Annotated in this window: 73 protein-coding genes and 1 pseudogene (2 of these 74 only partly in view); 65 read left to right on the forward strand and 9 right to left on the reverse strand. The window is 68.2% G+C overall.

The annotated features are described in order from the left end of the window. From ABT186_RS01990 to ABT186_RS02025, 8 genes are all read left to right on the forward strand, one after another. On the forward strand, window positions 1-7 hold the 3' end of the coding sequence (locus ABT186_RS01990) for a PP2C family protein-serine/threonine phosphatase (RefSeq protein ID WP_351923071.1). 704 nt of this gene lie to the left of the window's left edge; 7 of the gene's 711 nt are visible here — the last part of the coding sequence; its start codon lies beyond the left edge, outside the window; it ends in the stop codon at window positions 5-7. Window positions 8-21: 14 nt separating this feature from the next. Further along, entirely contained in the window at window positions 22-342 is a 321-nt protein-coding gene (locus ABT186_RS01995) for a hypothetical protein (protein ID WP_351923073.1), read from the forward strand. Continuing rightward, a complete protein-coding gene (locus tag ABT186_RS02000; protein WP_351923075.1) occupies window positions 339-500 on the forward strand; it encodes a hypothetical protein in 162 nt (53 codons plus the stop codon). The genes ABT186_RS01995 and ABT186_RS02000 overlap by 4 nt, the downstream gene beginning before the upstream one ends. Window positions 501-503: 3 nt before the next feature. Beyond that, complete coding sequence (locus ABT186_RS02005) at window positions 504-737, forward strand: hypothetical protein (RefSeq protein ID WP_351923077.1); 234 nt, start codon at window positions 504-506, stop codon at window positions 735-737. Between the two features lie 3 nt (window positions 738-740). Further along, complete coding sequence (locus ABT186_RS02010; RefSeq protein WP_351923079.1) at window positions 741-971, forward strand: hypothetical protein; 231 nt, start codon at window positions 741-743, stop codon at window positions 969-971. Then, the gene (locus tag ABT186_RS02015) at window positions 968-1,183 is read left to right on the forward strand and encodes a hypothetical protein (protein ID WP_351923080.1); all 216 of its coding nucleotides are present in this window, start codon (window positions 968-970) and stop codon (window positions 1,181-1,183) included. The genes ABT186_RS02010 and ABT186_RS02015 overlap by 4 nt, the downstream gene beginning before the upstream one ends. A gap of 101 nt (window positions 1,184-1,284) precedes the next feature. Further along, window positions 1,285-1,770, forward strand: a complete 486-nt coding sequence (locus ABT186_RS02020) for a hypothetical protein (protein ID WP_351923082.1) — start codon at window positions 1,285-1,287, stop codon at window positions 1,768-1,770. Window positions 1,771-2,047: 277 nt separating this feature from the next. Further along, window positions 2,048-2,341, forward strand: coding sequence for a hypothetical protein (locus ABT186_RS02025; RefSeq protein WP_351923084.1), 294 nt, complete (start codon window positions 2,048-2,050; stop codon window positions 2,339-2,341). 82 nt (window positions 2,342-2,423) lie between these two features. Here ABT186_RS02025 and ABT186_RS02030 read toward each other — a convergent pair whose 3' ends face one another. Next, a complete protein-coding gene (locus ABT186_RS02030) occupies window positions 2,424-3,629 on the reverse strand; it encodes an RNA-guided endonuclease InsQ/TnpB family protein (protein WP_351923086.1) in 1,206 nt (401 codons plus the stop codon). A 59-nt stretch (window positions 3,630-3,688) separates the two neighbouring features. On the opposite strand from ABT186_RS02030, the gene ABT186_RS02035 reads away from it, so the two are divergent. From ABT186_RS02035 to ABT186_RS02120, 18 genes are all read left to right on the forward strand, one after another. Next, window positions 3,689-3,889, forward strand: coding sequence for a helix-turn-helix transcriptional regulator (locus ABT186_RS02035; protein WP_351923088.1), 201 nt, complete (start codon window positions 3,689-3,691; stop codon window positions 3,887-3,889). A gap of 76 nt (window positions 3,890-3,965) precedes the next feature. Then, on the forward strand, window positions 3,966-4,625 hold the full coding sequence (locus ABT186_RS02040; RefSeq protein WP_351923090.1) for a hypothetical protein: 660 nt from the start codon (window positions 3,966-3,968) through the stop codon (window positions 4,623-4,625). 115 nt (window positions 4,626-4,740) lie between these two features. After that, window positions 4,741-4,953: a hypothetical protein gene (locus tag ABT186_RS02045; RefSeq protein ID WP_351923092.1), complete on the forward strand. Its 213-nt coding sequence runs from the start codon at window positions 4,741-4,743 to the stop codon at window positions 4,951-4,953. A 39-nt stretch (window positions 4,954-4,992) separates the two neighbouring features. Continuing rightward, window positions 4,993-5,832, forward strand: coding sequence for a glycoside hydrolase family 16 protein (locus ABT186_RS02050; protein WP_351923094.1), 840 nt, complete (start codon window positions 4,993-4,995; stop codon window positions 5,830-5,832). Between the two features lie 134 nt (window positions 5,833-5,966). After that, window positions 5,967-6,395 (forward strand): hypothetical protein, encoded by a 429-nt coding sequence (locus ABT186_RS02055; protein WP_351923096.1) that lies wholly within the window; start codon window positions 5,967-5,969, stop codon window positions 6,393-6,395. Next, the gene (locus ABT186_RS02060; RefSeq protein ID WP_351923098.1) at window positions 6,392-6,583 is read left to right on the forward strand and encodes a hypothetical protein; all 192 of its coding nucleotides are present in this window, start codon (window positions 6,392-6,394) and stop codon (window positions 6,581-6,583) included. Before ABT186_RS02055 ends, ABT186_RS02060 begins: the two co-directional genes overlap by 4 nt. A gap of 74 nt (window positions 6,584-6,657) precedes the next feature. Then, window positions 6,658-7,122, forward strand: a complete 465-nt coding sequence (locus ABT186_RS02065) for a hypothetical protein (protein ID WP_351923100.1) — start codon at window positions 6,658-6,660, stop codon at window positions 7,120-7,122. A gap of 5 nt (window positions 7,123-7,127) precedes the next feature. Continuing rightward, window positions 7,128-7,280 (forward strand): hypothetical protein, encoded by a 153-nt coding sequence (locus tag ABT186_RS02070; protein WP_351923102.1) that lies wholly within the window; start codon window positions 7,128-7,130, stop codon window positions 7,278-7,280. Window positions 7,281-7,298: 18 nt separating this feature from the next. Further along, window positions 7,299-7,673 (forward strand): hypothetical protein, encoded by a 375-nt coding sequence (locus ABT186_RS02075; protein WP_351923104.1) that lies wholly within the window; start codon window positions 7,299-7,301, stop codon window positions 7,671-7,673. A 10-nt stretch (window positions 7,674-7,683) separates the two neighbouring features. After that, window positions 7,684-10,605, forward strand: coding sequence for a right-handed parallel beta-helix repeat-containing protein (locus tag ABT186_RS02080; RefSeq protein ID WP_351923106.1), 2,922 nt, complete (start codon window positions 7,684-7,686; stop codon window positions 10,603-10,605). A gap of 12 nt (window positions 10,606-10,617) precedes the next feature. Next, window positions 10,618-11,151 (forward strand): hypothetical protein, encoded by a 534-nt coding sequence (locus tag ABT186_RS02085; RefSeq protein WP_351923108.1) that lies wholly within the window; start codon window positions 10,618-10,620, stop codon window positions 11,149-11,151. Further along, window positions 11,108-12,757, forward strand: a complete 1,650-nt coding sequence (gene terL, locus ABT186_RS02090; protein ID WP_351923110.1) for a phage terminase large subunit — start codon at window positions 11,108-11,110, stop codon at window positions 12,755-12,757. The genes ABT186_RS02085 and terL overlap by 44 nt, the downstream gene beginning before the upstream one ends. A gap of 18 nt (window positions 12,758-12,775) precedes the next feature. Further along, window positions 12,776-15,856, forward strand: coding sequence for a phage portal protein (locus ABT186_RS02095; protein ID WP_351923112.1), 3,081 nt, complete (start codon window positions 12,776-12,778; stop codon window positions 15,854-15,856). Window positions 15,857-15,867: 11 nt separating this feature from the next. Continuing rightward, on the forward strand, window positions 15,868-16,257 hold the full coding sequence (locus ABT186_RS02100; RefSeq protein ID WP_351923114.1) for an XkdF-like putative serine protease domain-containing protein: 390 nt from the start codon (window positions 15,868-15,870) through the stop codon (window positions 16,255-16,257). Continuing rightward, window positions 16,254-18,128 carry a hypothetical protein gene (locus ABT186_RS02105; protein ID WP_351923116.1) on the forward strand — a complete coding sequence of 625 codons (1,875 nt, stop codon included), beginning with the start codon at window positions 16,254-16,256 and terminating at the stop codon, window positions 18,126-18,128. The genes ABT186_RS02100 and ABT186_RS02105 overlap by 4 nt, the downstream gene beginning before the upstream one ends. Before the next feature lie 73 nt (window positions 18,129-18,201). Continuing rightward, entirely contained in the window at window positions 18,202-19,689 is a 1,488-nt protein-coding gene (locus ABT186_RS02110; protein ID WP_351923118.1) for a hypothetical protein, read from the forward strand. Window positions 19,690-19,825: 136 nt separating this feature from the next. After that, complete coding sequence (locus ABT186_RS02115; RefSeq protein WP_351923120.1) at window positions 19,826-20,176, forward strand: hypothetical protein; 351 nt, start codon at window positions 19,826-19,828, stop codon at window positions 20,174-20,176. A gap of 78 nt (window positions 20,177-20,254) precedes the next feature. Beyond that, window positions 20,255-20,920 carry a hypothetical protein gene (locus ABT186_RS02120; RefSeq protein ID WP_351923122.1) on the forward strand — a complete coding sequence of 222 codons (666 nt, stop codon included), beginning with the start codon at window positions 20,255-20,257 and terminating at the stop codon, window positions 20,918-20,920. Between the two features lie 10 nt (window positions 20,921-20,930). On the opposite strand, the gene ABT186_RS02125 is transcribed toward ABT186_RS02120, so the two are convergent. Then, window positions 20,931-21,386 (reverse strand): DUF4429 domain-containing protein, encoded by a 456-nt coding sequence (locus tag ABT186_RS02125; protein WP_351923124.1) that lies wholly within the window; start codon window positions 21,384-21,386, stop codon window positions 20,931-20,933. A 139-nt stretch (window positions 21,387-21,525) separates the two neighbouring features. Here ABT186_RS02125 and ABT186_RS02130 point away from each other — a divergent pair, with 139 nt between their 5' ends. From ABT186_RS02130 to ABT186_RS02275, 30 genes are all read left to right on the forward strand, one after another. After that, entirely contained in the window at window positions 21,526-22,413 is an 888-nt protein-coding gene (locus ABT186_RS02130) for a hypothetical protein (protein ID WP_351923125.1), read from the forward strand. Between the two features lies 1 nt (window position 22,414). After that, window positions 22,415-22,897, forward strand: coding sequence for a hypothetical protein (locus tag ABT186_RS02135; RefSeq protein ID WP_351923127.1), 483 nt, complete (start codon window positions 22,415-22,417; stop codon window positions 22,895-22,897). After that, window positions 22,894-23,151: a hypothetical protein gene (locus ABT186_RS02140; protein ID WP_351923129.1), complete on the forward strand. Its 258-nt coding sequence runs from the start codon at window positions 22,894-22,896 to the stop codon at window positions 23,149-23,151. Before ABT186_RS02135 ends, ABT186_RS02140 begins: the two co-directional genes overlap by 4 nt. 195 nt (window positions 23,152-23,346) lie before the next feature. Beyond that, entirely contained in the window at window positions 23,347-23,805 is a 459-nt protein-coding gene (locus ABT186_RS02145) for a hypothetical protein (protein WP_351923131.1), read from the forward strand. Between the two features lie 10 nt (window positions 23,806-23,815). Next, window positions 23,816-24,142, forward strand: coding sequence for a hypothetical protein (locus ABT186_RS02150; protein ID WP_351923133.1), 327 nt, complete (start codon window positions 23,816-23,818; stop codon window positions 24,140-24,142). 31 nt (window positions 24,143-24,173) lie between these two features. Next, window positions 24,174-25,388 carry a phage tail tube protein gene (locus ABT186_RS02155; RefSeq protein WP_351923135.1) on the forward strand — a complete coding sequence of 405 codons (1,215 nt, stop codon included), beginning with the start codon at window positions 24,174-24,176 and terminating at the stop codon, window positions 25,386-25,388. Window positions 25,389-25,422: 34 nt separating this feature from the next. Further along, window positions 25,423-25,923 carry a hypothetical protein gene (locus ABT186_RS02160; protein ID WP_351923137.1) on the forward strand — a complete coding sequence of 167 codons (501 nt, stop codon included), beginning with the start codon at window positions 25,423-25,425 and terminating at the stop codon, window positions 25,921-25,923. Between the two features lie 218 nt (window positions 25,924-26,141). Further along, the gene (locus ABT186_RS02165; protein ID WP_351923139.1) at window positions 26,142-30,428 is read left to right on the forward strand and encodes a phage tail tape measure protein; all 4,287 of its coding nucleotides are present in this window, start codon (window positions 26,142-26,144) and stop codon (window positions 30,426-30,428) included. A gap of 16 nt (window positions 30,429-30,444) precedes the next feature. Continuing rightward, a complete protein-coding gene (locus ABT186_RS02170; protein ID WP_351923141.1) occupies window positions 30,445-31,791 on the forward strand; it encodes a hypothetical protein in 1,347 nt (448 codons plus the stop codon). 3 nt (window positions 31,792-31,794) lie between these two features. Continuing rightward, a complete protein-coding gene (locus ABT186_RS02175; RefSeq protein WP_351923143.1) occupies window positions 31,795-33,258 on the forward strand; it encodes a LamG domain-containing protein in 1,464 nt (487 codons plus the stop codon). A 6-nt stretch (window positions 33,259-33,264) separates the two neighbouring features. Continuing rightward, window positions 33,265-34,008, forward strand: coding sequence for a hypothetical protein (locus tag ABT186_RS02180; protein ID WP_351923145.1), 744 nt, complete (start codon window positions 33,265-33,267; stop codon window positions 34,006-34,008). Next, window positions 34,005-34,289: a hypothetical protein gene (locus ABT186_RS02185; RefSeq protein WP_351923147.1), complete on the forward strand. Its 285-nt coding sequence runs from the start codon at window positions 34,005-34,007 to the stop codon at window positions 34,287-34,289. The genes ABT186_RS02180 and ABT186_RS02185 overlap by 4 nt, the downstream gene beginning before the upstream one ends. Beyond that, window positions 34,286-34,801, forward strand: coding sequence for a hypothetical protein (locus ABT186_RS02190; RefSeq protein WP_351923149.1), 516 nt, complete (start codon window positions 34,286-34,288; stop codon window positions 34,799-34,801). The genes ABT186_RS02185 and ABT186_RS02190 overlap by 4 nt, the downstream gene beginning before the upstream one ends. Before the next feature lie 16 nt (window positions 34,802-34,817). After that, a complete protein-coding gene (locus ABT186_RS02195; RefSeq protein WP_351923151.1) occupies window positions 34,818-35,078 on the forward strand; it encodes a hypothetical protein in 261 nt (86 codons plus the stop codon). Between the two features lie 30 nt (window positions 35,079-35,108). Beyond that, a complete protein-coding gene (locus ABT186_RS02200) occupies window positions 35,109-35,840 on the forward strand; it encodes a hypothetical protein (protein ID WP_351923153.1) in 732 nt (243 codons plus the stop codon). Window positions 35,841-35,844: 4 nt separating this feature from the next. Then, entirely contained in the window at window positions 35,845-36,567 is a 723-nt protein-coding gene (locus ABT186_RS02205) for a hypothetical protein (protein WP_351923155.1), read from the forward strand. A 9-nt stretch (window positions 36,568-36,576) separates the two neighbouring features. Next, complete coding sequence (locus ABT186_RS02210; protein WP_351923157.1) at window positions 36,577-36,840, forward strand: hypothetical protein; 264 nt, start codon at window positions 36,577-36,579, stop codon at window positions 36,838-36,840. 73 nt (window positions 36,841-36,913) lie between these two features. Beyond that, the gene (locus tag ABT186_RS02215) at window positions 36,914-37,738 is read left to right on the forward strand and encodes a hypothetical protein (RefSeq protein WP_351923159.1); all 825 of its coding nucleotides are present in this window, start codon (window positions 36,914-36,916) and stop codon (window positions 37,736-37,738) included. A 12-nt stretch (window positions 37,739-37,750) separates the two neighbouring features. Next, window positions 37,751-38,257: a hypothetical protein gene (locus ABT186_RS02220; RefSeq protein WP_351923161.1), complete on the forward strand. Its 507-nt coding sequence runs from the start codon at window positions 37,751-37,753 to the stop codon at window positions 38,255-38,257. Beyond that, window positions 38,254-38,481, forward strand: a complete 228-nt coding sequence (locus tag ABT186_RS02225; protein ID WP_351923163.1) for a hypothetical protein — start codon at window positions 38,254-38,256, stop codon at window positions 38,479-38,481. The genes ABT186_RS02220 and ABT186_RS02225 overlap by 4 nt, the downstream gene beginning before the upstream one ends. Before the next feature lie 9 nt (window positions 38,482-38,490). Continuing rightward, window positions 38,491-39,918, forward strand: coding sequence for a GH25 family lysozyme (locus tag ABT186_RS02230; RefSeq protein ID WP_351923165.1), 1,428 nt, complete (start codon window positions 38,491-38,493; stop codon window positions 39,916-39,918). Next, window positions 39,918-40,175: a hypothetical protein gene (locus tag ABT186_RS02235; RefSeq protein WP_351923167.1), complete on the forward strand. Its 258-nt coding sequence runs from the start codon at window positions 39,918-39,920 to the stop codon at window positions 40,173-40,175. The genes ABT186_RS02230 and ABT186_RS02235 overlap by 1 nt, the downstream gene beginning before the upstream one ends. A gap of 93 nt (window positions 40,176-40,268) precedes the next feature. Beyond that, on the forward strand, window positions 40,269-40,535 hold the full coding sequence (locus ABT186_RS02240) for a hypothetical protein (RefSeq protein ID WP_351923169.1): 267 nt from the start codon (window positions 40,269-40,271) through the stop codon (window positions 40,533-40,535). After that, window positions 40,532-41,287: a collagen-like domain-containing protein gene (locus ABT186_RS02245; protein ID WP_351923171.1), complete on the forward strand. Its 756-nt coding sequence runs from the start codon at window positions 40,532-40,534 to the stop codon at window positions 41,285-41,287. The genes ABT186_RS02240 and ABT186_RS02245 overlap by 4 nt, the downstream gene beginning before the upstream one ends. Before the next feature lie 168 nt (window positions 41,288-41,455). Next, complete coding sequence (locus tag ABT186_RS02250) at window positions 41,456-41,719, forward strand: hypothetical protein (protein ID WP_351923173.1); 264 nt, start codon at window positions 41,456-41,458, stop codon at window positions 41,717-41,719. 230 nt (window positions 41,720-41,949) lie between these two features. Continuing rightward, complete coding sequence (locus ABT186_RS02255) at window positions 41,950-42,345, forward strand: hypothetical protein (RefSeq protein ID WP_351923175.1); 396 nt, start codon at window positions 41,950-41,952, stop codon at window positions 42,343-42,345. Further along, complete coding sequence (locus ABT186_RS02260) at window positions 42,342-42,770, forward strand: DUF6221 family protein (RefSeq protein WP_351923177.1); 429 nt, start codon at window positions 42,342-42,344, stop codon at window positions 42,768-42,770. The genes ABT186_RS02255 and ABT186_RS02260 overlap by 4 nt, the downstream gene beginning before the upstream one ends. Then, window positions 42,767-43,165: a hypothetical protein gene (locus ABT186_RS02265; RefSeq protein WP_351923179.1), complete on the forward strand. Its 399-nt coding sequence runs from the start codon at window positions 42,767-42,769 to the stop codon at window positions 43,163-43,165. The genes ABT186_RS02260 and ABT186_RS02265 overlap by 4 nt, the downstream gene beginning before the upstream one ends. Beyond that, window positions 43,162-44,262: a site-specific integrase gene (locus ABT186_RS02270; RefSeq protein ID WP_351923181.1), complete on the forward strand. Its 1,101-nt coding sequence runs from the start codon at window positions 43,162-43,164 to the stop codon at window positions 44,260-44,262. Before ABT186_RS02265 ends, ABT186_RS02270 begins: the two co-directional genes overlap by 4 nt. 110 nt (window positions 44,263-44,372) lie before the next feature. After that, complete coding sequence (locus ABT186_RS02275; protein ID WP_351923183.1) at window positions 44,373-44,894, forward strand: endonuclease domain-containing protein; 522 nt, start codon at window positions 44,373-44,375, stop codon at window positions 44,892-44,894. 271 nt (window positions 44,895-45,165) lie between these two features. Here ABT186_RS02275 and ABT186_RS02280 read toward each other — a convergent pair whose 3' ends face one another. Further along, complete coding sequence (locus tag ABT186_RS02280; protein ID WP_351923185.1) at window positions 45,166-45,393, reverse strand: hypothetical protein; 228 nt, start codon at window positions 45,391-45,393, stop codon at window positions 45,166-45,168. Between the two features lie 333 nt (window positions 45,394-45,726). Beyond that, complete coding sequence (locus tag ABT186_RS02285) at window positions 45,727-46,047, reverse strand: DUF6233 domain-containing protein (RefSeq protein ID WP_351923187.1); 321 nt, start codon at window positions 46,045-46,047, stop codon at window positions 45,727-45,729. A gap of 133 nt (window positions 46,048-46,180) precedes the next feature. Here ABT186_RS02285 and ABT186_RS02290 point away from each other — a divergent pair, with 133 nt between their 5' ends. From ABT186_RS02290 to ABT186_RS02310, 5 genes are all read left to right on the forward strand, one after another. Next, window positions 46,181-46,549 (forward strand): hypothetical protein, encoded by a 369-nt coding sequence (locus ABT186_RS02290; protein WP_351923189.1) that lies wholly within the window; start codon window positions 46,181-46,183, stop codon window positions 46,547-46,549. After that, complete coding sequence (locus ABT186_RS02295; RefSeq protein ID WP_351923191.1) at window positions 46,527-46,745, forward strand: hypothetical protein; 219 nt, start codon at window positions 46,527-46,529, stop codon at window positions 46,743-46,745. The genes ABT186_RS02290 and ABT186_RS02295 overlap by 23 nt, the downstream gene beginning before the upstream one ends. Window positions 46,746-46,822: 77 nt before the next feature. Continuing rightward, window positions 46,823-47,215 (forward strand): hypothetical protein, encoded by a 393-nt coding sequence (locus tag ABT186_RS02300; protein WP_351923193.1) that lies wholly within the window; start codon window positions 46,823-46,825, stop codon window positions 47,213-47,215. A 501-nt stretch (window positions 47,216-47,716) separates the two neighbouring features. Further along, on the forward strand, window positions 47,717-48,199 hold the full coding sequence (locus ABT186_RS02305) for a hypothetical protein (protein ID WP_351923195.1): 483 nt from the start codon (window positions 47,717-47,719) through the stop codon (window positions 48,197-48,199). Then, a complete protein-coding gene (locus tag ABT186_RS02310) occupies window positions 48,199-48,429 on the forward strand; it encodes a hypothetical protein (RefSeq protein WP_351923197.1) in 231 nt (76 codons plus the stop codon). Before ABT186_RS02305 ends, ABT186_RS02310 begins: the two co-directional genes overlap by 1 nt. Window positions 48,430-48,631: 202 nt before the next feature. Here ABT186_RS02310 and ABT186_RS02315 read toward each other — a convergent pair whose 3' ends face one another. Next, window positions 48,632-48,820, reverse strand: a complete 189-nt coding sequence (locus ABT186_RS02315) for a hypothetical protein (RefSeq protein ID WP_351923198.1) — start codon at window positions 48,818-48,820, stop codon at window positions 48,632-48,634. A 33-nt stretch (window positions 48,821-48,853) separates the two neighbouring features. Next, complete coding sequence (locus tag ABT186_RS02320; protein ID WP_351923200.1) at window positions 48,854-49,117, reverse strand: GntR family transcriptional regulator; 264 nt, start codon at window positions 49,115-49,117, stop codon at window positions 48,854-48,856. Between the two features lie 164 nt (window positions 49,118-49,281). Between ABT186_RS02320 and ABT186_RS02325 the strand changes: the two genes are divergently transcribed. Together ABT186_RS02325 and ABT186_RS02330 are read left to right on the forward strand one after the other, a co-directional pair. Further along, complete coding sequence (locus tag ABT186_RS02325; protein WP_351923202.1) at window positions 49,282-49,632, forward strand: DUF6415 family natural product biosynthesis protein; 351 nt, start codon at window positions 49,282-49,284, stop codon at window positions 49,630-49,632. After that, window positions 49,629-49,802, forward strand: coding sequence for a hypothetical protein (locus ABT186_RS02330; protein ID WP_351923204.1), 174 nt, complete (start codon window positions 49,629-49,631; stop codon window positions 49,800-49,802). The genes ABT186_RS02325 and ABT186_RS02330 overlap by 4 nt, the downstream gene beginning before the upstream one ends. 250 nt (window positions 49,803-50,052) lie before the next feature. On the opposite strand, the gene ABT186_RS02335 is transcribed toward ABT186_RS02330, so the two are convergent. Then, on the reverse strand, window positions 50,053-50,289 hold the full coding sequence (locus tag ABT186_RS02335) for a helix-turn-helix domain-containing protein (RefSeq protein ID WP_351923206.1): 237 nt from the start codon (window positions 50,287-50,289) through the stop codon (window positions 50,053-50,055). Window positions 50,290-50,612: 323 nt separating this feature from the next. Here ABT186_RS02335 and ABT186_RS02340 point away from each other — a divergent pair, with 323 nt between their 5' ends. After that, the gene (locus ABT186_RS02340; RefSeq protein WP_351923207.1) at window positions 50,613-50,846 is read left to right on the forward strand and encodes a hypothetical protein; all 234 of its coding nucleotides are present in this window, start codon (window positions 50,613-50,615) and stop codon (window positions 50,844-50,846) included. 182 nt (window positions 50,847-51,028) lie between these two features. After that, window positions 51,029-52,447 (forward strand): annotated as a pseudogene (locus tag ABT186_RS02345) (polynucleotide kinase-phosphatase); the annotation flags it as partial. Window positions 52,448-52,518: 71 nt separating this feature from the next. Here the strand turns inward: ABT186_RS02345 and ABT186_RS02350 are convergent. Both ABT186_RS02350 and ABT186_RS02355 read right to left on the reverse strand, forming a co-directional pair. Then, on the reverse strand, window positions 52,519-53,418 hold the full coding sequence (locus ABT186_RS02350) for an NAD(+)/NADH kinase (RefSeq protein ID WP_351923209.1): 900 nt from the start codon (window positions 53,416-53,418) through the stop codon (window positions 52,519-52,521). Continuing rightward, window positions 53,415-54,340 carry the 3' portion of an SPFH domain-containing protein gene (locus ABT186_RS02355; protein ID WP_351923211.1) on the reverse strand. The gene runs 178 nt beyond the window's last position, so the window shows 926 of its 1,104 coding nt (coding positions 179-1,104); the start codon falls outside the window, past its right edge; it ends in the stop codon at window positions 53,415-53,417. Before ABT186_RS02355 ends, ABT186_RS02350 begins: the two co-directional genes overlap by 4 nt.

Consider the following 54,340-nt stretch of genomic DNA (forward strand, 5'->3'; position numbering starts at 1 on the left):
CAGCTGACGAAAGAGAGCCCCATGCCCAACCCCGAGTTCGAACGCGAAGTCGCCTACATCGGCGGCCCCTGGGACGGCCAAACCCGATGGGAGCCGAAAGCGTTCTGGCCGCCCTCGAACCAGATGCCGAGCGGAGAGCGCGGCCTCACCGGCGCGTGGCCGGACGCGTGGCCTGCCGACGAGCCCCGCTACATGCCCGAGATCGTCCAGGGTGAGAACGGCTGCCAGGTCCGCTACGTGTGGGCCGCGCCGGACGACCAGCACGCCCCGGCCCTGATCCCGCGGCCGGAGTCCATCAAGGACTACAGCGACTACGACGACTACGACGAGGAGCCCTGGTGACCGCCCGCCCGCTGCTCGACGGCCCGACCGACCCCGCCCCTGTCCCGCCGCTGGTCGAGCCCCGGCAGCACGCCCGGGACGACGACCCCCGCACCTGCGCCCTGTACGACCGGGCGTGGGACGCCAACGACTACGACATCCACCGAGACGAGGACTGAACCATGAGCGCACGAGATGACCTGTACAACTACGCGGATGACGCCCATCTTGGCGGCGAATACCTCGACGAGTTGCTCGACCGCGTCGAGAAGGAGGCAGCCGCAAGGGCACTCTCCGACGCTGTCGAGACGGCGCGCGGCGAGTACCTCACCGACGCCACCGGTGACGAGACCGACGAGGCGTACAACCGTGGTGTCGCCGACGTCATCGCCGCGATCGACGCCCTCAAGGCGTAGCCGATGACCTCCGACCCGCCCGTCATCCCGTCGGGCCCGATCGACCGCGAACCCGTCGACTACCGGCCGCACGCCGAGCAGGAGACCATCCTCCGAGCCACGCTCACCGCGGCCGGGGTTGAGCTCGGCGCCTACGACGAACGCATCGTGCAGTGGCTCGCCGGATGGGGCTGGGGGACGGTCGCCGTCATCGCATCCTGGATCGGGCGGGCCGCAGACAAGGAGACGACATGAGGAAGCCCGTCCCGTACTTCTGGTTCATGACCATCCAGACTCCCAACGCCGCCGGATTCCGGCTCAACTCCTACCAAGGCGTTATGACACCCGTGCCCGGCTCAACGCGGCTTAGCCTTTTCAACGAGATCCGGGCGGAGATCGACGAGAAGGATCCGCTGGCCGTTGGCGGTGTGGCGATCGCCTTCGATATCCAGCCCAACGAGCTGTAGATGATCCGAACCGCGCAGGGCCCGCTCCCGCTCCCACCGGGGGCGGGCTTCGGCGTGTGCGAGGCCCGGACGGGTGTCACGGCGGGGCGCATACTGGCCGCATGGCCCTGCTCGACCCTCCCGAGTTGCGTCGCCTCCGGGACTTCCTGGAGGCGCTGCCGCATTGCCCGCACGGCTGCCACTTCAGCCGCGTGTACAACAGCCCGACGCTCCGCGTCCCGACGGCCGACGACACGCTCGATGACCAGGTCGGCGAGATCATCGAACGGTACGGGCGCGAAGCCGCCGGGATGCTGCAGCGGCACCTCGCCGAGGACCACCGCATGGACGTGGTCCCCAAAGGGGCGGGCCGGCTGCTCCACGCGCTCCTCAACCCGCCGCCGCAGAGCGGGCCGCCGTACACGCACGACGTGACGCCACGCCCCTGCGAGGAGTGCGCGGCGGCCGGTGACCCGGAGTGCCGTGACGGGCTGCTGTACCGCGACGGCGGCCCGGAACTCGACTACGCCGACGTGTACGTGGGACGGTGCGCGCACGCCTGCCATCGAGTGCAGCCGTCCTTCACGATCACGGAGGTTGAGTGGTGAGCGTCTAAACCCCGATCGGTGACGGTATCGCCCTGTGCCTGCACCCGAACAGCACCAGCACCACCCGCTGGATCCCGCCCCGACGCGTCCGCGTGCGCAAGCAGGTCGGGCGCCGACGGTGGAGGCTGCGGTCCCGCTGGGTGGCCGGGTACTGGCTGCTGGAGCAGTCGTGCCCGGATTGCCCACAGCGGGCCGTTTTCTGGTCCGTCGGTGACCATCCGGCCGCCGAAACCCGCATGCCGCCGTGGCTGCTGCACGTCGGGCCGGAGGGCGAGCGATGAGCATCGCACCCTTGGACGACCCGGCTTACGAGCCGAAGCACCCACCGGTCGGCGGCCGCATCCCGGACGTGGTGGCGAAGTGGGGTCCGCGCTCGCAACTGCGCTGGTTCCGGCGCTTCCGTGACCAACTCACCGCCTACTGGGACTCCTACGACTACTACTCGGAGACCGAGCACCACCGCGGGGGTTGCTGCGACTCCTGCATGGAGGACGCCGCCGCAGGCTACGAGGATCTGCCCGACGTCTGCTGCTGCTACGCCTTGCGCGACGAGAAGCAGGGGCAGCGGTGACGGACACGGACCGCATGCTGGCGTGGCTGCGGGAGGCCGTGACTCCGCCCACGCGTATCGCGCGGGCTTCCTGGATCGCTGACTAGGTAGCGTCGCAGAGGACCAGCCCGGCCCTGTTGAGGACGTTCAATGCGCCGACGTGATCCGCGTTCGCGGTGAAACGGCACGCCGTGCACTCGAACTTGCTTTGGGTGACGCGGTTCTCCTTCGCGACGTGCCCGCATTCGGGGCAGGTGCGGGAGGTGTTGCGAGGGTCCACAGCGATCACGGTCCGACCGGCACTTTCAGCCTTGTTGGCGAGGATCGCGAGGAACACCCCCCAACCCGCGTCAAGGATCGATCGGTTGAGGCCGGACTTGGCGGCGGCGCCGTTCGGCAGGAATGCGCCGGGCGTCTCGGGGTCGGGCTTGGGCGCCGGCGTTTTGGTCATGCCCGCAGTGTTGAGCCGCTCGTGCGCAATCACGTCGTAGTCACGGACGAGGGCGAGGGCGGTCTTGTGGGCGTAATCAAGGCGCTGGCGCTGGATCCTGGCGTGGATCTTGGCGACCTTCCGCGCGGCGGCCCGGTGCGCCTTGGTCCGCCGTTTGGTGCGCTTGGGGAACGTCGCCAGATGCCGTTGCGCCTCGGCGAGCTCCTCGGCTGCGGCTTCGAGGAACCGGGGGTTGGCGATATGTTCGCCGTCCGAGGTGGTCAGGAAGTGCGCGACGCCCATATCGACGCCGACTATCGCGCCGGTAGCCGGGAGTGGCGCTGCTGGTACCTCGTCACAGGCGAGGAACACATACCAGCGACTACCCTCTCGCGTTACGCTGATCGTCTTCACGCGCCCCTTCACAGGCCGATGCTGGTGCACTCGGATGTGTCCGACGCCCTTGAAGTACACGCGAGCCACGGGATCATGTCGGGTGGAGTCCCAGCGGCAACCGTCCCCATCTTTTGGAAACTCGACCGTGTCGAAGCGGCTGACCCCTTTGAACCGCGGGTATCCGGGTTTCTGACCTGCCTTAACTCGCCGATAGAACGCCCTGAATGCCTTCTCAAGGCGCCTCAAGGTGGACTGTTGTGAGCTGCAAGACCACCGGCCTTGACCGTCTGGGTCTGCCCTTCGTATCTCGGTGAGCTGAGGTTGCTGCGTGTAGTAGCTCGTTGCGATGCGCCGCGTGCGCCAAGCCGTGCGCCGTTCTTCGAGGGCGGCGTTGTAGAGCTGGCGGTGGTCTTCGAGCATCGCGGCAAGCGATGCCACCTGCCGGGCGGTGGGGCGCAACAGGAACTTGTAAGTCCGATGCACATCCACCCCCTCAATTCACAGTGACTATGAATAGTGTACCAGCCCTTACCATGCTGACTATGAATATCGACGAGATGGCGACGACCGAGCAGGCGGCCGACCTGCTCGGGATCAAGAAGGAGTCGGTATACCTGTACGTGCGACGCGTCAAAGGGTTCCCGCAGCCGATCAAAGTCGGCCGCACGCTGCTCTTTGATCGGAGCGCACTCACGGCTTGGCGTCGCGATCATCCAGCGCGCAAGCGGCAGCACCCGCGCTGATCCGCTCACCCCGGCGTTGTCACGCACGGTGTGCACAATGGGCGCAAGACCCTCATGCGCCCCGGGAGGCCCCACGGTGTCCGATGGCAACGACTCCCCACACGACACGCCCCCCTGCATCTGCTGCGGCCGACCCCTGTATGGCCAAGCCACCCGCACCGCCTGCCACGGCTGCGAACGCCGCATCGGGGAACGCCTCGCCGGCATCGCCGAGTACTACACCCAACTGCCTCGCTTCCTCATGCCGGAACGCACCGGAGAGACCAGCACGCGCACTGTCCCCGGCTCGCGGATGCCGCTCAACGTCCAGGTACTCAACCTCCTCGGCCCCGGGGGAGTAGCCGACATGCTCGGCAAGCAAGAAGACGAGTGGCGCGACGCATTGCAATGGTCGCCTCGGGAATGGCACGGCAACGCCGCACAAACCCTCCCCAAGGTGCTGGAGTTCCTCGGCAACAACCTGCTGTGGGCATGCGCCAGCTACGAGTACATCGACGACCTCGACCGAGACCTGGCCCAGCTCTACGGAGAGTCCAAGGAGATCGTCACCGGGAAGAAACGCCGCACCATCCGAGTCGGATGCCTTGCCGCCTACGACGACGGCACTGTATGCGGCGCCGCAATGCGAATAGACGTCTGGGCCACCTCAGCCAAGTGCCGCACGTGCGGCGCCCGATACACGCGCGAGAACTGGCTGAGCATGTACCAAGAACAGACGCAGACCCTAGCCGCCTGATGATCCTTGCGGTATAGGGTCGCTCTCTGTCACAATCGCCCCCAGTAGAACAGCTATGCCCACGAACCCCCGGCACCCATCGGCGCCGGGGGTTTCGTCGTTCCTGGGGGTGAGCGTGGACCTCTGGCACCTGTATCCCGAGGATCTGATCCCCGCATCGAAAGCCGCGCAGATAGCAGGGGTGTCCGAGGCGGCCATACGCCAATGGGCCACCCGCGGGAAGATCCGCCGCTTCCCCGGGCGCCGCCGCGCCGACGGAACCCTGTACGCCCGGCCGGAGATCGAGGCATTGGTCGCAGCCCGCGACGAACACGCGCACGCCGCCTGAACTCACGCCAGCTCGGACACCGGAACGGGGGGTGCCGCGATGCTTCGTCGTCTCGCTGCTGTGGCTGTCGCGGTCGCCGCGCTGATGGGCGTCAACGCTACGCCGGCCCGTGCCGCGGGCCACACGCCCGGCTTCCACTACCTGTGGTCCGACTCGATGAACACCCCGGTCAAGCTGGGTGGCTTCTCCGACTGCGGGCACAACACGGACACGGCGCGGGCGTACTGCGGTGGCCTGTCGGGCAGCATGCGGGCGAACTGGTGGGCGTACCCGAGCAGCTGGCCGGACACGGCGAAGAGCGGGCAGCTCGGCGTCTACGCGGTGGGCGGCATGTATCACCCGGAGGACACGGTGTGGGTGGCGCCCTCCCCGTGGGGTGACGGGCAGATGCATATCCGCATGTACCGGCCGCGGTCTGGTGGCGACGTCCACTCCGCGACCGTCGTGCCGAAGCGGGCGATGGGTCTCAAGTACGGGCGGTACGTGATCCGCGAGCGGGTCTCCCACGTCGGGCGCGGGTTCAAGTCGGCGCAGCTGCTTTGGCCCGTGTCGGGCGGAGGATGCTCGGAGATCGACTTCCCCGAGTCGTCGCATGACCAGTCGCCGTCGGCGTTCGACCACCCGGCGAACTGCGGTGGCCAGGACGCGTTCGACTCCCGCGCCTCGTGGGGGAGCTGGCATACCTACTCGACGGCCTGGTCGCCGTCGTCCGTGACTTTCGCGATCGACGGCAAGGTCATCGGCACCAGCAGGCACTCGCCGAACGTCGCCATGGACTGGGACATCCAGAACGAGTCGTCGCTGGATGGCGAGCAGGCCGCGCCCGGCAGCTGGGACCAGATCGACATCACGTATGTCGAAGTCGACACCTGGTCCTGACCCGAGTTTCCCGCCGTGAGCCGCCCACTCGCTCGCGGCCGGCGAGACCGCCCGCCCCGAGGGTGGCGGGCCGCTCGCGGGCCCGGCACGCACCCGGGCCCGCGAGAACAACCCTCAACACCCTCGGAGGCGTCATGCAGCACCACACCGTCCAGCAGATCGACCGAGGCCCCCGCGCTGGGAAATGGATCTACACCGGCGGCAACGACCGCATGGGCCGCTACGCCGAATGCTGCTCCGAGGCATGGCTGGAGATGCTTCAGACGCCCGCCGATGAACGCGACGCGTCCCCAACGTGGGAGCGGATCGGCCACGACACAGCCGACGAGGCATACGCCCACATGCGGGCCGTCCTCCTCGACAAGCTGCGCCTCGACACCCAGTACATGGACTGGGCAGGTTGCCGGGCACCGGTCGGGGACGGCCGCTGTGACACCCCGACGAAGCAGGGCGCCGACATCCGGCCCATGTACTTCCGTGAGCCGCTGTGCGACGAACACCGCACCCGCGAGACCGTCGAAACGATGTGGCAGGGGCCCGGCGACTGGTCCGGCTCCTGGTGACCACCCGCAGCCTCGACGAGTGGCGTGCCGTCGACGCCCCGTTCGCGCTTAACGACTGGGAGCCGCTTCCCGGCCGCTGCTCCCGCTGCGGCCAGCCCGCCTGGCTGGGGGAGACCCGCTGGTGGCATGACCTCGAACCGTGCCAGTCCCGCGGACGCGGCGCCGAATTCCTGCCCGACCCCCGCTGACCCCTGCTGCCCGGACTTCACCCACGCTGCCGCCGGGCAGCAGGCCACCCTCACCCTCACCCCGGAGCGCCTCCATGGCATCCCTTCTCGGCGACAGCTTCACGCTCCGCTGCCCGGCGTGCGCCGCCCCGATCATCCTGCCGCTCACGCAGACCGGCCTCGACCTACACCACGTCACCGTCGTCATGGACCTCGCCGCCCTCCGACAGCACATCGCCACCGCACACCCTCACTCCCTGGAGCACCCCATGTCCGTGATCACCGACCGCTTCCACGACCTCGTCACCCAGCTCGAGGACGAGGGCCACCACCTCGCCGACGAAGCCCGCGCCGTCTTCTCCCACTACGAGAAGGAAGCTGCGGCTGTGCTCGACGGCGTCAAGCCGATCCTCGCCGACCTCCGCGCCGGGGTCACCGCCGACGTGAAGGCCGTCGTCGACGAGGCCAAGGCCGAGGGTGCTGACATCGTCGCCCGGTTCGAGGCCGCGGTCGTCAAGGCCGAGGCGCTCCTCCAGCAGCAGCCGCCCGCCGCGAGCTGATCCCGATGCTTGAGGTGTTCTGCTACACCATCGGCCTCATCCTCCTCACCCTCGCCGCCCTGCTCCCCAACGGCGTCCCGCACCGCGACCGGATGGCCTACGCCGGGCTCGCTCTCTGGCTGCTGCCGGCGACAGTCCGCGTACTGGAAGCCCACTGACCTGCCGGGGGTGACGCGGTGCCAGCGCTCCCCAACCAGGTCCAAGCCAACGCCGCTGCCGGGTCGCAGTGGGTGCAGACGTACACGCTGCAGAACGACGACGGCACCCTGATGGCGATCACGGGGAAGACCTTCGAGTTCGTCATCCGGCCGAACACCTCGGACAAGACGCAACCCGCCTTGGTCGCCGTGAAATCCACGGGTGCCACAGCTCAGGGCTATATCACCGTCACCACCGGGACATCGCAGGTGCAGGTCGTCCTCTCGCCGACAGCCACGGCACTCCTGGGGCAGTCCGCGTACCCGTACTCCCTGTGGATGGACCCCGGACTCCCTGACGCCACCGACCTTGTGGTGGGCCTGTTCTTCTGCCAACTCGTTGCCGCAGCGTAGGAGGGCAGCCGTGGTCAACGTGATCGTCCAGTCCGGCGGCACCTCCGGACCCCGCGGCAACAGCGTCCTCAACGGCGTCGGCGCTCCAACGGGCGCAGTCGGCATCGACGGCGACTTCTACATCGACACCACGATCTCGACCGCGCTCACCATCTACGGCCCCAAGGCGGCCGGGGCGTGGCCTGCCGCAGCGGCCATCAACCCGAACGCGCCCGTGGTCAACGTGCGCACCCTCGGTGCGAAGGGCGACGGGACCAGTAACGACACCACGGCGTTCAATGCGGCCATCGCGGCCCTGGGAGCCGCTGGTTCGGGGACCCTGTATGTGCCGCCGGGCACCTACGTGACGACCGGGCTCGTCGTGCAGAACCTGTCCAACGTCACGATCCGTGGCGAACGCGGGGCAGTCCTGACGCTCGCCCCGAACACCGTGGGCGCCCCGAACCAGGGCGCGGCGAATGTGCTGACGGTGGCGGACTGCACGGACTTCGCGATCGAGGGCCTGTCGATCGACGGCCGCCGCGACAGCCTCTTCCCGCTGACAGTGCTGGCCGCCAACGCCACGGCAGGACAGAACACGGTGCAGGTCGCCCACGGCGCCGGCGCGGCCTACGTCGTCGGGCAGCGGTTGAACCTGCTCGGCGGGCTCACCTCCAACGGCGGCGCGGAGGCGAACCAGCAGGACAAGGACCTGGTCATCCAGTCGATCACACCCGGCTCGGGTAGCGCCAACGACACGATCGTCTTCACCGCGAACTTGGCGAACTCGTACACCGCCGCAGCCGGAACCTTGTCCGACGGATACGGCACCTACGCTGCGAACGGCGCCTATCTCACGCCGTGGCAGACGGTGCGCCTCGGTGCAGGCAACACCGTGGCCGGCAGGCAGTTGAGCGAAGAGGACCAGCAGAACGGGCTGCACCTGATCAACTGCCACAGGTTCAGGGTCTCCGGCTGCAACATCCACGGCGTGTGGGAGTCGCCGATCCGCTGCGGCACCCACAACCTGACTGGCAGCGCGCAAACCGACGGCTGTTCCTACGGCACCATCACCGGCAACGTGTTGTGGCACGGCTATGACCAGGGCGTCGGCCTGTGGTGCTCGAGCAACATGACGGTCGCCGACAACGTCATCACCGCGGCAGGCTGGGCGGGCATTTGCCTCACCGTGTCGGACGACTGCACCGTCACCGGCAACACGAGCACGGACAACGTCCAGCGCATCCCGGGCGACACCAAATCCGGCTACGGCGTGGCGATCGAAGGCGGCGCCCGCAACACGATCTCCGCGAACAAATGCGGCAACAACTACGGCTCACAGATCTACCTGACCGCCGGCGGCACGTTGCCGTTCGGCGGCCCAGCGCAGATCGCGACGTCCGTTGCTTCAGCCTCGAACGCGGTAGCTCTGCCCGTTACTGCGATCAACCTTGCTTCCACTGCCGGTATGGCTACGGCCGGGCAGGCGACCGTCCTGACGAGCGCGGGCGCACAGCAGGTCACCTACACCGGGATCACCGGCAACCAGCTGACCGGTTGCAGCGGCGGCATCGGCACCATGTACACCGGCAACAAGGTCACCCAGTACCCGGTGTTCATCGCGAACAGCGGGAACCCGCTGACCATCGGCTCCGTCAACGTCACCGTGTCGGACGGCACGAAGTTCCAAGTACTCGGCCGATACAGCGTCGTGGACGGCCCGCGCACCGAAAAGATTGTCGTGCAGTCGATCGCCGGGAACGTCCTCACGCTCACCGCGCCAACGAAGTACCAGCATGCCGACCGGTGTCAGATCGGGCAGTCCGTGTGTGAGGACACCGAGCTGATCGGCAACAGCTGCTCCGGCGGCAACGACGCCGGGATCAAACTGGCCTCCGCGGTGCGCACCACCATCGCGAAGAACCCCATCGCTTCGTCCGGGCTGCGCGGAATCGACCTGCAGATCTGGTCCAGCGGCGGCCTGCAGCCGCCCTACGGAACCCTCATCACGGGCAACAACATCGTCGCCCCTGACACGACCGGCGACGGCGCCGCCTACTCGGCAATCGCCGCATACCAGGTGTCCGACCTGCAGATCACCGGCAACCGGATGTCCGGCGCCGCAGCCGCGAACGTGTCCTACACGACGCTCTACCTCGGCGGCATCACCGACTCCACCGTGGAGAACAACACCATCGCCGACTCCTACGGGGTCGGGCTGCGTCTCGACGCGGTGAACGAGTGGGTCTGCAAACGCGTCAAGGTGACCGGCAACACCGTCGCACGCTGCCTCGGCGAGGGCGTCCTACTCTGGGGCGGCGACAGCCTCGACATCAGCGGGAACACCATCGTCAACTGCGCCTCCAACGCCGGTCCCGGCGGGTTCGGCGGCGGCCTCAACATCCGAGGCGTTGCCAACAGCGTGTTCACGCGGAACACAGTGGTCGACAACGGCCACAACGGGATCGGCCTGGACAGTGCCACGATCCAGGGCACGACCGTGTACTGCACCAACAACCTCTTCGCAGAGAACATCTCCCGAGACGACGGCAAGAACTACGACCCGTGGAACGGCTCGGCGACCCAGCAAGGCTCTGGCATCAAGGAACTCAGCGCCGGGCAGGGGCCGAACAATTTCTTGAACAACCAGGTCAGCGGGACTCTCCAGGACTGGGGCATCACCTCGACTGGCAACATGCTGCGAGGGAACCGGGGCTACAACCCCGTCGGGAAGTTCGGCGCCCAGCCGGCCGTACCTGCGTCCGGGACGTCGTACACGAACACGCTAAACACGGACGCCACCGTCTTCGTCACCGGCGGCACCGTCACCGCAGTCAGCGTCGGCGGGCAGGCAACCGGCCTCACCACCCCCGCCACCGTCCGCGTACCAGCCGGACAGGCCATCACCCTCACCTACAGCGTGGCCCCCACCTGGGTGTGGTTCGGGGACTGAAGGGAGCACGTCATGGGGCAGGGGCGTTCCCGCGCCGAACATGCCGCCATCAGCGCCAGGCGGGCGAAGCTGGTCGATTACCGGCGCAAAAAGATCCCATACGCGACGTTCTATGAAGAACTCGGATATTCCACCGTCCAGGCGGCCCGCAAGGACTTCACCAGGGCGCTTGAGGAGTCGATTGCCGCCCAGCACACGTCGGTCGAGGTCTACCGGGAAGAGCAACTCGAAGAGCTGGACTACCTAGCCGAGGAAGCCCACAAGATCCTCCGGGCGCGCCACTACGTCGTCACCCAAAGCGGCAGGATCGTCGAAGACCCCGAAACCGGCCAGCCCATGGTCGACGACGGGCCCGTCCTCGCCGCGATCGACCGACTCATCAAGATCCTCGACCGCGTTGCCAAGCTCCGCGGACTGGACCAGATCAAGGTGGAGGTGATGACGATCGATGCCATCGAGGCAGCCATCGCCGACCTCAACGCTCAGCTCGCCGCTACTGACGTTGAAGCTGGAGAAGCTGCAGCAACTGAAGCGGCTGACGGCTGAGGTCGAGGCTCGTAAGGCTGCGCGGCGTGCCTCGCAGCCCGATTGGGGGACGCCCGGCGACCTGGCGAAACTGGTCAATCCGGCGACGATGCAGACTCCCGCGCTGGACGTGATCGACCGCGAGATCATGTGGGCGTACTCCACCCCAGGCGCCCGGCTGATCGTCTCCATGCCGCCACAGGAAGGGAAGTCGGAGCGGGTCACCAAGACCGGCACCCTCTGGGCTCTCACCCAAGACCCCAAACGCCGCATGGGCATCGTCTCCTACTCGCAGTCCCTCGCCGAAACATTCGGCAGGGAGATCCGCAACTGGATCACCATGTGCGACGGCGACGAAGGTACCTTCGACATCGGCCTCCAGATCGCCCGTGACTACGGCTCCGCGAAACGCTGGCAGCTCGCCGGCCACCGCGGAGGCGTCGTCTGCGTCGGTATCGGATCCGGCCTGACAGGCCGCCCCATCGACGCCCTCGTCATCGACGACCCGTTCTCCGACAAGTCCCAAGCGGACTCCGCGTACTACCGCGAGCGCGTGTGGGGCTGGTGGCAGGCCGTCGGATCCACCCGGCTCGCCCCCGGCGCACCAGTGATCGTCATCATGACGCGGTGGCACGAGGACGACTTCGCGGGACGTCTCCTCGCCGCGGAGGACGGGAACCGCTGGCGAGTCGTCAACATTCCGGCATTCGCGGACCACGACCCGAACAAGGGCGAGACCGACCTGCTGGACAGGCAGCCCGGCCAGTGGCTGGTCTCCGCGCGCGGCCGGACCGAAGCAGAGTGGGAGCAGATCCGCATCCAGGCGGGAAGCCGCGTGTTCACCGCCCTCTACCAGGGGCGCCCATCCCCGGACTCGGGAAACGTGTGGCAACGCCCGTGGTGGCGCCGCTACACCACCCCGCTGTGGTCGCAGCACCCGACGATCCCGGATGCGTACCGGGTCGAGGAGTGCGACGAGATCGTCATGTCCTGGGACATGACGTTCAAGGACACGAAGTCCTCCGACTACGTGGTCGGCCAGGTGTGGGCGCGGCGTGGCGCCAGCGTCTACCTGCTGGACCAGATCCACAAGCGGCTGTCGTTCACCGACACCGTCACCGCGTTCAAAGCGCTGGCCGCCCGCTGGCCGCAGGCAACCGCCAAATACGTCGAGGACAAGGCGAACGGCACGGCGATCATCGACACGCTCCGCCAGAAGATCCCCGGGATCGTGGCCGTCACCCCAACCGAAAGCAAGTACGCACGGGCCAACGCCGTCGCCCCCGTCATCGAAGCCGGCAACGTCTTCCTACCCGAGGCGGGGATCGCCTTGTTCGACCCCGAACCACTCATTGATGAGGCGGCCGGGTTCCCGAACGCGGCCCACGACGACCAGGTCGACGCCACCAGCCAGGCCCTTGCACAGATGCTCCTCGACGGAACAGGCGCCCAAGCCTGGATCGACTACGTGCGCCGCAAAGCACAGGAGGCCCAGACCTCCGCGGAAGCCGAGGCAGAACCCGAGCCGGCCGAGGCCGCGGAGCCTACGCCCGAGCCTGTCGAAGACCCCGTTGAGGCGCGTCGCCGTGCCCGTACCGCCGCGTTCCGTCAGCAGCAACGCATGTAGCCGAGGGGGTTGCGCCGCATGGGTGTCCGTGACCGTCTCACCGCGCTTCGCAAGGTCTTCGGAACCTCGGTGCCGCCGCAGATCCAGGCAGGCGAGCAGGCCGCGGGCATGGGTCCCGTCAAGCCGTTCAGCCCGGGTGAGCCGATCGGCCCCTACGACGGCTACTCCCGCACACCCCGCAGCCGGGACTTCGTCACCGGCTACAACATCGCAACGAGGCCCCGCACCCACGAACGGGTCTCGTTCGACACGTTGAATGGTCTCGTCGAGGCCTACGACGTGGCACAGGCGTGCATCTGGCACCGGATCGACTCCATCCGCGCCCTCGGATGGTCCCTCGTCCCGGCCAGGGGCTTCACCGGCGACGCCGACGCCGCGATCGAAGCCGGCATGCGGGTCCTGGAGAAGCCGGACCGGCAGACGCCGTTCTCAGCGTGGATGGCGAAGTGGCTGTACGACATCCTCGCCTACGACGCCGGCACCCTGTACCGACTGCGGAACCGGCGCGGCGACGTCATCGGCCTCCGCGTCGTCGACGGAACCAGCGTCGCCCCGCTGCTCGACTACTGGGGCAACTCGCCGGAGCCCCCGGCCGAAGCCTACGTGCAGTACGTCCAGGGCCTGCCGTGGAACTGGCTGACCCGCGATGACCTGATCTACGAGCCATTCCGGCCGCGCGCCAACAGCCCCTATGGGACGGCGCCGCTCGAGAGCATCCTGCTGAATGCCAACACTGACCTACGGTTCCAGCAGTACTTCCTGGAGAGGTTCACTGAGGGGAACCTGCCTTCGGCGTTCGCGTCGGCACCCGACACGTGGACACCGCAGCAGATCGAAGCGTTCCAGGAGCTGTGGGACGCGGCTATGCTCGGCGACCAGGCGGCCAAGCATCAGATCAAGTGGCTGCCTGGCGGGTCGAAGATCGCCTGGTCCAACGAGAAAGACTTCCAAGACCACTTCTCACTGTTTTTGATGCGGAAGACGGCCGCCGCGTTCCATGTCGTCCCCGCCGACCTCGGGTTCACGGAGAACGTCAACAGGAGTAGCGGCGAAACCCAGGGCGACGTGCAGCACCGCGTCGGCGACCTGCCTCTCGTCTCCCACATCGAAGGCGTCATCAGCCACTTCCTGCGCCGCGACCTCGGGCTCCCGCTTGAGTTCGCGTTCGACACCGGGCAGGAAAAGGAGGACCGGCTCCAGCTGGCGCAGGCCTGGCAGATCTACATCGAATCCGGCATGGCCAGCCCGGACGAAGGCCGCGAAGAACTCCTCGGCCTGCCCGGCGACCCGCGCCGGCCTACACCGCGGTTCTTCTCCACTAGCCGCCTCGGCCCTGTGCCTCTGCTGGCGATCGATGGCGTGGCTGGGAAGGTCGACCCCGAGACGTTCGGCCCGGCGGAGGACCAGCCGGTCCTTTACCAGCCGTTCGTGCCGCCGCCGGGTGTCGTCCCGGAGGCCGGCACCACGGACGCCAAGGCATCGCTCGCGGCCGAGGACGCCTACCAGGTGGCGCGACGTGAGCAGCTGGAGGCGCAGAACCCACCGCTCCCTGTCGCCAAGGACGGTGAGGCCGGAGCGACCGCGGGGATCACCTCCGGGACCGGCATCAACTCCTACGACCTCGTCGGCCACAACGACGAGGACGAGGAGCAGGAGCCGGACCCTCAGCAGGAGCAGCTCGTCAAAGGCGAACTGGCGGCGTTCCGTACCTTCCGCAAGGCCCGCCGCCGCTCTGGCGTGTGGAGGGACTTCGAGTTCCGGCATGTCGAGCCCGTCCAAGGCCACCGGCTCAACGACGCGGGGCGCCTGGCGGTACGCAAGGCTGCGGGCGAGGTTGCGGTCGCCGGGCTCGCAGTCCGCGCCGCAGACACCGGCCGGGTCCTCATGCTGCAGCGGTGCCTCGACGACGAAGACCCGGCAGGCGGCATGTGGGAGTTCCCCGGCGGCCACCTGGAGGGCGACGAGACCCCACTGCAGGGGGCTTGGCGGGAGTGGGCAGAGGAAACCGGCTGCATCCCCCCGCCCGGCGAGAAGACCGGCACGTGGACGAGTCCGAACGGCATCTACCAGGGCATCGTCTGGACCGTGCCGGGCGAGAACTGCGTGCCCACGAACGGCGACCGCGACGGGATCACGAACCCGGACGACCCCGACGGGGATTGCATCGAAGCCATCGCCTGGTGGGATCCGCAGCAGCTGCCCGGCAACCCGGCCGTGCGGCCCGAACTCCTCGAAGCCATCGAGGACGTGATGGCCGCCCTCGGCTGCCAACCCGTCGAGAAAGCCGACGGCGAGGACGGTGACGACACCGACCCAAAAGGCGACACCCCGGACGGGGACTGGCCGGGCTGGGAGCACGATGAGCGGTGCGCAGACCACTGGGCGCCGCTGATCGCCACAGCCCTGGCCGGGGCCGTCACCGCCCGGCAAGCCCGGCAGATCGCCCGCGACTACCGGGACAGCGGCCACGCACTCGGAGGGCAAGACCGTAAGACCCAGGTCGCCTCCGTCGCGGCCTGGCTCGCCGCCCGGGGCATCGACCTTGCAACACCGTTGGTCGACCCGCTCACCGGCCTGTACACGGATGCCTACGTGATCGGTGCGACTTCCGCCCTGGCGGCGATCGAAGGCGGACGCCCGCAGTTCGGCGACTGGAGGCCGGGCCGCACCGACGAGGCGCGCAGCAGGATTGACGAGTTTGGGCAGGCCCTCGGCCTCGCCGTCCTGCTGGAGACCCTCGAGCAGGCTGCCCAGTCGATCGCCGACGGGCGGTTGAAGGATCTCGCGCGCAGCCTCATCGACGGCACCGAAGCAGGCGACGTCGGCACGGCACTCCAGGACGCCCTCGCCGACGCCGACCGGGCCGAAGCCGTGGCCATCACCGAGGTGACCCGCGGATCCGGTGCCGGTGCTCTCGACGCCTACCAGCAGCGCGGCGTCTCCAGGGTCCGCTGGCAGACCGAGGGAGACCGCAAGGTCTGCAAGCTCTGCCTCGGCAACGAGGACGCCGACCCTGTGCCGACCGGCCAGCCCTTCCAGTCCGGGGACACATCCCCACCCGCCCATTTCCGGTGCCGCTGCGCGGCCGTACCTGCCTAGGAGGCGTTCCTGTGGCCGACGAACAACGCTTCGTGCTCGGGCTCGCCTATCAGGCCGGGCGTGACCCCCGCATCGCGAAGGGCGCAGACGGCGGCAGAGACTTCTTCACGGCCGAAGAGCTGGAAAAGGCGTGCTGGTCGTTCCTGCCAGGCGGCGGCGAAATCGGGCTGTTCCACGCGGACGGCACGGTCGGCCATCTGACCGTCACCGAGAACAGCATCTATCGCGGCCCGGACTGGGAGCAGCCCGACGGCACCGTCATCAAGGCCGGGGACTGGCTCATCGGCGGCATCTGCGACGAGACCGCGTGGCGGCTCGTCAAGGAAGGGAAAGTCACCGGCTTCAGCCCCCAGGGCGTCGCCCGCCGCATCACACCAAGAGACGTCAGGAGTGAGACGTGACAGACGTACTCGACGACGACACCGAATTCACCGAGCTCGTCGACGCCAACGTCCCTCGCGTCGACCTTGTGGGGCGGCCCGCGAACGGATCTGCCGGGTTCCTGCTGATGAAGCAGGACGCGAACGGCGGGCTCATGGATCCGGACTTTGTCCGTGACCTGATCGGCAAGTCCGAGCCCGAACCGGAGCCCGTGGCGAAGGAGACGGTGACGATGACCGGCAGCCCCGGCGCCATCGCCCGACTGATCCACGAAGCCGCCGTTCGTGCCGAGCGGGTCCCCGAAGGCCTTGCCAAGGCCGAACGCAGCACTGCCTCAACCAACGACCTCCCTGACAGCGCCTTCGCCTACATCGAGCCCGGCGGCAAGAAGGACGACGAGGGCAAGACCGTCCCCCGCTCCCTACGCCACTTCCCCATCGACGACGAGGCGCACGTCCGGAACGCCCTCTCCCGCGCCCCCCAGTCCCCGTTCGGAGACAAGGCCATGCCGAAGATCCGAGCCGCCGCAAAGAAGTTCGGAATCGAGGTATCCAAGGCCATGGAAGACGACGACGCACTCGACCCGATGACGGCGCTCGCCGAACCGGACGGGGACGCGCCCGGCATGGATACCGACCCCGGCAGCCCCGCCTGGGAGGCCGTCGACGCTGCCACCGCCCGCAAGTGGACCGCCATCCTCGCCCGCGCCAAGGCTGCCATCGATCTGCTCGCCGACCGGGAGATGATGGAAGCCGCCTCCGGCGCCGACCCCGACGACCAAGAGCAGGCATACGACCTGCAAGACGCGTGCTGTGCCATCGACTACGCCATCTCCGTCCTCGCCCCGTTCGCGGTCGCCGAGCAGGCCGAAGCGGACTGTGCTGCCGACATGCAGATGGTCGGCAAGGCCCTCGCCAGCTTCGACACCGACCAACTGGACACGATCGAGGCCCTCGGCCAGGTCCGCAAGGCGGGACGCGTCCTGTCCACCGCTAACGAGCAGGCCATCCGCGGCGCCGTTGAGAGCCTGCAGAAGGTGCTCGCCTCGCTGCCTGCCGCCCCCACCACCGAAGAGGAGAGCGGCCGGCTGGTCGCCAAGACCGCCAATGAGGAGCCCAACATGCCGCAGCCCACACTGACCGAGGACGTCACCGCCGCGTCCGGCGAGGAGCCTGCCATGGGCACCACAGAGCCGGAGTCGAAGGAGATGGCCAAGGCCGACGGCGAGAAGGAGATGGTCGCCGTCTACGACAAGAAGGGCAACCTCGTCGGCATCGTCGACCCCGAGCGGATCACCCGCATCGCCGGTGCCGAATCCGACGACGAGGACGGCCAGGACGACTCCTCGGCCGATGACGGCGACAAGACCGACGGCGCCGAGGACGGCGCCGCCCCCGAAACTCCCGACCTGGAGCCCGCCCCGGCGGCCGAGGTCGGAACCCCCGCCGACGCCGCAGCCAGCGACGACGACGTCACCAAGACCGAAACCACCAACGAGACCGACGCCACCTCGGACGCCGTACTCAAGAGCAGCATCACGGAGCTGGTCAAGGGCATCCTCGACGAACACAGCGCCACCCAGACGGAACAGCTCACCAAGCAGCGTGAGGCCGTTCTGGAGCTGGCGGACATCGTCGAGACGCTGAAGGGCCGCATCGGGACGCTGGAAGAGCAGCCCGCCGAGCCGCGCGTGTTCACCAACGGAGCCGTCCCGCCGCCGCACCAGATGCGCGGCCAGGACCAGGGCGCACCGCCCATCGACGTGGCCAAGGCTCGCGACCTCAAGCAGACCCTCTACAAGGGCACTGCCCGCGAGCAGAACCAGGCCGCCGTCGACATGCAGACCGCCGCCATCGAAGCGCTCCAGAGGATCCACCAGCGGCAGCAGTAGCCGCCCCTTCTCTTCCAGCCCAGCCCCCGAGACGCCGAAGCGCCGGGGGCTTTCGCATGCCCAGGAGGCATCCGTGTCCATGCAAAACGTCACCGAGGAGACCCTGGCTGCCATTACCAAGGCGCAGACCAGCGGCATCCTCGAAACGACCGGCATCTACAGCTACGACCTGTCCGAGCTCGTCTCGCTGATCCCGGTCGTCACCCCGTTCCGCGACATCGTCGCCCGCAAGCAGTCCCCGGACGGTAACCCCTACGCCGTCTGGCGCGCGATCATGAACCTCAACAGCGCGCAGCCCGACCCCTCGATGGGCTTCGACTTCGCCGCGAACGAAGTCCAGTACCAGGAGCAGGACTTCCAGGCCAGGTACAAGCCCACCGGCTACGCGGGACTCGTCACCCAGGACGCCTACGACCTGGCCAAGGGCTACGCCGACCCCTACGCCGTTGCCACATTCCAGACCCTCAACCAGGTCCTCATCGGCGACGACAGGAAGCTGATCGGCGGCCAGTCGTTCGCCCTCGCCGCCCCGGCCGCGCCGACGCTGGTGCAGTCGGCGACCGGCGGCACGATCGGTGCTGTCAGCCTGTACGTCGCTGTTGCGGCGCGTACCGGATCCGGCTACTACTACGGCTCCGGAAACAGCCAGGGCACGAGCAGCGTCGTCTCCACGTTCGGGTCCGGGTCGACGAACTCGGTCACCGCGACTGTCGCCGCTGTCCGCGGCGCCGTCGCCTACGACTGGTTCTACAGCACGAACGGCTCGACCTGGTTCTACTACACGACGACCTCGGTCAACACCGTCAAGGTCACCAAGACGATCTCGTCGAACCAGGCCCTCCCCGCCAGCCTGCCGGACCTGTCCACCAGCTGGAAGGGCACCGCCAACGCGGTTCCGACCATCAACACCGCAGCCGACAACGGCTCCGCGAACGCCGCCGACTACGACGGCTTCCTCGCCAGCCTCACCGGCGACTACAACGGCTCCGGCCAGTGGGTCCAGCCCGGCACCGGAACCGCCAACCCGTCCATCTTCAACAGCCTCGACGGCGCCGCACTGACCCTGTCCGGCGGCAGCGTGACCGAGATCGAAAACCTGCTCTTCCTGCCGCTGTGGAACCAGGTCAAGTGCTCCCCGACCGCGCTGATGATGAACGCCGCGCAGGCCCAGGAGATCGCGAACCTCGTCCTCGGCGGGTCCGCGGCAACGACGTTCCTCAACACCGACGCCTCCGGCCGTATCAGCACGACCGCCGGCGGCCGCGTCGGCGAGATCGTCAACGCCCCCGCAGGCGGCGTGACCGTCCCGATCGAGGTCCACGTCTCCCTCCCGCCGGGCACGATCATCGCCCGCACCGACAGGGTTCCGTTCCCCCAGGCCAACATCAGCTCGGTCTTGGAATACAGGGCCCTGCGCGACACCGCCCAGTACGAGTACGGCATCAGCCGCGTCGCCAACACCGCGGGCGGCGGGCCGCGTAAAGAATTCGAAATTCGCAGTGTCGGGGCATTTCTGAACCGCGCGCCGGTCGCGATGGCGACGCTCGGGAATGTGGCCTGAGCAATCGGCTGACCTGCGGTTTCCTGGCGGGCATGGTCATTAATCGTGCCCGCCTGCTGGGCCTCGGTAGGAGTGGCGCTACTCCTACCGAGGCGCACCGGCAAGGCCATCAACCCTCGCATCAAGGAGAGCAGGCATGCGCCTCTATACGCGCACGGGCGCGACCGCGCTCGACGACCCCGAATACGGGCACTTCGACGCCGACAAGGAGGGCGGATTCGACTTCCCCGACGACCTGTCCGACCGCCTCCACGGCTTCTGCGTCGGCGGACAGCCGATGTGGGAGACCGACATCGAACGCCAGCACCGGCAAGTGTTCGAGGAGATGGAACGCCGCAAGGACCCGGCGACGTTGCTGTCCGCCGTCGAGCAGCTGGTGAGGGCCGCGCAGGCTACTGCGGTTGCTGAGACCCGGGCCGATCCGGCTCCGGAGCCTGCCAAGCCTGCGAAGACCACGCGCGCACGCAAGACCCCGGCCGCCGAGTAGCGGCACGCACCGAGCACCAAGACAGCCGCGCGGTGCGCCGCGCCGATCCTCTGGAGACACCCCATGCCCACCACGATCGTGACCGGCGGCCCCAACGGTCCTCTCGCTGCCGAGACTACGGGCGACACCATGCAGGGCCCGCTTACCCTCGCCAACCAGGCGAACGCGCCTGCCACCCCGACCGGCGCCGCCGTCGTGTACGCAACCGGTGGGGTGATGACCTACGTCAACCCGCAGGGCCTGGTGAACACCATCGTTGGCTCCCAGGGCGGACTGACCGCCGCCGGGTCCGCGATCACGGGCACCGTTGCGGAAACCGTGCTGCAGTCCATGTCGCTTCCGGCGAACGACGCAATCCCCTCCGCCGTGTATAAGTTGGTCGGCTGGGGCGTGTTTTCCACGACCGCATCGCCCGGCAACACCGTCTTCACGATGCGGCTCGGCGGCGTCGCGGGCACGTCTTTGGTGGCAAGCGCGAACATCGCGCTGACGGCGTCGCTGACGAACGCGCAGTTCAACTACGAGGCCAGGATCAACTTCCTGACCCCGACGTCGATCACCGCTGATGTTGAGATGACGATCAACACTGCTGCGGGCGGCGCGGCGAACGAGTACCTGTTCGCCACCACGGCCCCGGTCACGGTGTCGCTCACCTCGACGAAGGCGTGGGTCCTGGACATCACCCCCGGCGCGTCGGGCAACTCGATCACGCTGCTTGGAGGATGGTCGGAACGAGTCGCGTGACTCGTGTGGACTAGTCGCCCAGCAGCCGTGCCTTGGCCGAGGCGAACTCCTCCACCGAGAGCACCCCTTGCTGGTGGAGGTCGTTGAGCTTCGCCAGCTCGTCGGCGATCGACGACTCGGCCTGCGGCGCTTCCGGGGCCGTGTGACGGGCGGCGATCGCGGCCTCAACGGCAGTGCGGAGCTCCTCGAACGGCGGCTGCTGCTTCTTGTTGAAAGTCACCGCGTGGGGGTCTCGGCGAGCGTCGGAATTCTGCGAGCCACTGCCGGACTTCGCAGTGATGGCGCCGGGGACGCTGAACTGGATGAAACCGCCGAACATTCCGGCGGGCTTCCATCTGACGGCGCTGATCTGCGAAATGTGCAGACGCGTCTCGCCTTTACCGACCAGGCTCATTCGACCCCGGGTGATGGTGACGTACTCGCCGTCGAACACGGCGGTCTCGGCGAACGCCTTCGCTTCGATCACTGCTGCTTCCCCTCCCTGGTGGTGCCCGCATCGTAGGGCAGCCGGCCGATTACCCGATGGTTGCGGATCTCGTGAGGGGGTGACCCGATTGGCCACCCCTTACGTGACGCCGCAGATGTTGACCGACGCACCGACTGGCGTGAGCTGGAGCATTATCCCCAAGCCCAAGGCCACGGGGCCGGAACAGCTCGCGGAGCAGACCGCCGTGTGCTGGCGTGCGACGTCGATCGTGGACACGTACTGCAACCAGGTGCTGCGGGCGACTGTCGACGCGGAGGAACTGTCCGGGCCGGGCGGCACCCGGGTGGCGATCCAGCGGGACACCGGCAACGGGATCCTGGTGATGCGGCGCTGGCCGGTCAGCCAGGTCCTCGCGGTGCAGATCGCACGGAACTCCGGGTTCCCCCGGGCGTGGACGACTGTCCCGGCCGGGCAGTACGAGGTGGCGCACCCGCTGATCAACCAGTACAGCGACAGTGCCTCCGCCACCACCCCGGACGGCGGATCGTCCATCCTCCTCGCCCCCGGCTACGTGACCCACGACTACGGCCGCAACGGGTTCCGGCTGCTCGTGTCGTACACCAACGGCTGGCCCCACACCTCCATGACAGCGACGGCGAATGCCGGGGCCGCCACGCTCCAGGTGGACGACGTCACCGGGTTCGTCGGAGCGAGCGCGTTCGTCTACGACGGGGCATCGACGGAACCGGTCAGCGTGACAGCCGTGTCGGCGGCGACGCCGATGCAGCTTCCCAACGGTGCCGGGACCGCGCAGACCGGCCCGGGCACGGTGACGCTGTCGGCGCCGCTGGCCAACGCGCACGCGGCCGGTGTAGTCGTCTCCGCGCTGCCCGCGAACGTGCTGTGGGCGACCGTGCTTGCGGCGGCGACACAGGCGCTGGAGTCCGGCATCACCAGCGTCTCCATCCAGAACATCCCCGGCTCGCAGACGGTCGGCGGTCACGGGGTGTCGGACATGCAGATGCAGTATCAGTGCCTCCTCGACCCGTACCGGCGGGTGATGTGACATGCCGCTCAACTCGACTCAGTTGTTCGTTCAGGGTCTGCTCGATGGGCTGCCGATCCCGGGATCCACACAGACGCTGGAGGCGTACATCACGCCCCCCACGGTCGACGAACTCGACAACCCGAAGGCCTACGTGTGGGGCGGCAGGCTGCGTGGAACGCGGCAGTCGATGCCGCGCGGGCAGGGCTTCAAGCGCCTGAACTGGAACGTCGACGTCTGGTTGACCTACGAGACCAACCCGGACGGGCCCTCTGTGGACCAGGAGTTCCCGCTGATCGTCGACGCCGTCATGAACAAGGTGTGGACGACCCCGATGAACGACACGTTCATCACCGATCCGACGACCGGCGTGAAGAGCCAGATCCTGGCGATCGGCGAGGACTTCGACTTCGAGTACCCGCCCGAACGCGTCCCCGCCACGCTGCGAATGCTCTACTACACCGCCCGACTGGGCCTGAACGTGTACGAGGCGGTACAGGCATGACCCGGGTGACGCTTCCCGACAACGCCCGCGGCGTCGCTATGGACGGCTCCAACCGGTACACCGCGAAGCCCGGCGACCAGGTCACCGTCTCGCCGGGGCATGCCGAATACATCCGGCAGCACGCCCGCCCTGGCCGCGGCCAATTCACGGTCGGCACGAAGCGCGGCATGCGCTGCGAGCCGTGCGCCCGAACCTGGAACGCCTGGAACCTCGAGTGCCCCCGCTGCGGGGAACTCACGGAGGAGGTCGCATAGATGGCGCGTGCCGGGAACCGCTGCCGACGCTGCTCGGGCCCTCTGCGGGGCCGCAGCGGACGCCGCGCAGACATCGTTCAGTTCTGCGCCGAATGCGGCGACGGCGTGTGCGTCCGGCACGTCACCTGGGACTCCGAACGCGGCGGATGGATCTGCACCCGGTGCGACCGCACCTCGACGGCGTAGGAGGCTCACATGGCCGGCACGTTCAACATCACCGGTGACATCTCCCACGCTACCGCCCGGTTGAAGCGGGTCCAGTGGACCGCTGCAGCGAACGAGTGGGCCGATCACGTCGGGCCGCGCATGCAGGGCGCAATCCGGCAGGCCGCTCCCGTCGCCCCGGTGAATGGCGGAAGGCTGCGGGACGCGACCCTCTGGCAGCGCCACACAGGCCCCGGCATGGTCCGTCTGGAGTTCCGGGCCGACAACGTGCCCTACGTGCCCTACGTGCTGAACCCGACCCGACCGCACCAGATCGTGCCGAGGAATGCGCGAGTCCTGCGCTGGACCACGCCCGGCGGCGGCTCCTTCTTCGCCCACCGGGTCAACCACCCGGGCACCCGCGGCAACCCGTACCCAACCCGCGCCTACCACGCCATGCGCTCGGAGATCGTCACCGCGTTCCGGGCCGCCATCGCCCGCCAGATCTGAGGAGCACCCCGTGGACAGCACCGACAGCCCGGACGAGAAGAAGACCCGCAGCCCCCGCCGCACCCCGCCCCCCGTCCAGCAGGCCGCCCCCGAACCGGAGACGCAGGACGCCCCGCCCGCGGAGGAGAAGCCCCCGGCGCCGGCACCGGAGTGGCTGCGCTACACCGGTCAGACCCCGGCAGTTTTCATGGACCTGGGTGGCGAAATCGAGCCCGGCCAGGTGGTCCGGCCTGGGGATGCCTCCCTCGCCGAGGTGCTCCTGAAGCGAAGCAGCCCGCGGGACTTCGAGCCCGCCGAGGCACCCGCCCCCGATGCCGACCGCGGCACCGCCAACTAATCCGTACTACCGAAACCCCTGATGGAGGCGTGTGCCGACGACTGTTGTAGAGCGCTGGGGATCCCTGTCCGCAACCGGCATTGCCCGAGAGCCGCAGTTCTCGACGGTGACGACCCCGACCACTTTCCTGCCGATGACCGGCAACTCGCTGGACCTCGACCCGGGGCTGTTCTTCCCGAAGGTCATGATGGGGCAGCGGGACGTCAACATCTTCCCGCTGTACGGCCAGTACAAGAACGCGGGCTCCATCACCGGCCCCTTGTTTCCGACGAACGCGGCTGCGCTCATCTCCGCGTCCATCGGCGCGGATGCCTCCGCCGGGTTCGGTGTCACCGGTTCTACGCCGACGAGTTCGACGACCACGTCCGCGCCGGTCACGGCGGGCGCGACCACGGTGACCGTGACCAGCGCGACCGGGTACACGGTCGGCGGGATCATTCAGGTCGACGTCAACAACACCGTCACGCCGACGACTGCCGAGTGCCGCAAGATCGCGTCGATCGCCTCCAACACGCTGACGGTCGACGTCGCGTTTACCTACGCCCACGCGTCGGGCGCCACCGTCGCCGTCGTCACGGCGCCGTTCACGCACTCGATCCAGCAGGCCAACACGCTGCCGTCCCTGACGGTCGAGAAGAACCTCGGCGGGTTCGAGAGCCTGCAGTTCAGCGGCTCCAGGGTCAACAAGTTCGGCCTTCAGGTCACCAACGGCAACCAGGAAGCGACGGTCACAGCGGACGTGCAGGCGAAGCACGCCGCGGTCCTGGCCACGCCGTCCAGCATCAGCGTGATCAACGAGTTGCCGTACACGTTCGCCGAGACCACGCTGAGCCTCAACTCGCAGACGGTCGCACAGGCCACGAGCGCGGACCTGAGCGTGGAGAACGGACTGAAGGACACCTACACCTTCAACAGCTCCCACGAGCTGCAGTTCCTCACCCCGCTGACCCGCACCGTGTCCTTCAAGGCCGACCTCGTCTTCACGTCGCTGGATGATCCGACGTGGGGCTACTGGACGCAGATGACTACCGGCACGGACTTCTCGACCACGCTGGCGCTCACGCACCCGGCGAGCGGCGGAACGGTCTCGTTCACCATGCCCAAGGCGAAGATCAAGACGTACACGGACGCCGTGAAGATCGACGACGTGATCATCAGCACGATCACCTTCGACGTCTACCTCAACCTCACGACGCTGCAAACGATCTCCGCCAGCGTCGTCAACTCGTCCTACCTGCCGCTCTAAACAGCGGCACCCCTACCCTCACCTGGAGCAGCGCATGGGCTTCCTCTCCCGCTACAGCGGCACCGACATCATCGACCTCGGCGACAGCTACAGCGTCACCATCCTCCAGCACCTCCCCGGCGACGCCCAGGAAGCCGCCGAGGCCGCCAAGGTCAAGGCCGTCGCCAACGTCGAGTCCGACGGCGAGAACCGCACCGTGGCCGTCGAGACGAGCCAGGACATGGCCCGCTACACCACGCTGCTGCTCCACGCCGCAATCGTCGGATGGAACCTCACCGACGAACGCGACCAGCTGCTGCCACTCGCCCCCGACGAGCAGCGACTCGCCTCCATCAAGCGCCTGCCGGCCGAAGTCCGCACCCGGCTACGGGAGCACATCGAGGCCAACATGAAGGCCGAGGTCCGTACCCCCGACGAGCAGCGCCAGTTTCGTGGAGCAGGTGACGGGGGCGCTCCGGTCGGGGAAGGGTGGCCCGGCGATCCTGCAGGAAGCCCGGCTCCTGGAGGAGTTCTGGACCCGGCTGGGAGTCTCTGAGGACCAGCTTCGCCGCTGGCCCCAGCAGCGGGTCGCCGACTACCTCCGCATCTGGCAGATCGAGTACGCGCTGAAGAACGAGCAGCAGGCCGCAGGCTCCGGTGGACCGCAGCCTGCGGGGGCCATGTCGCAGGCCGACGCAACCGAGGCAGCCTTCCGGGCCATGGCCGCCCAAGCCCAGCCCCGCACACCCGCCTGAACCGACCGCCTGGGGGTGTGTGGACGACATCTCGATGCTGCTCGTGCTGGAAGCCCACGACAAAGCCTCCAGCATCATCGGCAAGGTCACCGGCGCGTTCGAAGCCATGGGCGAGAAGGTCAAGGCCGCAGCCGCACGGGCAGCCATGTCCACGGAGCAACTGCAGGCCGTCCAGGACCGAGCCGCCGCCGCGGCCACCGCCTACAGCCGAGCCCAGACCGAGCAGGCCAACAAGCAAGCCGTCCTCCGCCAGTCCACCATCGACCTGGCCATGGCCGAGGAGGAGTACGCGGCCAAGACCGCCGCCGCCGCGGAGGCCGCCCGCAAGGCCGCGACCGCGACCGGCGAGGAAGCCGCGGCGGCCCGGGAAGCCGCCCGGGTGCAGGCAGAATCCGCGCAGATGGCCGCGCAGACGGTGGCGGACGCGTCTGCCCGCCAGGTGGCTGCAGCGGACGCGGTCATCAAGGCCGATGACGAGGTTGCCCTGCGGTCCCGGCAGTCGGCGGAGGCGCAGCGTGCCGCCGCCGAAGGCACGGGCCTCGGCACTGCCGCGCTCAAGGGTGTGGCCGTAGCTGGCGCGGCTGCCGCGGTAGCCGTGGGCGCGGTAGGTGTGCATGCAGTGAAGGCCGCCGGGGACTTCCAGCAGGGCATGACCCGCCTGGTCACGTCCGCGGGCGAGTCCGAGTCGGCGGTCGGCAAGGTGTCCTCTGGCGTGCTGAAGTTGTCCGTCGACACGGCCACGTCCACGGACGAGTTGTCCAAGGGCCTGTACATGATCGAGTCGGCGGGCTATCACGGCGCCGCCGGCCTCGCCGTCCTCAAGGCTGCTGCGCAGGGCGCTCGGGCGGAGGGCGCCTCGCTCGACGAGGTCGGCAACGCGCTGACCAGCATGCTCAACGCCTACGGGATGAAGGCGTCCGACGCCACGCGGGCGACGGACATGATGGTCGCGACGGTCGCCGCGGGCAAGATGAAGATGCAGGACCTCGCGAGCAGCCTGTCCGCGGTCCTGCCAGTGGCCGCCGCCGCGCACATTTCGTTTCAGCAGGTCGGCGCCGCCATCGCCACCATGACCAGCCAGGGCATGTCCGCGCAGCAGGCCACCCAGAACCTCTCCCATCTCATCCAGAAGCTTCAGAGCCCGACGGCCGAGTCCACCAAGTACCTGGCACAGCTCGGCTTGGACGCACAGGACTTGTCCGCGCACCTCGGGGAACGGGGCCTGACGGGCACGCTCGACATGGTGTACAAGGCGATCGCCCAGCACATCGGCCCGTCCGGGCAGGTCGTCGTCGACGCGTTCAACAAGTCTCAGGCGGCGGCCCGGGACCTGCAGGAGATGCTGAAGAACATGCCGCCGGACCTGGCCCGGCTCGGCAAGGCGTACATGGACGGCTCCGTCTCGGTGAAGCAGATGACCACCGACATCAAGGGCATGTCCGGGCCGAACGCGACGATGATGAAGCAGTTCGTTGCCCTCGCCGCGAACAGCCAGGGCTTCAATCAGATGCTGAAGACCGGGAACCCGGCGGCGCTCACGTTCGCCGCGGCACTGAAGAAGACGTTGGGCGACTCGACCTCGCTGAACACGGCGCTGCTCATCGGCGGCAGCCACATGGCGACGTTCAAGGCGAACGTCGCCAGCGTGGCGGACGCGGCCCGCAAGGCGGGCAAGGACGTCAACGGTTGGTCGGAGATCCAGCACACCTTCAACTTCAAGATGGCCCAGCTCAAGGACTCCGTGCACGCCGCGGTGATCGCGATCGGTATCGGACTGCTCCCGGCCGTCACGAAGATCGCTCAGGCTGTGGTGACGGTCGTCAAACCCGTCGCGGAGTGGATGACCGCGCACCAGAAACTCTCAACGATCATCCTCGCGAGCATCGGCGGCCTCGGCGCCCTGGTCGCCACGATCATCGGTGTCGCATTCGCGGTGAAGAAGGTGAAGGAGGCGTTCACTGCTCTCCAGGCCGCGTTCACGCTGGTCTCCGACGCCAACCCGATCATTCTGGCTCTCACTGCGATCGCCCTGGTTGCGATCCTGATTGCCACGCACTGGAAGCAGACCAAGCAGATCGTCGGCGAGGTCTGGGACTGGATCACATCCGCCGCCAGCGACGTGGCAGGGTTCTTCGTCCGCGTCTGGAAGGACGTCGTCAAGGTCTGGGACGACATCTGGGGTGCGATCGGCGGCACCGTCAAAAAATGGTGGCCACTCATCCTGGCCCCGTTCACCGGCGGCATGTCCCTGATCGTCGGCATCATCATCAAGTACCGCACGCAGATCGGCCATGCCTTCGAAGCCATCTGGAACTTCCTCGTCGACGTATGGGACGCGACCGGCGGCAAGCTGATCGGCGCCATCGAGCAGGCATGGTCTTCCGCCTCGCAGTCGGCATCCCGGGAGTGGAACCGGATCTCCGGCGACCTCTCACAGATCTGGGGCGAGCTCGTACAGCTCTGGAACGCCACCGGCGGCAAACTCGTCTCCTTCATCAGCGACCACTGGGCGCAGATCGAAGAGATCAGCAAGATCGTCTGGGGCGCCATCTGGGGCGACATCAAGCTCGTCTGGGGCTACATCTCCTCCTACATCGGCTCCGTCCTGGGGACCATCGGCGACATCATCGCCACCGCTTGGGCTGTGATCTCCGGCGTCGCGAAGGTCGCCTGGAATCTGATCTGGGGCTACATCAAGGGCGTCTGGGATCTCATCGTCGGGGTCGTCAAGGCCGCCCTGGACATCATCTACGGCGTCCTGATCAAGCCCACGTTTGAGGCGATCAAAGCCTTCTTCATAATTATCTGGGATGTGATCAAGGGCGTCATCAACACCGCCCTCGACCTCATCAAGGGCAGCATCCGGATCTTCACCGACATCGTCACAGGTAACTGGCAGCGCCTGTGGACCGACGTCAAGAACCTCGTTTCCAGCGTGCTGCGCGACATCTGGTCCACCATCAGCAGCATCTTCAATACCATCACCCGGTTCCTGACCTCCGTCATGTCCTCCATCAAGAGCGGACTCCTCGGCGCCTGGCGGGACATCTGGAACGGCATCAACGGCTTCCTGTCGTCCATCTGGAACGGCATCAAGGGAGCCTTCAACGCAGGCCTCGACGCCCTCGGCAACATCTGGAACCGGCTCAAGAAGTTGGCGGCCGATCCCGTGAACTTCGTGATCAGCACGGTCTACGACAACGGCATCCGCACCCTGTGGAACGATGTCTCCGGCCTGTTCGGCGGCCCCAGCGCCCCCTACGTCAACCCCGTCCGCTTCGCCAAGGGCGGCATCGTGCCCGGCTCTGGCACTGGCGACACCGTGCCCGCCCTGCTCACCCCAGGTGAGTTCGTCCTCTCCCTCGACATGATCCGGCGGGCGGGTGGTCCCGGAGCCATCGAAGCCGCGTTCGGGGCCGGCGCCAACGACGGCCGCCACTATGCCGGCGGCGGCTGGTCATGGAACCCGATCACCGACATCAAGCACCTCGGTGGCTACGTCATCAAGGGCCTCGACGCCCTCAAGGACGTCGCGCTCGGCGGCATCCACGCCGCCGCAGCGACCGCGTTCAAGGGCCTCAACGCGGTTCTCGGCCACATGCCCGGAGCCGGAACCGGCCTGGGCAAGATGATGACCTCGGGCGTCAAGTCCATCGAGAACAACCTGCTGAACTTCTTCGGCAAGAAGGACAAGACAGCCATCGCGGCGCCGGGCCACGTGTCCGGGACGCTGGTGCAGTGGCTGACGGCCGCCATCCGGGCCACCGGCGCCCCGATGTCCTGGCTGAACGGGCTCGAGGTCATCGCCATGAACGAGTCCGGCGGCAACCCGAACGCCATCAACAACTGGGACTCCAACGCGGCGGCAGGGGATCCGTCCCGGGGCCTCATGCAGACGATCATGTCCACGTTCATGGCATACCACCAGTCCGGCACGTCCTCGAACATCTACGATCCGATCGCCAACGCAGCCGCCGCGATCAACTACATCAAATCCGTCTACGGCAACATCAACAACGTGCCCGGCATCCGATCCATGGCCCACGGCGGACCCTACGTCGGCTACGAATCCGGCACCTGGGACACCGGGGCGTACCCGCAGATGGCGCTCCTCCATCCACACGAGGCGGTCCTCCCGGCCGGGGCGCTCGGCGGGAGCCGGCTCGGCGGCTTCACCACCGTCGTGTTCGACTTCCGCGGCACGCAGGTCATGAGCAACCGCGACATCGACCTGCTCGTCGACAAGATCGGCCGCCAGTTCACCCAAAAGGTGCTGCCCATGGCGGGAGTCCAGGTCCAGCGATGACTGCTCCAGGGGGTGTGTGTCCCAATCCCTCAAACTGACCGTCAACGGGGTCAACCGCACCGCCTACCTGGAGCAGTCCACCTGGACCATCTCCCAGAACTGGTCCCGGCAGGGCGACACCGCAACCATCAATCTCGTCGACGAGCACACCGGGGCACCCACGTTCTACGTGCCGCCGCTCGCCACCGTCACGCTCACGGACACCGGCATCAACCAGACCCTGTTCTCCGGCGTGTGCACGCTGCCGCAGCTCGCCTACCAGGGCCCCAACCTCAACTACTGGCAGATGTCCTGCACCGACTGGACATACCTGGCAGACAGGGCCCTGGTGGCGGGGGACTGGTCGAACATGACCGCCGACCAGTTGGCGATCACCTTTGTCAACCAGACCGGGGCGGGCATCATCGCGGCCTCCATCGCCTCGGGCGGGTACGTGCAGCCGTCACCGACGGTGCCCCGCCTGCAGATCAACTACCAGACGCTCACGGGCGCCCTCACCACCCTGTCGCAGCTCGTCAGCACCGCGGACACATGGGGCTGGTACATCGACGAGGGCCGGAACCTGCACTGGTTCAACACCAGCAACGCCCCGAACTCCGGGCTGACCTTCACGGATTCGGCCACCAAACTCGGCCAGTCCGGGTATGTGCAGTACGACTGGGACAACTACCACTACCTGTGGGACGCCACGAGCATCCGGAACCGCGTGACGGTCCAGGGCGCGAAATACAGCCAGCAGCAGGTTGACACGTTCGTCGGCAACGGCAGCCAGACCAGCTGGCCGCTCACGTTCACCGCCGACGCGAACAACCTCGGGAACGCGAGCCTCAAGGTCGGCGGCGTCTCGAAGACCATCTCGGCGCAGTCCGGATCAAGCGCATCCACCCAGTGGGTCGCCGTACAGAACAGTGCCGGCGCCTGGTTCCTCCAGCCCAACACCGACCCCACCCCCGGGTCCGGGACGGTTATCACGCTGACCTACACGTACCTGGCGCCGATCGTCACCACGATTCAGGACAGCTCCAGCGTCGCCAGCTTCGCCAGCCTCCCGAACAGCGGCGTCTTCCAGTACTACGTCAACGACACCAGCATCCCCACCCTGTTCACCGCCACCCAGCGCGGCCAGCGGGAAACGTTCACGTACTCCCGGCCGGAGGAACGCGTCCAGCTGCAGACCACCGAAAACTGGGGCGGCCACGTCCGCGCCGGGCAGCTCATCACCGTCGTCAACAGCGTGACCCCCGACTCGGAGAACAGCTACACGGCGGGCATCAACACTCGGTTCCTCGTGGTACAGAACCAGATCACCGGCATCGGCGGCGGCTACCGCAACTACCAGATCACCGCCGCCAGAGTGGGGTGAGCCTTGTCGATCCGCGCCCTCACCCTCCAGGACGTCTTCGCGCAGCTCTCAGGGGCCTCCAGCAACACCAATCCGTTCGACCCCAACACGGTGATCAACTCGTTCGCGGGCGACTTCGAGAACCTCAACCTCGCCGCCGCCTCCGAGACGTGGACCACCACGACCGGCACGAATTACCCGCTGAACTTGATCCAGGACGCGGGACCTTCCGCCTATTGGCGCTTGGGCGACCCGGCCTCATCCACAACCGTGTTCGACAGCTCACCGTTCGCGTCAACGTTGATCCCCAAGGTTCCGCTCACCGTGACCGGCGGGGTCACCTTCCAAGCCGCAGGCGCGATGACCGGGTCGACGGCAGCAACGTTCAACGGCACCTCCGGCTATCTCACCGCATCCTCCGCCGCGCCGCTGAGCCTGGTCTCGAACCTGACGATCGAAGCGTGGGTCAAGACGAGCAGCCTCGCCGCGGCGCAGACCATCGTCGACAAGGGCGGCACCGCAGGCGAATTCGGGCTGACCATCAACACCGACGGTTCCGTGGCGCTGGCTTTCGACGCCGGATCCGGCGGCGGATCCAACCTCATCGACGCCAACACGTCCGACATTGAGACCAGCGCGGCCGGGTGGGCGGCCGGATCGAACACCACGATTTCCCAGTCCACCACGCAGGCCCACACCGGCACCCATTCGCTGAAGATGGTCGGCACCGCCGCCGGGAACATGTTCGCCTTCTCGAACGCCAAATACCCGGTCACCGCAGGCACCTCGTACACCTGCTCGGCCTGGTTCTACTGCGCCTCACCAGGCCGCAGCGTCTTCCTCGACATCGACTGGTACGACAACACCAACACGTACATCAGCTCCGCCACATCCACCACGTACACCCTCACCCCAGGCACGTGGACACAGGTCGCCTTCAACGCGACCGCCGTCACCGGAGCAGCATCCATCGTCTTCAGCCTCACCCCGATCGCAAACACGGGCGGGGACATCTTCTACGCCGACACGATCACCCTCAACGCTTTGGGTGGTTCCTCCACCCTCACCCTGATCCCCGCAGGCGGCATCACCACCGGCGCCTGGCACCACGTCGCCGTCACCCGCACGGCCGCAGCCGGATCCGGCGGGACCGCGACCGGCTACCTCGACGGCGTCCAGAAGACCACCTCCTCCTGGTCTGGGTCGGTGGTGGCGTCCTCCAACGCGACACGAGTCGGCGCCACCGTCGGCACCCCGTCGAAGTTCTTCAACGGCACCCTCGACGAGGTCGCCGTGTACGCGCGGGCCCTGTCCGCCACACAGATTGCGAACCGGTGGACGTGGGCGCACGCCTCCGACTGCACCTCAACGCCCTACGGGACCGGCACTTACGGCTTCGTGAGCTACCCACTGCCGGGCGCTCCGACCGACTACAACTACGGCTCCGCAGCAACTTGGGGCGGTACGTCCGCATTTTACTGGGGGTAGGTCGTGATGCAGGACGTTGTACCGGTCGGCGCCCACGGACGGCTCTCCGTGACCTTGCGGGACGCCCTCACCGGCCGCATCGAGCAGCAAGCCGCCGCCGACAACCTGATCGTCACCAGCGGCCTCAACGCACTCGCACCAGCCCTGAACTGGGCGTTCATCCAGAGCCAGAACACGTCCTGGGGCAACCCCTACGCTGCGAGCAGCGGGAACCTCGGCAACGTGTACGGGCTCGTCGGCACCAGCAACACCGCCCCGGCCTCCGGGCAGACCGCGCTCGTCGCGGAGATCGGCCGAGCACTCGTCACCAACAGCGCCGTCTTCACCAACCAGGTCACGCTCGACTTCTTCTTCCCCCCACAGTCCGCGAACGGCACGATCTACGAGCTCGGGACCGCCCTCATGGCGTCCTACGTCGGACCGACCCTGACCAGCGCCCTCAGCTCCGGCACCCCCTACACCTCCCTGGCAATCACCGGCGTGACCGCGGACATCCCCTCCGGCTCCACCGTCACCCTCGGATACGGCACCGGAACCACCGCCACCCTGACGACAACCTCCGACACCCCGATCGGCGCCACCACCATGGCGATCACCAGCTTCACGCCCAGCGCCAACTTCGCCGTCGGATCGGTCGTCGCCTACACCCCCGGCACCCTCCTCGACCGCGCCGTCCTAGGCACCCCGGTCACCAAGCTGTCCAGCCAGACCCTGACCCTCCAACTGCAGATGAGCCTGGTATCCGCATGATCCCCATGCCCCCTCCGGCCGCCGCCGCCCTCCCGCCCGCAGTGCCCACGTATGCGCCGAGCCTGGAACACCTGCACGCTCAGCTGGGCCAGGCGCACGCCTACGTCGGTCAGCTCGGCGCGGAAATGCGGCGGCGCGCCGAAGAAGCCAACCAGCTTGACGACGACAACCAGCGCCTTCGTGGCCGGGTCACGGAACTGGAGGCTGAGATCGAACGGCTCCGCACCGTTATCGCTGGCCATGACGCCGAGGGGGTGAGCGTGTCGCCCTCTACACCGTGAGCCAAGGCGGCATCGTCAACGCCGCCGACATCAACCAGCTCGTCACCCAGGCCAACTTCCAGGCCGCCCCGCCCCTGTTCATCGGGGTCCAGACGGCCACCACAACCTCGCTGACATCCGGCTCGTGGGTGTCGGTGACTTTCTCCGATGCGGCCGGCATCATCGCCGACACCTACGGCGGGCACAGCACCTCGACAAACCCCACCCGGTACACCGCCAAGCAAGCGGGCTACTACCTGGTGTGGGGCGCTGTCTGTATGGCAACCAACACGACGGGTTCCCGCGGAGCCCGTATCGCCTTGAACGGGTCTGCGGTGCGTGGCGCGGCGCAGATGCTCGCGCCGGCCTCCGGGTCGAACACGTCGATCGCGACTACCCCGCAGCCGATCTTTATGAACGGCACGACGGACTACGTCGAACTGCAGGGCTGGCAGCAGTCCGGAGGCGCCCTCAGCACCACCGTCAATGGCGACGTCGACACCGGCCTCTACGTCCTCTACTGCCACACGTGATCCGAAGGGACCGAGCGTGAGTCAGACGACCAATCAGAACCAATACAACTTCGACATCAAGGTCTCCGACAGTGCCGGAGGGAACTACGGCGACATCATCGGCACCCTGAACGACGCCCAGGGCATGACCGACGCCCTGGCCAACCAGATCGTCAAGGCGATCAACGCGATCACCACACCGGCCGGGGTCACCATCAACGCCACCGTGGACAAGCAGACCGTCACCTGGGTGTCCTACTCGACCGGCTACGGAACCAACCCGATCACCTTCAGCTGATCAGAGCCGACCGCAACCGGGGAGGGATCGATGGCTCTCTACCAGGTCGTCCGCAACCAGCCCTCTCAGGCCCAGGACCTGAACCAGATCGTCAACCTTCTCAACGGCACGGACACCGCGACCCCGATCACCGTCTCCAACCGGATCACTGCGCAGATGGCCGGGGCCACCCCCGCGTCCGCGTATGTCGGCGGCGCCAACTGGGGTCCACCGTTCGGGGCCGGAACGTTCGCCGTCGGCGACATGTCGATCGACCCGGACTATGGCATGCCCTGGACCTGCTACCAGGCATCCGGCGGCCCCCTCCCGCAAGGCGCCTGGCAGTCCTCGGGTGCCGGGGGGCTGGTGGCCCGCTGGTGGCAGACCAACACCCAGACGCTGAACTCCGCCGCGTTCACGACGATCACGCTCGATACCGCCTCGTTCGACCCCTGGTCCATGTGGTCCAGCTCCGTCGCCGGATACGTCATCCCCCAGTTCGGCTGGTATGCGTTCTGCGGATCCATCCACCCCTACAGCGGCACCGCAAGCAACTACCGGGTCTCCGTCTGCATCTTCCAGAACAACCAGGAAGCCGCCCGCGGCTACGACGGGCAAGTCTCCGGCAACAGCGGCGGCGGCGACGTCGACGCGTTGCTGTGGTGCAACGCCGGGGATCTCATCCAGCTCGTCTCCTACATCAGCGCCTCCGGGGTCCGCACCAACAACCGCCCCAACCTGAACTCCCTGGCGATCCACTACATCGGCGCCCAACTCCAGTGAGGCGGTGATCGACTTGGCCCTGTACACCGTGGCCACGGGGCAGACGGTTTTGGCTCAGGACGTCAACCAGGTCGTCAACCTCCTCACCGGGAACGACGCCACGACGCAGCTCACCGTCGCCAACAGGATCCAGGCCCAGCTCACCGGCGCGACCGTCGCCTCCGGATACGTCGGCGGCGCGGCCGGGGCGGCCCCCACGAGCGGCACGTTCGCGCAGGGCGACTACGTCATCGACGGCACCGGCGCCTGCCTCTGGGTCTGCACCGCCGCAGGCACACCGGGCACCTGGAAGAGGGTCGGAACCGGCGGATACGTCGCCCGACGCCACCAGAGCGCTACCACGCAGACGATCAACAACGGGTTCACGAACCCCTTGAACCTCGACGTGCAGGACTACGACCCGCGCAGCATGTGGAACGGCACCAGCAAGGGCTTCGTCATCCCGTTCAGTGGCGCGACCTGGCGGATCAGCGGACGCGTATCCGGATCGTGGACTCCGTCCAGCGTCCGCATCGCCACCATGATCTACGTCAACGGCACCGAGGTCTCCCGCGGCTTCGACGGACAGACGATTAACCAGTTCGGCGGCGGATGCGTCAGCGACTTGTTGCAGCTCAACAACGGCGACCTCGTCACCCTCGCCTGCTACTCCAACACCGCAGGCTCCACCGAAAACCAAGGCCCCGGCGCACGCGTCTGGCTGGAGATCGCACTCGCTGACCAGTAAGGGGGAACCATGCGCGCCCGCTGGATCGCCGCCGCCCTGCTGCTCGTGGCCCTGGACGTCTACCTGATCGGCTGGCACTGGCAGGACGTCGGCGGCAACGTCGAAGCCCAGTTCATCATCTCCACCCCCCAGTTCATCGCCCTACACCTGCTGGCCAAACGCCGCGCCGAACGCCACCAGGCCGAAGTCCACCAGCGCCTCGACGCACAAGACGAAACCCTCGCCGCGAACCACGCCAAGGTCACAGAGATCCACCAACAGCTCACAGACTGACCTCTCGACCCTCTCGCCCCCGGACCGTCTGCCGGGGGCTTTCGCATGCCCACCCCTCACCGCGGAGGCCCCCGTGCCCGTAACCGACGGCGTTCTCGTCCACCGCTACCCGATGCATCCGCGCCTCGGCCGGCACCAAAGACTCGACGGCCGCAGCCTGTGGTTCATCCACCGCCACAAGCACTCCCACGTGCTGAAGCCGACGCACTGGGAACCGGCGATCCCGGTCCTCGACCAGGAAGACCTCGAAGCCCAGGGCATCCACACCAGCAGCCTGTTCCCCGGCGCGCCCGAGGTCGACGCCCTCGGATCCTGCACCGGCAACGCAGCCACGGCCGCAGTGTCGCGGATCCTCAACGCGGACGAGGCTCGGGCTGCCGGCCTCAACTACCTCGACGCGATCGCCGCCGAGGAGTGGGCGATAGGCCAGTATGCGGCGGCGACCCGCGTTGACGACTGCGCCGGCCAGTGGCCTACGGACGACACCGGATCCAGCGGCCTCGCCAACGCGCAGGTCCTCAAGGCGGGCGGGCTGATCGGCGGATACCGGCATGCCCTCGACGCCGACGGCCTCGCATCCCTCCTACAGACCGACGGCGTCATGCTCGGCATGGCCTGGTACAACGCGTTCTTCGAACCCGGCGGGCCGGGCGCGTTCATCGACGCCGACCCCGACTGGGCGCGCAGCGGCATCGCCGGCGGCCACGAGATCTACGCCACCGGCCTCGAGCAGATCGTGCAGGACCACGCCGGACGAGTCATCCCCGAGAAGACCGTCGTCACCTGCCGGAACTCCTGGTCGCAGTCCTGGGGCGACGCCGGATCGTTCCGCGTCCACCTCTCCACCCTGTACGGGCCTCTGCGGTCCTCCCTCGACGCCATCCAGATCCACGCCTAAAAGGGGGAGAGCATGACCGAACCGACCATCCCGCCCGCGCACTTCGAGCGCCGGACCCTGCACGAGGTCGTGGCCTACCCGCCGCACGCCCCACGGGAGGAAGACCCGCACTACAAGGTCTTCCACCACGCCCAGCACCACCTGATCCACGAACTCGGCGTCGGCTGCTGGATCGGCGGCGCCACCCTGGCGCAGATCAAGGCCGGGCTACCCGAGGGGCACCGCTGCGCGGGGGCGAAGCAGCTAGAGGCGCACCACTCGATCGCCGAGTTCGCGGGCCTCAACGAGGTCGACTGGCAGAAGGTCGCCAGCGACTTCCCGCAGGCCAACATCCACTCCGACGAGGACTTCCTCAACTACGCCGAGTCCGAAGGCGGCCTGATGATCATCTGCGACGTTCACCACAGGTCACCCAACCGCGGCATCCACTCCGTGACCTACCCGGCCTGGCTGCTCGACCGGTACGCCAAGGACGACTGGGAGTTCCTCCCCGCGCAGACCGAGGAGGGCCAGGCATGACCGGCTGGCGCCTGTACTGGCTGCTGTGGCTCATCGTCGGGTTCTGCGTCCCGGAGACCTACACGCTGATCACCAACGCGCGGAACACCCTCAGCTGGACGGTGTGGGACTGGTTCGGGGTCAAGGAGGGCGTGCCCCTCTCCCACTGGACGTTCCTCCACATCCTGCTGCTCCTCTTCATGTTCTGGCTCTTCTTCCACTTCGTGTTCGGCATCTGGCGCTGAGGAGGCGTGATGCTCAAGGGAATCGACGTCTCCTCGTACCAGTCGACCAGCTACTCGACGAGTGGCCTGTCGTTCGTCGGCATCAAGGTCACCGAGGGCCTCACCTACGTGAACCCCAGGTGGACCGGGCAACGGGCGACCGCCCGTGCCGCGGGCCTGGTGACGGTCTTCTACCACTACCCTCACATCGCGAACTCGCCAGCCGCGGAAGCCGACCACTTCCTCGGTCAAATCAACCTCGCCGCCGGGGACGTCCTCTGCCTCGACTGGGAGTGGTACGGGCAGTCCGTCAGCGACGCTCAGGCCCGCGCCTACAAGACCGCGTGGCTCGCCTACGTGAAGGCCAAGGTGCCCGGCCACAAGGTCATCATGTACTGCGACCGCAGCACGTGGCTCAACGTCGACACCGACTCCAACTGCGGCGACGGACTCTGGATCGCCGACTACGTCACCGCAGGCCAGCCCCGCATCAAGGCACCGTGGCGCTTCCACCAGTACAGCGACCAGCCGCAGGACCAGGACGTCGCGAACTTCGCGACGATGGCCGACCTGCAGGTGTGGGCTGGCCTTTCGGCGCCCACGCCGAAACCGGCCCCGCCCGTGGTGCCGCAGTGGCAGAGGCTCCTCGACCACGTCATGGCGGTTCCTGAGGGCGTGTACGAGCACTGGAACGCCACCGGCGGCTGGGACAACCGCACCCAGTGGGGGGTGGAGTTCGGAGAGGACGGCGTCCCGTACTGCGTGATCGGCGCCTGGGACGAGTACCACGAGTGCGGCCTCGACGCGGTTGTCCCGAAGACGGACAACGTCAACGCGTTCGCCCAGTGGGCGCGTAGCCACGGCGAGTGGACCGAATACCCGAGCGTCGGCGCTTGGGCCGACTTTGGCGACGGCGCCCACTGCGAGGTCGTCATCGGCTTCGACGCCACGCACGTGACCACGAAGGGCTGGAACAGCGTCCAGACCGGAGCCGCCGACTCAGGCCAGGGCAACGGCGTGTGGATCCACACCAATATCCGCACCGACCCGCGCATCACCGGCTACCTCGCGCCCCGCTTCCCCGACGGCCACTGCCCGCCGACCGCCGACCCCCATGACCCGCGCGGCGGCACCGCCCAAACCTCGTACACTCCACCGGAGACCGACATGCCCCTCACCGACGCAGACGTCCAGAAGGTCGTCCACGGCGTCCTCGGCTACAAGAACGCCGACGCCCTCAAGACCAACCCCAAGCTCCCCGACGTGTACGGCTACATCGCCGGAACCAACGGCGCCGTCGCCTCCCTCACCGCGCAGGTCGGCGCCCTCTCCGGCGCCATCACCGCCCTCACCAAGGCGGGCGGGATCACCGCCGAACAGGTCCAGGCCGCCGCAGCAGCCGGAGCGAAGGCGGCACTCGACGAGCTGGCCGCGGCCCTCGGAAAGGCAGGCGTGTGATGACCAAGACCTACTGGCTGGACATGGTGGAGCGCGTCGGCGCCACCGCCGGCGAGGCCGCGCTCGGCCTGGCCATCACCGAGTTCAGCAGCCTGCCCATGTGGTGGGCGGCGCTCCTCGTCCCCGTCCTGTCCGCGGCAAAGGGCGCCCTGGCCCGCTACGTCGGCGACCCGTCCTCGGCGTCGCTGCTGCGGCGCAAGCCGTCAATGGCCCCGGTGCCGGATCCGCCGGATGGCGGCATCAGCTCCGCCGCCTGATGCACGGCTTACCGGCCGCGCCATGTTCGTGCACGACTATGAGGGGTGGCCGTGGTCGATGACGTATCGCCAGGCGAGGTGTACAGACGTCTCGTGGACCACGAGCAGCGAACAGACAGGGTCCACGCCGCCCTCGACAGCAGGGTGACGGACCTGGCGAAAGACACGGTCACGGTCCGCATGTGGCAAGAAGCCGAACAGGACCGCGACCGCGAAGTCCGAGCCCTGACCGGCCGCGTGGAAAAGCTCGAGGAACGCCCGGCACTGTCCTTGGGCCGCTGGCTCGGCATCCTCACCGTCGCCGCAGCGTTCCTCGCGCTCGCTGTACAGGCCTACGGCACATTGAAGGGAGCGAAGTGACGGAGCCACCCAGAAGGCTGCCACGCACGTCGCTGGCGGGCGCCGCCCTGTGGGTCGTGCTGGCCGTGCTCCTGCTGACGGCCGCGTTCGTGGCGTTCACGCTGAACAGCATGGAGTCCTCCAACCGGCGGCTGCAGCAGCACGTTGACGCGCAAGACACCGTCATCTCGCGGCTCGCCGGCGGCCTGGACACCACCCGCAAGCAGTTGCAGCAGCATCACGTGAAGCCGTCCGCGCCGGCCGCGTCGAGCATCGTCCGCGGAGTGCAGGGTGTGCCCGGGGTTCCGGGGCCGGCGGGACCGTCCGGGGCGGCAGGCAGTCCTGGCCCGTCGGGCGCACCCGGAGCGCCCGGCAGAAACGGTTCACCTGGCGCCGCGGGTTCCCCCGGGCCGGCCGGACCGTCCGGGGCCCCAGGAGCTGCCGGCTCTTCGGGCGCCACCGGCCAGACAGGGCCGGCCGGGCCCCAAGGCCCGAAGGGTGACACCGGGGAGCAGGGGGCGAAGGGCGACACCGGACCGGCCGGCCCCCCGCCGTCCGGCTGGACGTTCACTTACACGCCGCCTGTCGGACCGTCGACGACGTACAACTGCACCCCGGACTCGGAGGGTTCGACGCACTACACCTGCACGCCCACCAGCAGCTCGGGTCCGCTGAAATCCAACGGTGCCGCGAAGGGCGCCCTCTCCCTCGGCGGGCTGCTCTCCATGGCCGCGTACCGGCGGATCGACCCCACCGGACGCCGCACCGACTGACCGCACGACGACGCCCCCACTTCTCTGCTTCGGCAGGGGAGTGGGGGCGCTTCGTCGTGTCAGGCCCGCGGGTGTACTCGGATCACAGTCCGGTGACAGTGGCTCCACGTTGGCGAGCGTTGGGCGCATCATGCCCCCAACGCACAGTCACCGTCCCAGGGGGATGCAATGCCCAGCTACAGCGACGTCGAGAAGGCTGCGAACGCGGAGAAGCGGCGTGTGTGGTTCGCGTGGCTGGCGGGCACGTTGCTCCTGCTTTTCGTGTGTAGGGCGGTGTGGGTGTTCTCGGCTGCCGCTGGGGTTGTCGTGGGGGTGCTCGCCGGTCTGGTGGTCGTCGCGTTGACGGCGACGGCGTATCGGATGCATGCGGCGTTGAACCGGCGGCTGGACAGGGAACGCCGTGAGGTACTCGGCGACGACTACCCTGGCTGACTCCAACGTGCAGCGGCCCCGCATCGGAACGCGTCCGGGCGGGGCCGTCATCACGCGGCGGTTGCAACTACTCGCGATGAACGCTGCGGTGAGGCGTACCGCCCTCGATAACATGCCATATCGCGGGCGAAAAATTGGTACAATTAGCTATGGCTGATGAATCGACAGAACCGCCTGCCGAAGCCCGCCGCCGACGGTGGGAAGACGCCGCATGGGCGGCTGGCCGCACAGTGGACCGCAACGCACTTGCCGTCTATATGGCCGTGGCGGACGCCGAGCAGGCCGAGGCGCGAGCCCGGGCGCTGACCCACGCCGCCAACCTCGCCATGAACGTGGCCTCCAACTTCGCGGACCTTCACGAACCCGTGCTCAGCAAGGGCGCCGCCGCCGTCATGCGGGAGCTGCGACGCTGGACAGCCGACGGCGCGGACCCCGTGCCGGACCCGGTCCTCGCCCTTCTGCGGGACGTCCTCGACCAGTTCAGCGACTGGCCCGGCGGCTTCCCATGGCCTGAGGGCGACCCCGTCGCGCACGTGTCCAACGAAACCTGGGACCGGTGGTGCGGCCTGCTGGAAGCAGCGGAGGCCGAGGCCAGCTCCTCGTCCATGAAGGGGGCGCAGCCGTGACGGACTTGATGCAGTTCTTGCGGTCACGGCTGGACGAGGACGAGCGTCGTGCGCGACTGATGGAGCAGCACTATCCGTCACCGTGGGAGATGTCCGACCGGGGCTGGATGGCCCACGTCGTTGCGAATGGGCCTGTGTTCCGCGAGGTCGTCCGGTTGGAGCAGTGGCACGGGCAGCCGGAAGGCATCTGGTTGGGAGAAGTCATCCAACACGCGGCCCGGCACGATCCGGGCCGCGTGTTGCGCGAGATCGACACCAAGCGGCGACTGTTGAAGGTGCACGAACGCCTGCCCGTAGGGGAATTCTGCTCCACCTGCGACGCCCCGTCCGGAATCCCTGGCATGCCCTACGGATGCGTCACCCTCCGCCTACTCGCACTGCCATACGCGGATCATCACGACTACTGCGAGGAGTGGCGGCCGTGATTGAGCCTGCCGAGTCCACCTATCAGGTCTGGTACTGCAAGCAGTGCGACCAGGCCTGCAAGATCCATCCGCCCACGGTCAAACCGTCCTGCCGATGCGCCACCCCGCTACCTGGCCTGCGGCCGACCACCGTCACGCAGATGCATACGCCGCAGCCGAAGCGGCTCCAAGCTCTCACCGACGAGGAAGGGCGCCTTCGCGCGTTGGCCAGGAAGGGGCGCCGCGTCCGAGTGACCTTCGAAGCCGAGGTAGCCGAGGCATGGATCAGCTCCAGCGGCAGCAGCGGCAGGCGCGTTCAGTTCATCGTCACAACACCCGACGGCCGCCGACACGTAGTCGACTCCGGTCTGCCCGGCCTCCACATCGAAGCAGCGTCCGACGGGGAGCAAGAGTGAACGAGGAGCGCCGCCAGGAACTGATCGCACGCATGGGAAACGAGATCGTCAACACCGAGCGTCCGCTTGAGTCCCTAGGTCAGAAGGCTGAGCGCATCGAAGCCGCCAATAGGGTAGAGCTCTACGACGCTGCGACGCTCGCCGTCCTGGCCGCCATGGAGAAGGCGGCGGACGAACACCTCGACAGGATCATCCCCGACAACACCAAGCGCGGATACGCCAACGACTGGGCGTTGTGGGAGGAGTTCCACGACTGGCTCGCCGAACGCACCGGGCAGCGACTGCCGTCCACGGCCGTCACCAAGGGGACGCTCGTCGGGTTCGTCGTCTGGCTCGACACCATCAAGGCTGCCGCCCCGAGCTCCATCGACCGGCGCATCACCGGCGTCACCGTCACCGCGCGCAACGAGCACGGCGTCGAGGTGCCCAAGGTGGCAACCGTCGCCGCACGGCAGGCCCTCAAGCCACTGAAGAACGACCCCGAACGCATGGCGCGCGGCCGCGGACCGGCGGCCGCCGTCACCCCGGAGCAGCTCCGCCAGATGAGCGTGGCCGCGGCCGCCGGACTGACCGGGCTCCGCGACCGCGCCCTGTGGCTCATGGCCTTCGGCATCGCTGGACGCTCTGCTGAGGTCGCCGCACTTAGGGCCGACGGCATCACCCTCGTCAGCCACGGGCTCGACGTGAACGTCCCAGCCGTGAAAGGGCGGCCGCCCCGCGATGTCGTGGTCGCCTACGGCAAGAACCCCGACACCTGCCCCGTCCGCGCCTGGCAGATCTGGCGCGCGGCCGCCGGAATCACCACCGGGCCCGCATTCCTCCCCATCGACGCGCGGGGCAACATGGGCGGCCGCGCACTCTCCCCGGAAGCCGTCCGCGAGATCATCGCCCGCAACGCCGAACGAGCCGGGATCGCCGTCCGCCTCACCGGACACTCGATGCGAGCCGGGTTCATCACCACCTCGCGGCGGGCCGGGAAGCGCGAGGAGAAGATCCGCGCCCAGTCCGGGCACGCCGCCAACAGTCCAGCCTTCTGGGGCTACATCCGCGAAGCAGACAAGTGGACCGACGCCGCCTCGGAGGACATCGGGCTGTGACACTCATCTGCACAGCAACGACTTCGACCTGCCGCCCATGCAAGGGTCGGGCCAGCAGTTGGCCGCGCGGCATCGACGGCGATCCACAGCTCTGTGGGCGACACCTGCCTGTGGAGCTGCGCGAGATCCGTGACGCCGGCTTCGCCGAGCTGGAGCGGCGTCGAGCAGAGCGGCTGGACGCTCGCGAGCCAGAGTGCTGGTCATGGGCTCCAGAGATTCCACTCGACCGCATCGCCGACGAGTACGGCTGGAGCGCCGACGACTTCACACCTCGCTTCCAGGAGCGAGACGAACAGGCCCTGCGCATAGTCTTCGCCGCATGGCACGGCCGCAGGTGCGCCGTCTGCGGATTCCACGACCGTCGCCTCGTCGACGACCACGACCACGACACGGGCTTGATACGCGGCCTGCTCTGCAAGAGCTGCAACGGCCGTGAGCCGCACGACGATGGGCTCTTCCGGAAGTACCGCGAGCGGCCCCCGGCGCTGATCCTTGGCATCCACCTGCGCTACTACGACCCGTGGCACGGCTGGGCACAGCCGCGCGCCATCGATCCGAATCAACTCGACAACCACCCCGCCTACGCCCTCGCCGCCAAGCTGGGGGAGCGGCTCCAGCAGAACGACGCCTGAGCACGACAACGCCCCCACGGCCGTCTGGCTGCGGGGGCGTTGTGCTGTCCTGGTTCATCCCCAGGCGGTGTCGCTGTTGCCCCAGGTGGTGTCGCTCATGGTGCCTCCCCTATATGGTGCGGCCTGCTTGCGGGGTTGCCCCCACGCCCCGGAGGGCCGCTGCGAACGAAGCGGGCCGCCCGGACACGGTACGCGCGGCCCGGCCCGTCTGCCAGGGGGCGTGCCACACTGTCTGTACTGCCCGTCAGGCCCCCCGTCCTGGCGGGCTCTATTATCGCCGCGTGTCCGGGTATTCGGCCTTCACTTGCTTCAGTGCCATCTCGTCCCACTCCATGATCAGCGGCACGCTGGCCAGCGGGAATCGCGGGCAGTGCACGCCGTCCCACTGCTCGCTGAAGTGCTGCCACATCTCGCCGGACTCCGTCTCGCCGAGACCGCACGGCTGCCCGCAGGACGCGCAGATGCGTACCTCGCCGGCGTGGTCGCGGATCGATTCCATGGCGTTGCCTCCTCGTCTGGGACAGTGCGAGGAACCTACGGGCCTGGGGAACGCGGCTTGCAGCGAACTCACGAATGAGTGACGGTCACGCGTTCTGGCTGACGTGAGATTCCGCCGCCCCGTTCTGGCATCCTGAGAGCCGATCCCGCTCACGGCCTGGGACGCCATGGCATCCGGGGCGAGCGGGTGACGTCTGCCGGGATCAGGTCGGAACCAGGGAACTGGATCCTCCCGCACCATGCCGCGCCCGTCGGGATCAACGCCGCAGCGGGGTAGAGGCCCCCGGAGATGTTCACCTTGCGCCCGCCCCACCACCCGGGGCGGGCGCTCGGGCTACGCCTCCAGCCCGAGCGTCTTGTCTGGCTCGCAGAACGGGCACGCCGCGATGTTGTCGGGGTCTTTGGTGAGTCCGAGGCGGGCGTCGTGCTCGCTGATGGGGCTGGTCTTGCGCTGCGCCATGGTGCAGTCGGCGAGGTGGATGCGTGCGGGTTCTGGGTGCTTGGGGTGCTGCTTGGGTTCGATGACGTACCGGGCCGGCTGCTGTTGCCGCTCCAGCTGCTCGATCTTCCGGCGGGTGTCGCGCAGCTGCCAGTCGAGCCACTCTTCGAGTGTGCGGAGTTTGGCGAGGCGCTCAGCGGGCGGGAGGTCGGACATGCGTTCGATTCTATGCGCTACAGTGAACCCCGCCCAGTGCGCTCGTAACGACTGGCACCGCGGCGCCCCCGCCTATCCACCCCGGCGGAGGGCGCCGCGGCACGAGCGGGTGACGGTCTGCCATCCTGGGGGCATGGACAGCTTCGATTTCGAGGCCGCGATGGAGCGGATGAGGAACGATCCGCGGTTCGACGTCCTGCGGGCGCGACTCGAAGCCGAGCCGGTGCTGCCGCCGCTCAGCACCATTCCGGCGCCCGAGTTCCCCCACCCTCTCCGCCTCGGCGGCGTGGTCCGCTACCGCTGCCCGCTCGACTGCGGCTGGCACCACGACGCACGCCCAGACGATGAGCCGATGGGACCGCTGCTGCTGCCCGCCGGCTTCACGACCGAGGACCTGTCGGCGGCGATCTCATCGCAGGCCGTGGTGCGCAGCAACAACTTCCGGCTCCGAGTCGAGCAGGCGATCGCGGAGCACTTCGATGCATCCCATCCCGATCGCTGACCCCGGCCGCTTCCACCTGATCCTGACCGCCGAAGGCGAGCCGCGCATGCACGGCTGGTGGGACGACCTCGCCGTGGCAAACTGCAAGTTCCGGTCGTGGGTCGGCGAGTACGGCAGCCTGCCCGGCGCGCACATCGTCCTCGTCGACAAGGAGGAGGGGGAGGCGCTCGCGAGCTGGCCGGAGGAGGCGGGCTGATCGTTCCTCTCGCTGTCATCCCCGTAGGCGAGGGGCACTCGTATGATCGCCCTCCGGACAACTTCAGGGGGGACCTGATGACGCAGCAGATTGAAGCTGAGAGACGTGCCACCCGAGTCGTCGCGGCCGTGGTCGTCGTGGTGCTCACCGCAGGCGGCAGCTTCATCGCTGGCCGCGTGACCGCGCCCGCCAAAGACGAAGGCGGCAATGCTTGCGCGTCGGCCACGGCGGCCATGAACCGTCTGCTCCAGGAGGGCAAAGACGCGCCCGTCGACGAGCAGCAGACGGTGAAGGATCAGCGGCTGGCAACGGTGGTGAACGTAGTTCTGCAGAACCCGAATTGCTTCAGCGCGGACATGCGGGCCCAGGCGCAGACGACGAAGGACAACATGGCGGCGCAGGCCAATTCAGATGCGGCGGCGCGAGCGGGGGAGTGCGCTGATCCGAACCATTGGTTGTGGCAGTGTTAGCCAGCCCGCGTTGTCGGTGCCGCCCCGTAGCATTTCCCCATCTATCCGCGCTGCATGGCTGCACGCGCTTGCCCCGCCCGGTGATGGACAGCGCCACACAGGGCGGGGCGCTCGACTTTCAGCCCTCCGCTGCCTCGGGCTCCGGCCGCCGCACGGCCCGCTTGAGCCCCATCTCGACGTCGATCCGCGGCAGCCCCAATTAGCCAAGCAGCTTGGTGTACCCAAACCGTCTTGGTATACTGGTCTCAATGGCGGGCGCCCGACCCGCCCGACAAGAGAAAAGGGGTTGGTATGACGCCGAAGAGTGCATGCCGTGTCTGTGGAGCCCTGGTGGGCGCACCGGTAGGCAAGAACTGCCCGCCGCACCAGGCGGCCGGAGACCGGGCCAAGTGCCCCGGTAGTGGCCAGAGCACGGTCCGCATCTGATCGGCGTGGCCCCACCCAGAGCAATTGGGTGGGGCCACCAACCCCAAACTACCCGCCCACCCTCCAAGGACCCCCATGCGCCCCGCCCGCCTCGAACTCCTCCTCGTCGACGCAATCAACGCCGACGGCCGCCTCACCGCCCGCACCTACAAGGAGGCCGGTCAGACCCGCTCCCCCTACGGCATTGTTGCCACCAGCCGCACAGGTGTCCCCATCGACGTACAGATCGTCGGCCGCCTTGCAGACGGTGAACGCCACGACCAGCCCGCGCAACCCGTCACCGGCGACCCACACCCGCACCTGGACGCCCCCGACCCCGCCGAGACGGGCCGTGTCGACCTCGCCCTGTTCGAGCGCTACCTCGCCTCGCTCGCCGTGTCCGTCGCCGCCAACGAAACCAGCAGTGTCGCCCTCTACCAGGACCGGAAGGAGCCCGGGGCGGTCCGCTACGGCGCCACCCTCAGCTACCACAACGGGGCCGCCATATTCCTGTACGTCCTCAGCGCCGGCAGCAGCCGGCACGAGGACTTCGCCCCGCCCGCCACAGTGAATGCCTGATGTCCGAGACGATCGCCGACAAGCTGCGCCGCCTGGAGAACCTCCACCAGGATCGCGTCCGACTCCAGCGCGAGGAGGAGGCTCTGGCTGCCGAGCTCGCCACGAGCAGCGTGCGTGGGGTACGCACCGCGATGGCCCGCATCTTGGAGGTCAGTCTGGAGGCGTTGCGGCAGCGGTACGGGCCCGTCCCATCCATCACTGACCCTGTCCGCGAGGCCGCCGAGCAGTGAGCGCAAGAGAACAGCGCCCCGCCTGCATTTCAGGCGGGGCGCTGTCGCGTGATGAGGTCGTCGGGGATGTCCACGGCGGGATCCTACGTGGCCGCAGACATGGCTCTGCCCCGGGCTGTGTGCCGAGCTGTGCGTTGGCAGTGACAGTGGTCCGGGCTTACGAATCCAGTATGGACCGGCGGAGTTGGCCGCGTCGAGCGATTTACGCCGCTTCGACGACCTCGACCCGTTCGGCCGCGACAGCCACAGTCCACTCGGCGACGAGCTGCTCGTACTCGGTGCGGGTGTCCCCGTACAGCCAGCCCCCGGTACGCAGCAGCAGCGCCCGGATCGCCGCATTCACCACGTCAGACGGGCGCACCGGGCCACGCGGCAGGGGAGTCGGGGGCATAGATCAAAGCCTAGCCGCGGGGTCTGACAGCGGTCAGCCCTCTACTGCGGGCGGCTCGGCCACGTAGGTCCCCTTCGCGGGGAGAGTCACCACGAGCCCCCGCTCCCGCAGTTCTTCCATCGCGCGCCGCAGCGTGCCCACCGCGACGCCGAGCTTCTCCGCGAGCTCCCGCTCACCCTCCAGGCGGGCGCCGGGCTGCAGGATGCCGTCTGCGATCTGCCCGGCAATGTGGTCGGCGACCTGCACGTAGGCGTAGACGGCCTTCGATGGATCCACCACCGGCTCTTGATCACCCATGGCGTCAAGCTATGGCGGCACACCGCGACACGAACGTGCAGGTAGCGGCATGCTGCTCCATGTAGCGGTATAGAGCAGACTGAAGCGGTAAGGTGCAATTTCACAAAAGCCCCCGGGACGCTGCACCGCATCCCGGAGGCAGGGCCGACGACTGGAGCGTCGACATGAACCACCCTACGGAGCCAGCCGCCCCACACCAGACCCCCGGCGCGCTCGACCGGCTGATAAGCGAGGCGTTCGGCGCGACCCGCGTCCTCCCGCCCCACGACCGCTGCGTCGAGCTCCGCAGCCAGCTACGGGCAGCGATCGAGGCCCTTCACCTCGACGCCCGCGAAGCCCGCACCGGCACCGTGGAGTACAGCCGCGACTGGTGGCGGCTCACCAACGCCATCACCGACGCCGACCATGCGCTCGCCGAAGACCTCGGCTCCGGGCTGCTGTCCGCGGCACTGCACGTGGCGGAGCTGGCCCGGCGGGCGCAGGCCCTCCGCGGCGCGATGGAGGGACTGCGATGAGCGAGAACCAGGAACCCCGCGACGCCCGGGAGCGCGCGGCGAAGTCGGCCGGCCGGGCGGCCGGCTACTGCTGGGTGGAGCACCCGGCAGAGCCGCTCCACTGCACGCGGTGGCCGAACCACAGGGGGCGCCCCCACAAGCACTACTACACGGGCACCGAGTGGGAGTAGACCCCCGCTGTCGGCCCGGCGCTGATCGGGGCGGTGGCGGGTTAAGGGTGGGCCGCGACGGCGAGCAGTACAGCGGCCCGCCCTGCACTGCGACGGGCGGCTTGGACCGAACCTTGATCGGAATCGTTGGCCAGGGCATCACTGTGCGCCGTGTCTAGGTGTTGATTGTGTAAAACCTGTGCAGATATATGCAGCGTGAATCTTCTGTTACCGGCGGTATAGGAGTTTGAATCCCGTTCAACGAACGCGCTTACCGGAGGAGGTCAGCGGGATGTATCCCCAGCACGCGCGCGATCCGCAGCAACGTCCCGATGCGCGCGTCCAGCGTGCCGGCCTCGACACCCTGATAGGTGGTCCGACCGACCCGGGCCGCCAGGAAGATGCTCTCCTGGGTGCGGTTCTGGCGAAGTCTTTCAACGCGGATGCGGTCGCCGATGGCTTTGCGTTCAGCGAGGAGCCAGGCGTTGTCGTCGGGCAGGTGGGGCACTCGTTACACGCTGGGGCGACCATGATCACAAGTCAGCCCGGAATTCCGGGCATTCTTTGATCTTGAAACTCGTGCGACGGACCGGCCATCCCTCCGCGTAGAGGAGGCGGAGGCCCGCCAATGCGCACACCAACCCCCATATCGCGCAGCCCTGCGGCGCACTGGCATATGCCGCAGGGCCACAGGTAGTGTCGAGAATCGAACGCGCGTTCGCTCGATCGGGTGAATCACGTTTCGCCAGCGCATCTGGTCGATTTAGATGGGAACCAGACCCACACACCCCCTACGCAACCCCCTGCACGCCGCGCCAACAGGAGACCGGAATGGACCGCCAGCAAGTCCTCAACCTCTACGAGTGGCAGATGGGGGTCTGCTTCAGGCACCCAGCAAAGGGTGAGGTGCTGACGACCCACGTCAAAACGATTCGCCCACCAGCCGGCGGCATCCAGGATGTTCGAGCTTGCCGTGAGTGCGTCCTCGAGATGGAGGAGCAGCGCCACGGTGCCGCGGCCCGCAGGGGGCAGCACTATCAGCCGGGGTGTCTGGCCGCCGAATAGTGCCTGCTGGGGCGCTGGAACGGGGCGGATTTCTGGGGAGTGCCTGGGGAGTCAGGTGGGCTGGGGAGTCCTCGGGGAGCGCCAGATTACTCGGTTACGCTACGCAATGCTTTCCTAAGTTCTTCAATGCTTTGCTGGTCAGAGTCCTGAGAGTGGCCGAGGGGGATTGACCTCCAGGTCGACCACTCCCCACCTGGCTGAACAACACCATCTGCCTGGACACCGGGGCCGTCTTCGGCGGCAAGCTCACCGCGCTGCGCTGGCCGGAGCGGGAGCTGGTCGACGTACCGGCCGAGCGGGTGTGGTACGAGCCGACGCGACCGCTGACCACCGAGGCGCCCGGCGGCCACGACGGCCGTCCGCTGGACCTGGCGGATGTGCACGGCCGCAGGGTGGTCGAGACACGGCACGCGGGCCGGGTGTCGGTCCGGGAGGAGAACGCGGCGGCGGCCCTGGAGGTCATGAGCCGTTTCGCGGTGGACCCGCGGCTGCTGCCGTACCTGCCGCCGACGATGGCCCCGACGGCGACCTCGCGCGTCGACGGCTACTTGGAACACCCGGCCGAGGCCTTCGCGCAGTACGCGGAGGACGGGGTCGCCCGGGTCGTGTGCGAGGAGAAGCACATGGGCTCGCGGGCGGTGGCCCTGGTGTGCCGGGACGCGGAGGCGGCGCGCGAGCGGTTCGGAGTGGAGGGGGCGACCGGTTCGCTGTACACACGCACGGGCCGTCCGTTCTTCGACTCCCCGGACGTGACCGAGGAGATCCTCGGCCGGTTGCGGGAGGCGGTGACGTCGGCGGGCCTCTGGGAGGAGCTGGGGACGGACTGGCTCCTGCTGGACGCGGAGCTGATGCCGTGGTCGCTGAAGGCGTCCGGGCTGCTGCGCAGTCAGTACGCGGCGGTGGGCGCCGCCTCCGGGGCGGTGTTCCCCGGGGCGCTGGCCGCGCTGGAGGGCGCGGCAGCGCGGGGCGTAGAGGTGACGGATCTGCTGGCGCGCCAGCGTGAACGGGCGTCCGATGCCGCCGCGTTCACGGAGGCGTACCGCCGCTACTGCTGGACCACGGACGGCCTGGACGGCGTACGCCTGGCCCCGTTCCAGATCCTGGCGGTCCGGGGCCGAAGCCTCGCCGCGCTGCCCCACGACCAGCAGCTCGCGCTGCTCGACCGGCTCGTCGAGCATGACCCGAGCGGACTGCTGCAGACGACCCGGCGCCTGTACGTCGACACTGCCGACCCCGAGTCGGTGCAGGCCGGCGTGGACTGGTGGCTGGAGATGACGGGCCGGGGCGGCGAAGGCATGGTCGTCAAACCGCTCGGTGCGGTGGTCCGCACCGAGCAGGGCCGCCTGGTGCAGCCGGGCATCAAGTGCCGGGGCCGCGAGTACCTGCGGATCATCTACGGTCCGGAGTACACGCGCCCGGACAACCTCGCGCGGCTGCGGCAGCGGTTCCTGAACCACAAGCGGTCCCTGGCGATCCGCGAGTACGCCCTGGGGCTGGAAGCCCTGGACCGGCTGGCGGAGGGTGAGCCGCTGTGGCGGGTGCACGAGGCGGTGTTCGGGGTGCTGGCACTGGAGTCGGAGCCGGTGGACCCCCGTCTGTGACGGGACGGCCATCGTGGCGTGGGGCCGGGGGTGCTGCCTCCCTCGGCCCCACCCACCGCAACCGCGCCGCCTCACCCCACCAGCCGCAACCGCTCGCCGCACACTCCGACCCGGACCGACTGCCCCCACGTCAGCTCCACCGAGTCCCTCTCCATGCCGTCCCCGAAGGCGATGAGCCGCTCGGACTCGACGGTCAGCCGCAGTGACGCCGGGGCCGCGAGCTCGCCCGCCACCAGAGATGTGCCGGTGACCGGTGACGGCCAGGCCTCGCGGACGAACCACAGCAGGCGGTTCTCCGTGGGCCCCGGGAGCGCGAGCGCGCTGCCCCGTTCCTGCCACACCGACCGGAGCCACCCCGTGGCCCCGGTCCCCGTGCCCACCAGCACCCCGGACGAGGCCTGGGCCTCGACGACACCCCCGTCGCCGTCGAGGCCCAGGCGGTAGCGGGCCGTCTGGTGACCGGCCGCGCCCAGATAGATCTCGTTGAGCGCGACGATCCGCTGTGTGTCGTCGGCGACGGCCTCGACCATGGTGAGTTCGTCGGCGCCGGTACCCTGCGCGAAGGCCGCCGGCAGCAGGGTCGCCGCGTCGCGCGCCCGGTGCCGTACCAGCACCCCGGGATTGCGCCCGGGGTCCGTGTCGATCCCCACCACCGGCTGTCCCGCAAGGTACTTGGCCACGTTCGCGACCAGTCCGTCCTGTCCCACCACGACCACCACGTCCTCGGGCCCGAAGAGGAAACGGTCCAGGTCGGCCCGCTCCACCCGGGCCTGACGCCATGTCAACGGGACCGCCGCCGTCACCTCGGCCAGTGCCTCGCGCGCCCGCCGGTGCCGTGCCACCACCTCCTCGATGTCACGGCCCCGGGAGGACAGGAAGAAGGCCGCCTGGCCGTGCGTGCCGTGCCGGGCCACCAACTCCTCGTACTCCGTGGTGCGGTGGACGAGGACGGCTCGCGGGGCGAGAGTCACGCCCGCTCACCGGATCCAAGCCTGGCGAGCAGCCCCGTGAGCACATCCGGCGACACCGTCACGCTCTCGATCCGCGGCAGGTTCTCCGCGAGCCGTGTGCCGGTGAGCGCGTGCAGCGTCGCCACGTCCGCCTCCGCGTGCACCCGCAGCCACGCCTTCTGCGCCTGGGCCCGTGCCTCGCCGACCTTCCGTGCGGCCCTTGCCTCGGCCTCGCCGAGCGCCACGGTCCGCTGTGCCTCGGCCTCGGCCAGCCGTACGGAACGGGTGGCCTCGGCGTCGGCGAGCCGCACCGCACGTGCCGCCTCCGCCTCCGCCAGCCGTACCGTCCGCGCGGCCTCCGCCTGCGTGCGCACCGCGTCCGCCGCCGCGTGCTCCTCCGCCTCGCGCCGTGCGTTCGTGCCCCGCTGCTCCACCAACTGCTCCTCGCGGCGGGCGAGTTCGATCTGGCTGGCGAGTTCGTTCTCGGCGATGGCGCGCTCCCGCTCGACGGCCACGGCCCGGCGTTCGTACGTCGCCCGGTCCGCCTCCTGCTGGATCTGCTCCCGCGCCGGGGTGCGCAGCGCCCGCTCCACCTCGGGCTCGGGGCGCAGCGCCATGACCCGGACCGCGACCACCTCGATCCCCGTCGCGGGCAGCCGGGGCTCCTCCGCAAGCCCGGCGGCGACCCGTTCCCGTACCGCCGAGACCCCGTCGACCAGCGCGGCCGACAGCGGCGTACGGGCCAGGACGTCCAGCGCGTGCTGCTGGGCCGTCTCCGTCAGCAGCGTCGAGAGCTGTTCCAGCGGCGCGCCCCGCCACACCCCCGTGTCCGGGTCGATGGAGAAGTCGAGACGGGCCGCCGCGACACCGGGGTCGCTGATCCGGTAGGTCACCGTCGCCTGGACCGCCACGTCCTGGAAGTCGGAGGTACGCGCGTGGAACG

It is taken from the genome of Streptomyces sp. NPDC001634 (assembly GCF_040298185.1).
Classification (GTDB): Bacteria; Actinomycetota; Actinomycetes; order Streptomycetales; family Streptomycetaceae; genus Streptomyces.

Bases quoted from the DNA above. Each gene is read 5' to 3' on its own strand.
- ABT186_RS01995 (WP_351923073.1), top strand. From the start codon at position 22: ATGCCCAACCCCGAGTTCGAACGCGAAGTCGCCTACATCGGCGGCCCC.
- ABT186_RS02005 (WP_351923077.1), top strand. From the start codon at position 504: ATGAGCGCACGAGATGACCTGTACAACTACGCGGATGACGCCCATCTT.
- ABT186_RS02010 (WP_351923079.1), top strand. From the start codon at position 741: ATGACCTCCGACCCGCCCGTCATCCCGTCGGGCCCGATCGACCGCGAA.
- ABT186_RS02015 (WP_351923080.1), top strand. From the start codon at position 968: ATGAGGAAGCCCGTCCCGTACTTCTGGTTCATGACCATCCAGACTCCC.
- ABT186_RS02020 (WP_351923082.1), top strand. From the start codon at position 1,285: ATGGCCCTGCTCGACCCTCCCGAGTTGCGTCGCCTCCGGGACTTCCTG.
- ABT186_RS02025 (WP_351923084.1), top strand. From the start codon at position 2,048: ATGAGCATCGCACCCTTGGACGACCCGGCTTACGAGCCGAAGCACCCA.
- ABT186_RS02035 (WP_351923088.1), top strand. From the start codon at position 3,689: ATGAATATCGACGAGATGGCGACGACCGAGCAGGCGGCCGACCTGCTC.
- ABT186_RS02050 (WP_351923094.1), top strand. From the start codon at position 4,993: ATGCTTCGTCGTCTCGCTGCTGTGGCTGTCGCGGTCGCCGCGCTGATG.
- ABT186_RS02055 (WP_351923096.1), top strand. From the start codon at position 5,967: ATGCAGCACCACACCGTCCAGCAGATCGACCGAGGCCCCCGCGCTGGG.
- ABT186_RS02065 (WP_351923100.1), top strand. From the start codon at position 6,658: ATGGCATCCCTTCTCGGCGACAGCTTCACGCTCCGCTGCCCGGCGTGC.
- ABT186_RS02070 (WP_351923102.1), top strand. From the start codon at position 7,128: ATGCTTGAGGTGTTCTGCTACACCATCGGCCTCATCCTCCTCACCCTC.
- ABT186_RS02085 (WP_351923108.1), top strand. From the start codon at position 10,618: ATGGGGCAGGGGCGTTCCCGCGCCGAACATGCCGCCATCAGCGCCAGG.
- ABT186_RS02095 (WP_351923112.1), top strand. From the start codon at position 12,776: ATGGGTGTCCGTGACCGTCTCACCGCGCTTCGCAAGGTCTTCGGAACC.
- ABT186_RS02115 (WP_351923120.1), top strand. From the start codon at position 19,826: ATGCGCCTCTATACGCGCACGGGCGCGACCGCGCTCGACGACCCCGAA.
- ABT186_RS02135 (WP_351923127.1), top strand. From the start codon at position 22,415: ATGCCGCTCAACTCGACTCAGTTGTTCGTTCAGGGTCTGCTCGATGGG.
- ABT186_RS02140 (WP_351923129.1), top strand. From the start codon at position 22,894: ATGACCCGGGTGACGCTTCCCGACAACGCCCGCGGCGTCGCTATGGAC.
- ABT186_RS02145 (WP_351923131.1), top strand. From the start codon at position 23,347: ATGGCCGGCACGTTCAACATCACCGGTGACATCTCCCACGCTACCGCC.
- ABT186_RS02160 (WP_351923137.1), top strand. From the start codon at position 25,423: ATGGGCTTCCTCTCCCGCTACAGCGGCACCGACATCATCGACCTCGGC.
- ABT186_RS02180 (WP_351923145.1), top strand. From the start codon at position 33,265: ATGCAGGACGTTGTACCGGTCGGCGCCCACGGACGGCTCTCCGTGACC.
- ABT186_RS02185 (WP_351923147.1), top strand. From the start codon at position 34,005: ATGATCCCCATGCCCCCTCCGGCCGCCGCCGCCCTCCCGCCCGCAGTG.
- ABT186_RS02200 (WP_351923153.1), top strand. From the start codon at position 35,109: ATGGCTCTCTACCAGGTCGTCCGCAACCAGCCCTCTCAGGCCCAGGAC.
- ABT186_RS02210 (WP_351923157.1), top strand. From the start codon at position 36,577: ATGCGCGCCCGCTGGATCGCCGCCGCCCTGCTGCTCGTGGCCCTGGAC.
- ABT186_RS02220 (WP_351923161.1), top strand. From the start codon at position 37,751: ATGACCGAACCGACCATCCCGCCCGCGCACTTCGAGCGCCGGACCCTG.
- ABT186_RS02225 (WP_351923163.1), top strand. From the start codon at position 38,254: ATGACCGGCTGGCGCCTGTACTGGCTGCTGTGGCTCATCGTCGGGTTC.
- ABT186_RS02230 (WP_351923165.1), top strand. From the start codon at position 38,491: ATGCTCAAGGGAATCGACGTCTCCTCGTACCAGTCGACCAGCTACTCG.
- ABT186_RS02235 (WP_351923167.1), top strand. From the start codon at position 39,918: ATGACCAAGACCTACTGGCTGGACATGGTGGAGCGCGTCGGCGCCACC.
- ABT186_RS02250 (WP_351923173.1), top strand. From the start codon at position 41,456: ATGCCCAGCTACAGCGACGTCGAGAAGGCTGCGAACGCGGAGAAGCGG.
- ABT186_RS02280 (WP_351923185.1), bottom strand. From the start codon at position 45,393: ATGGAATCGATCCGCGACCACGCCGGCGAGGTACGCATCTGCGCGTCC.
- ABT186_RS02285 (WP_351923187.1), bottom strand. From the start codon at position 46,047: ATGTCCGACCTCCCGCCCGCTGAGCGCCTCGCCAAACTCCGCACACTC.
- ABT186_RS02290 (WP_351923189.1), top strand. From the start codon at position 46,181: ATGGACAGCTTCGATTTCGAGGCCGCGATGGAGCGGATGAGGAACGAT.
- ABT186_RS02295 (WP_351923191.1), top strand. From the start codon at position 46,527: ATGCATCCCATCCCGATCGCTGACCCCGGCCGCTTCCACCTGATCCTG.
- ABT186_RS02300 (WP_351923193.1), top strand. From the start codon at position 46,823: ATGACGCAGCAGATTGAAGCTGAGAGACGTGCCACCCGAGTCGTCGCG.
- ABT186_RS02305 (WP_351923195.1), top strand. From the start codon at position 47,717: ATGCGCCCCGCCCGCCTCGAACTCCTCCTCGTCGACGCAATCAACGCC.
- ABT186_RS02310 (WP_351923197.1), top strand. From the start codon at position 48,199: ATGTCCGAGACGATCGCCGACAAGCTGCGCCGCCTGGAGAACCTCCAC.
- ABT186_RS02315 (WP_351923198.1), bottom strand. From the start codon at position 48,820: ATGCCCCCGACTCCCCTGCCGCGTGGCCCGGTGCGCCCGTCTGACGTG.
- ABT186_RS02320 (WP_351923200.1), bottom strand. From the start codon at position 49,117: ATGGGTGATCAAGAGCCGGTGGTGGATCCATCGAAGGCCGTCTACGCC.
- ABT186_RS02325 (WP_351923202.1), top strand. From the start codon at position 49,282: ATGAACCACCCTACGGAGCCAGCCGCCCCACACCAGACCCCCGGCGCG.
- ABT186_RS02330 (WP_351923204.1), top strand. From the start codon at position 49,629: ATGAGCGAGAACCAGGAACCCCGCGACGCCCGGGAGCGCGCGGCGAAG.
- ABT186_RS02340 (WP_351923207.1), top strand. From the start codon at position 50,613: ATGGACCGCCAGCAAGTCCTCAACCTCTACGAGTGGCAGATGGGGGTC.